This window comes from Pseudomonas sp. 86_A (assembly GCF_017491705.1).
Taxonomy (GTDB): Bacteria; Pseudomonadota; Gammaproteobacteria; order Pseudomonadales; family Pseudomonadaceae; genus Aquipseudomonas; species Aquipseudomonas koreensis.
This window is the reverse complement of record NZ_JAFGYS010000004.1, coordinates 1-56,918: the sequence shown is the minus strand read 5'-3', so window position 1 is coordinate 56,918 and position 56,918 is coordinate 1. Positions and strand designations below refer to the sequence as shown.

The following is a 56,918-nucleotide window of genomic DNA, read 5'->3' as shown; positions in this document are numbered from 1 at the left end:
TCCCGGTGCTGGCGCCGCTGATTCTGCGGGAAATCCACTATCGGCTGCTCAACACCGATCAGGGCGCCAGGCTGCGGCAGATCATTGCCGTGGACGGTCAGGGTTATCGCATTGCCAAGGCCATCGACTGGCTCAAGGTCAATTACACCGACGCGCTGCGTATCGATGAACTGGCGGCGCGGGTGCAGATGAGCGCGCCGACCTTTCACCATCATTTCCGTCAGCTCACCGGCATGAGCCCTTTGCAGTACCAGAAATGGCTGCGGCTGAACGAGGCCCGGCGGCTGATGCTGAGCGAGCGCCTGGACGTCTCGCGGGCGGCGTTTGCGGTCGGCTACGAAAGTCCTTCGCAGTTCAGTCGGGAATATGCCCGCCTGTTCGGCACTGCACCGAGTCGGGATATTGCCCTGATGCGCGGGCAGCCACTCGAGGCAGACGCGCCCGGCGCAGTCGCGAACTGAACGAAAAACCGTGATGCGCCTCGCCGCGTGTCACCGCTTATAACAATGCACGTCAACCGATGATCAGCGGGTGAACCATGGAACTACGAATCAACCAGAAGACCTATCAGGTCGATGCCGACGCCGATACGCCCCTGCTGTGGGTGATCCGCGATGACTTGGGCATGACCGGCACCAAATACGGCTGCGGCCTGGCGCAATGCGGCGCCTGTTCGGTGCTGGTGGACGGCAACGTCGTCCGCTCGTGCGTAACGCCGGTGGCCGGTGTGGTTGGCCGCGAGGTCACCACGATTGAGGCGATCGAGGCCGATGACGTGGGCAAACGGGTCGTCGCGACCTGGGTCGATCTGCAAGTCGCGCAGTGCGGCTATTGCCAGTCCGGGCAGGTGATGGCGGCCACCGCCTTGCTCAAACAGAACCCCAAGCCAAGTGATGCACAGATCGAAGCGGCGATGGTCAATCTGTGCCGCTGCGGCACTTACAACGCCATTCATGCCGCCGTGCATGAGCTGGCCGGCAAGGGAGAGGCCTGATGAACGTTCGAATCGACCCTGCGCAGGAAGCGTCGGTGCTGGCTCTGCATGACCCGGTCAACCTATCGCGCCGGCGTTTCCTGACCGGCACCGCCGTCGGTGCGCTGGTGCTCGGCTTCGGCCTGCCGTTGGGGGTGACCCGCGTGCAAGCGGCAGCAGCAACGACTAGCGCCGAGCGCGGCACGCAGGTCCCGGCGTTTCTCGAGATCCGCCCGGACAACCGCGTGCGCCTGCTCTGCCCGTTCATGGAAGGCGGACAAGGCACGTTCACCGCAATGGCGCAGATTGTCGGCGAAGAACTGGACGCCGACCCGGCGACTTTTCTGGTTGAAGCCGCCCCGCCCGGCGAAGCCTATGTGGTGATGGAAAACGGCCTGCGCATCACCGGCGGCAGCATGTCGGTGCGCATGAGTTACCCGGTCATGCGCCGCCTCGGCGCCCTCGCCCGCGCCATGCTGCTGCAGGCCGGTGCGCAAAAACTGGGGGTGCCGGTGAGCGAGTTGAGCACCGAACCTGGCAAAGTCGTGCACGCCAAATCGGGCCGTTCGCTGGCCTACGGTGAACTGGCCGAGCACGCGCTGGATCTGCCGGTTCCCGATCCGGCCTCTGTGCAGCTGCGTGATCCGAGCCAGTTCCGCTGGATCGGCAAACCGGTGAAGCGCGTCGATGCCTACGACAAGTCCACGGGCAAGGCGCTGTACAGCATTGACCTGAAGGTCGACGACATGCTGCACGCCGCCGTTCAACATGCGCCGCGCCTGGGGATGACGGTGGGCAACCTGCGCAACGAAGACCAGGTCAAGGCGATGAAAGGCGTGCATTCCGTGCATCGCCTGCCGGGCGCCGTGGCGGTGGTTGCTGAACGTTGGTGGCATGCAAAGCGTGCGGTGGAAGCGATTCAGGTCGACTGGCAGGAACCCACCGCAGACAGCCAGGTGCGGCCGATGCCCGCGGACTTTTCCAGCGATGCCTGGCTCAAGCGACTCGCAGAGGACAAAGGCCCGGCCAAGGATGATGAAAATGAAGGCGACGTGGCTGCGATTCTGGCGAGCGCCAAGACCCGGATCGACGCGACTTACCACAACCAATACCTGAACCACGGCCAACTGGAGCCGCCCTCTGCGCTGGCCCGGTTCAATCCGGACGGTTCACTGGAAGTCTGGTTGCCGAATCAGGCGCCGGACATGTTCCGTGCCGACATCGCCACACGCACAGGCCTCGATCCGTCGCGCATCACCTTGCATTCGCCATTGCTGGGTGGCTTCTTCGGTCGGCATTTCCTCTACGACTCGGCCAGCCCGTATCCCCAGGCGATCGCCCTGTCCAAGGCCGTTGGGCGCCCGGTCAAACTGATCTGGAGTCGCGAGGAAGAGTTCCTGCGTGACGTGCTGCGTCCGGTTGCGGCGGTGAACTTCCGCGCGGCGCTGGACAACGACGGCTGGCCGCTGGCAATCGAGGCGATCAGTGCCACCGAAGGTCCGACCGAAGCCCTCGCCGGCAAGCAGGGTGAGAAGCTCGACCCGACGGCGCTTGAAGGGTTGTCGGGCAAGTCCTACGCGATTGCCAACAAACGCATCGCGCAGATCTACGTCAAAGGTCCGGCGATGCTTGGTTACTGGCGTTCGGTGGGCAATTCCCTCAACGACTTTTTCTATGAGTCGTTCCTTGACGAACTGGCGGACAAGGGCGGCAAGGACCCGTTCGAACTGCGCCTGCATCTGCTGCGTGATAACCAGCGGTTGACCACGTTGCTGCAAGCAGTGGGTGAGCTGTCGGGCGGCTGGAAGCGCGGGCCGTTTACCGCCGAGGACGGCAGCAAACGTGCGCGAGGCGTGGCCATGGCTTCGCCGTTCGGCACCCAGACGGCGGTGATCGCCGAGGTGTCCATCGAGCACGGCCAGGTCAAGGTGCACGACATCTGGCAGGCGATTGACCCGGGCAGCATCGTCAATCCGGCGATTGTCGAAGCGCAGGTCAACGGCGCCGTGGCGTTGGGGCTGTCGCAAACCCTGGTGGAGGAATCCGTGTGGGTGGATGGCAAACCGCGGGCGCGCAACTATGACTTGTATCCGATCCTGCCGCCTGCGCGGATGGCTCGAGTCCACGTGCGCGTCATCGAGAGTGGCGAAAAAATGGGCGGCATCGGTGAACCGCCGCTGCCCGCCGTCGCGCCCGCCGTCGCCAATGCGGTGGCAACGCTGACCGGGCAGCGGGTGCGCAGCCTGCCCATGAGCCGACACACCTTCACTTGATCAGCGCCGGAGCGTCCATGAATAACAGCCGATTCGCAAGAACCGCAGGCTGGCTGGCCGTGCCATGCCTGGTCGCGGCAGGCCTGCTGGCCTGGTATGTCACCCGCGAGCCTGTCTCGCGTCTGGAGAATCATCAGATCGCCGTGGCCGACATCGACCCGGCGCTGGTCGCCCGTGGCGAATACGTCGCCCGGCTCAGCGATTGCGTGGCCTGTCACAGCGTGCCGGGCGGTGCACCGTTCGCCGGTGGGCTGGAAATGGCTACGCCGCTGGGCGCGATCCACGCGACCAATATCACCCCGGACACGCAAACCGGCATCGGCCGCTACAGCCTGGCGGACTTCGACCGAGCGGTGCGCCACGGCGTGGCGCCCGACAGTCGCCGCCTGTATCCGGCGATGCCCTACCCGTCTTACGCCAAGCTCAGTGATGACGACGTGCGTGCGCTGTATGCGTTCTTCATGAAAGGCGTGGCGCCGGTGAAGCAGGCGAACATCCCGAGTTCGATTCCGTGGCCGTTGAACCTGCGCTGGCCGATTGCGATGTGGAACGGCGTGTTTGTCGATGCCGAACCCTACGCCGCCAAACCATCACAGGACGCCCTGTGGAACCGCGGCGCCTACCTCGTCCAGGGCGCCGGGCACTGTGGCAGTTGCCACACGCCCCGTGGCCTGGCGTTCAACGAAAAGGCACTGGATGAATCCGGCAAGCCGTACCTCGCCGGCGCCTTGCTCGATGGCTGGTACGCACCGAGCCTGCGCGATGACCACAACACCGGTTTGGGCCGCTGGAGCGAGCCGCAGATCGTGCAGTTCCTCAAGACCGGGCGCAATCAACACGCGGTGGTCTACGGCTCGATGACCGAGGCGTTCAACAACTCCACGCAGTTCATGAACGATGAGGATTTGACCGCGATCGCGCATTACCTGAAGTCGCTGCCCGGGGACCGCGAACGCGACGGCGCGCCCTGGCAATATCAAAACGCATCGGCAGCGGAACGTCTGGACGTGCCCGGTGCTCATACCTACGTGACGCGCTGCGCCTCGTGCCATGGCCTGGATGGCAAGGGTCAGCCCGAATCGATGCCACCGCTGGCCGGCGCAACGTCTGCACTGGCCAAGGAAAGTGCCTCGGCGATCAACATCACCCTCAACGGTTCGCAGCGTGTGGTGGCGGCCGGGGTGCCGGACGCCTATCGCATGCCGGCCTTCCGTGAGCAGTTGTCGGATCAGCAGATTGCCGACGTGCTGACCTTCATGCGCAGCACCTGGGGCAATCAGAGCCCTGCGGTTGAGGCGCAGACGGTGAGCAAGTTGCGTGAACACACCGATCCGGCCAGCAGCAGCCCGATCATCCTGCAGATGCGTTAAGAGGAGAACCTGATGGAAAGTATCGACTTGCTGGTCCTGCGCACAGCGCGGGACTGGCTTGCCGCCGGCGAGCGTGTGCTGCTCGCCACAGTGGCGCGCACCTGGGGTTCGTCACCGCGCCCGACGGGGTCGATGATGGCCTTGCGTGACGACGGTCGCGTGGTGGGTAGCGTGTCCGGCGGCTGCATCGAAGACGATCTGATCCATCGCTACACCACCGCCCATGGCGGCAGCGGTTTTTGCGACAGCGCACCGCAAGTGGTGCGCTATGGCGTCAGCGCCGATGAGGCGCATCGATTCGGCTTGCCCTGCGGCGGCACGCTTGAACTGATCCTCGAGTTCAACCCGGCGTGGCAGTCACTCGATGAACTGCTGACGCAACTGGACGCAGGGCAACTGATGCGCCGGCGCCTGGCGTTGGCGAGCGGTCAGGTCACACTCGAACCCACCGCGACACCGGAACAATTCAGCTTCGATGGCACACAGATGCTCAATACCTTGGGGCCGGGTTATCGGATGCTGATGATCGGGGCCGGTGCGCTGGCCGAGTACCTGGCGACCATGGCGTTGTTCAACGGCTTCAAGGTGGCGGTCTGTGACCCGCGCCCCGAATACATCGAGACCTGGGCGGTAGACGGCGTGGAGCGCATCGTCGGCATGCCCGATGACGTGGTCCGCGACTTCGCGGTCGATCTGCGCACCTGCATCGTCGCCTTGAGCCATGACCCCAAACTCGACGATCTGGCCTTGCTCGAAGCGCTGCACAGCCCGGCGTTCTACATCGGCGCCATCGGCTCACGACGCAACAGCCAGCTGCGCCGCGAACGCCTGATCGAACATTTCGGAGAGACCGAGGCGTCGCTCGAGCGCCTGCACGGGCCGATCGGCCTCTACATCGGCAGCAAGACCCCTGCGGAAATCGCAGTCAGCGTGATGGCCGAGATTCTGGCGGCGAAGAATGGCGCGAGCCTGCCGAGTGAGCTCCGGGTCGCCCAGGCTAAACACTCCATCGAATACCAGGCCGATCATCGTAGCGCCCTGCAGTAGATCCGCCTCCTCGGCCGGTATCTGCGGACGATCTGTCAGAGAGAGATGTCAAGGATGACCGCCGCTGGTTACCAGAAGGTCAGCCCCCTTTTCGCTGTTGTCTTCAGCCCTGATCAGGACGTTGTTTTCCTCGTCGATTTGATACGGAACATCAGCCTCAACCCCGTCAATCCCGGTCTTGACGACCACGTTTGTGTAGCGCTTGCCGTCCCACGAGCGGAACACCAGCGTGGAATTCTCCCCGCCGGAAAGTGTTGAACCGAGGCTGCCGATGAGTCGGCTGTCGGCACCTGCGGTCAATACGCAGTTTTTGCCGGCGGTCAGCTTGCTGCGATCCCCTGCCATCAGCACACAATCGTCGCCGGCGGTGAGTTTGCTGCGATCGCCAGCGGTCAGGTAACTGTTGCTGCCTGCCAGGAGCTTGCTGCGGTCACCGGCTGTCTGGGTGCTGTCTGCACCGGCAGTCAGTTTGCTGCGGTCACCGGCCATCTGGATGCTATGGGCACCGGCGATCAATGTGCTGCGCGAACCCGCTGTCTGCGAGCTGCCCTTGCCGGCGATCAACATGCTTTTATGCCCGGCAATCTGAGTGCTCTCATGGCCGGCAATCAGCGAGCTCTTATGACTGGCGATCTGGTTGCTGCCGTATCCGGCCGTCAGGCTGCTGCGCATTCCCGAGGTCAGGCTGCTGCCATAACCGGCAGTCAGAACGCTGTGAAGTCCACTGATCAACGTGCTGCCATAGCCCGCCGTCAAAAAGCTGCGAACGCCACTGGTCAAACTGCTGCCGTAACCGGCGATCAGCGAACTGTCTTGCCCAGCCACCCCGGTACTGCCATAACCGGCGGTGAGTGTGCTATCGCGCGCTGCCATCTGGGTACTGCCATAACCGGCAGTCAGCGTGCTCTCGTAACCGGCAGTCTGCGAACTGCCGTAGCCGGCCATCAACGAACTGCCGGATCCGGCCGTTTCGGTACTGCCGTAACCGGCGGTCAGCGTACTGCTGTCGAGGGCGGTGAGTGTGCTGCCATACCCCGCTGTCAGGATACTGTCGTACCCCGCGGTCTGGGTGCTGCCATATCCCGCGATCAGGGTGCTTTCGTAGCCGGCGGTCAAAGTGCTGCCATAACCCGTCGTCAGGCTGCTGTTGAAACCCGCGGTTTGCGTGCTGCCATAACCGGCAACCAGAGTGCTGCTGTAACCCGCCGTTGAAGTGCTGCCGTAACCGGTGGTCAGCGAACTTTCTTCCTGGGCGGTCTGAGTGCTGCCGTAACCGGCAGTCAGGGTGCTGCCATAGCCTGCGGTTTGCGTGCTGCCATAACCTGCGATCAACGAGCTTTGATAGCCGGCCGTCGAAGTGCTGCCGTAGCCAGCGGTCAACGAGCTATTGTCCTGGGCGGTTTGCGTGCTGCCGTATCCGGCGGTCAGGGTACTTTCATACCCCGTGGTTTGCGTGCTGCCATAACCTGCGATGAGCGAACTGTTGTATCCCGCGGTCGAGGTACTGCCATATCCCGCCGTCAGTGAACTGTCCTCCTGAGCGGTCTGGGTACTCCCGTAGCCTGCGGTCAGCGTGCTTTCGTGTCCTGCGGTCTGAGTGCTTCCATACCCTGCGATCAACGAACTGTCGGGGCCGGCGGTACTGGTGCTGCCATAACCTGCTGTGAGCGAACTGCCTTCCTGTGCGGTCTGTGTGCTGCCGTAACCGGCAGTCAGGATGCTTCCGTGACCGGCAGTTTGGGTACTGCCGTAACCGGCGATCAGCGAGCTGTCGTAGCCAGCGGTTTCCGTACTGCCGTAGCCCGCGATGAGGTCGCTGCTTTCCTGAGCGGTCTGAGTGCTGCCGTACCCCGAAGTCAGAATGCTTTTGTAACCCGCCGTCTGAGTGCTGCCGTAGCCTGCAATCAGAGCACTGCCGTGGCCGGCAGTTTGCGAACTGCCGTAACCGGCAGTCACCATGCTGTCGGGTCCGGTGGTGGCCGTGCTGCCGTAGCCTGCGGTGAGATCGCTACCGATCTGAGCTGTTTGTGTACTGCCATAACCGGCGGTCAGGGAGCTTTCCTGCCCCGCCGTTTGCGTGCTGCCGTAGCCGGCGATCAGCGAACTGTCGGAGCCGGCAGTGCCGGTGCTGCCGTAGCCCGCGGTGAGATCGCTACCGATCTGAGCCGTTTGCGTACTGCCATAACCGGCAGTCAGCGAACTCTCGCCGCCCGCCGTTTGCGTACTGCCGTAGCCGGCGATCAGCGAACTGTCGGAGCCGGCGGTGCCGGTGCTGCCGTACCCGGCGGTGAGATCGCTACCGATCTGAGCCGTTTGCGTGCTGCCATAACCGGCAGTCAGAGAACTCTCGCCGCCCGCCGTTTGCGTACTGCCGTAGCCGGCGATCAGCGAACTGTCGGAGCCGGCGGTGCCGGTGCTGCCGTAGCCGGCGGTGAGATCACTGCCCTCCTGGGCCGTCTGGGTGCTGCCATAACCGGCGGTCAGAGAACTCTCGCCGCCCGCCGTTTGCGTGCTGCCGTAGCCGGCGATCAGCGAACTGTCGGAGCCGGCGGTGCCGGTGCTGCCATAGCCTGCGGTGAGATCGCTACCGATCTGAGCCGTTTGCGTACTGCCATAACCCGCAGTCAGAGAACTCTCTCCGCCCGCCGTTTGCGTGCTGCCGTAGCCGGCAATCAGCGAACTGTCCGAGCCGGCGGTGCCAGTGCTGCCGTAGCCGGCGGTGAGATCGCTACCCTCTTGGGCTGTTTGGGTGCTGCCGTAACCCGCCATCAGCGAGCTTTCATCTCCGGCGGTTTGTGTGCTGCCATACCCTGCAATGATCGAACTGTCGGACCCTGAAGTTCCGGTGCTGCCGTAGCCCGCAATAAGCGTGCTGCTATCCCCAGCAGTTGCGGTGCTGCCATAACCTGCAATGAGCTGGCTCTGACTGGCGCCAGTGAGCGTACTGCCATAGACCGCTGTTTCGAGCTTTTGCGTAGCTCGCAAAGTTGTACGGTGATTGACCACATCGGGAAGACTGCCGGCAATAACCGGGAGTGTGGAGAGTGTCTCAACGACCTCTGCTTGCACTTCAGGAAACTTGAAAGTCTCAATCAAATTGGTGGTCGAGGATTCATAATTAACCGCATTGTCAACAATGTAATTCAGTGCGCTACTTCTCGTACCCACGTGGACTACTTGTGCGCGGGAAAACTTTACGCCTTCATCATCTTCAAGAAAAATCAAATCACCCACTGCAACTTCACAGACGACCCATCGCGCATCTGCCTGCATGCTCAATTGAGCATCCGAGCCCTGCCCCCAAAGCAAGCCCGTCAGGCCATTCTCGAGCTTTCTCGTAGGCTCCCAAAACCTGCATTCCACCAATCCTGAGGCAGGCCATATCAGACCACAGTGGTCGGCCATGTTATTGGCGCATGTCCTCAGAACCAGAACGTTTTCGGTTTTCATTTTACAACACCTTCACAACTTCAATCTCTAGAATCCTTTGGAGGCGAACGTCCTTGATATATTTCCACAATCGAATTCCACGCAGGCAACAGCATTCGAATTGATAAATAAATTCGATTGCGCAGATCTCGGAAAGATATAAAATTTGCGACAACTCAATAAAGCCGCTACATCAAATCAACATCGAGAGATATTGAGAAACATAAGGAGACAGCTATAAATATCTGATTGACTCTATATTCACTGCTTCGCCAAAACATCCATAAAAGCAGAGTGATCCCGGGAGGAGATAAAAACCTGCTCTGCCCTTCCAGTAATTCTGGATGGCCTCGAGGTGGAGAAAGGGCTTATAACGCCTTATCGCGTCGACATAAGGCAATGATTGGCCAGTTCTCTCTCTAACGAAAGCGAAATGAAGCAAATTTCATTGATGATTAGAAATACTTAATGAAAAAAAGAGGCGTTTGTTCTGCCCGCCCCCAATTGCTCCCGGATGTTTCCTGGCCGCACTTTAGATAAAGACGGCTTTCACAAACTGATCACGCCCCCGCGCCTTGGCGTCATACAGCGCCTGATCCGCGACCTCGATCAACCCTTGCAAGCGTTCCAGTTGCGCGCCCGAGGCCGTCGCGATGCCGATGCTGACACTCAGCCGTCCGTACGGGCTGGCGGTGTGCGCGATGTTCGCTTGCTTCAGGCGGTCGAGAATGAGCTGCGCCACCACCGCCGCACCGTCACTGTCGGTGTCCGGCATGATCACGCCCATTTCCTCACCGCCGTAGCGCGCCACCAGATCTGACGGGCGTCGCACGCATTCCCCGAGGAGCTTGCCCACGGTTTGCAGGCAGGCATCGCCGGCAACGTGTCCGAACGAGTCGTTAAACAGCTTGAAATAGTCGATATCGATCATCAGCAACGCCAGCGTCGTGCCGTCACGTTGTGCGCGCCGCGCTTCCATGGCGAGGCTCTGGTCAAAGCAGCGACGGTTGGCCAGCCCCGTCAGGGCGTCCTTCATCGCGAGCAGTTCAAGCTGCCGATTGGATGAAAGCAACTGCTGCTGCGTGCCGCGCAACTGGTCTTCGGCGCGGGTGCGCCGGCGGATATCCAGAATCAGAAACCAGCCGATCAGCCCGGTCAGTCCCAACAGCCCGGTCACCACCACTGCCGACAGCCACGCCTCCAGACGCCACGCAGCAAGGGCCTCGCGCTTGCCGAGGGCGACGGTGGTGATCAGGGGCAGCCGATCACTCTTGCGGAAGGCATAAAGCCGCTCCACGCCATCCAGGCTGGAGGTGAACGACGCGGTGCCGACAGAACGATCAACCAGATACTTGGCATAGATCGGTGACTTGGAAAAGTTGCGCCCCATGTCCTGCTCGCGGAACGGATAGCGCACCAGCAACGTGCCGTCGGTATAGGACAAGCCGATGGCGCCTTCCTGGCCGACGTCGATCTTGCCAAACAGGCGCAGGAAGTTTTCCACCCCGAGGGTGACCGCCACCACGCCGGCAAACTCGCCCTGCGCATCGTTGAAACGGCGGCTGACGGTAATCACCCACTCCTGATTGGAGCGGCTCTGGATCGGCGGACCGATAAAGGTTTCGCGGGAAGGGTCGTCGCGGTGATGGATGAAATAGACGCGATCACTGCTGTTCGCGCCGGCGGGAATCGGCCGGTTGGAAGACATCAACCAGCGGCCCTGGCGATCGTAAATGGTGATGCCACTGAGCTGTGGCATCAGCGGTTCCTGACGACTGACCAAGGCCCTCAGCCGTTCAATCTGCGCCGGACCGCTGCCTTCGGTTTCCAGACGCTCGACGAAGCCGAGCAACAGCAGCGAACTCTGACGGACGATGCCTTCGGAATACGTCGCCAGCGCCTGGGTCAGGTTCAAGCCATGGACGTTGATTTCTTCCAGTGCCCGCTCACGAGCGGCCAGCACTTTCCATACCGTCAATGACGCCAGGGAACAACCAATCACCGCCAACAGCAGCACTACCAGATGAGTATCACGCTTCACATCACTACCTTTGGGAAAGTCCGGTTTTCCGTTCCAGCGACTCATGATTGACTCAATGGCTGCAGCCGCCTGTCCTTGTCGCGCGCAAGGATACAAGCAGCCGTTAAACGCTGCAGCAACAGATTATGCAGTGGGAAAAAGTACGGCAAGCATGCCAGCCCAAACTATCGCCAGGCTTTCAGGACCGTTTCGAATCGACACTTGATCGACCTTCGGCAGATTCCGCTGAAACCCCATTGAACGGCACTTGCTGAAGTTTTGGCATCGCGCCAAAGCCAACTTTCTGACGCCTGTTTAACGACCCTTTGCACGCGTTTCTCCAGGCAAAAAATTTTGGCACTTTTGCACAACAAGTTGACATCCAAAAGCATGCCATGGGCCACCGATATCATTAGAGTATGCGCCCTTAAAAAGGAAAGGACTCTTGATGACTCAGTCACTCTCACGGCGCGTTGTGGCGATTACCGGCGCCCTGGGGAATCTCGGCGAGACCCTGGCGGACATGGCCGCAGCCCAGGGCGCAGATCTGGTGCTGATCGATCAGGCAAGGATCGGGCTGCCCAGTTCGCACAATCGACTGGTTCTGTCCGGCATTGATCTGGCGTCCCTCGCCGATTGCCAGGAGGTCGCCCGGCAGATCAACCGCTATTTCGGCCGCCTCGATGCACTGGTCAACAGTGCGGGCGGCTATGCGTGGGAGCCGTTGCTCGGCGGCACGATAGAAGCCTGGGACCGGCTCTACACGCTGAACCTTCGAACCGCATTGAACGCCAGCAAAACCTTGCTGCCGTTACTCTTGCAGTCCTCGGCGGGGCGCATCGTCAATATCGGTGCGAGCATGGCGGCAAAAGCCGGGTTGGGCATGGGCGCCTATGCCGCGTCGAAATCCAGCGTACTGCGCCTGACCGAAAGCCTGGCCGAAGAGCTCAAGGACATGAGCATCACCGTCAATGCCGTGCTGCCCAGCATTCTCGACACCCCGCAAAACCGCGAGGCCATGCCCGACGCCGAACACCAGCGCTGGGTCACCCCGGCCCAGTTGGCGGCGGTCATTCTGTTTCTGATCTCGGAACAAGCTTCGGCGGTCACCGGCACCGGCATTCCGGTGGTCGGGCGCATGTAGGCCTATTGACGCCGCGTGCCTGGCGACGTCGCTTCCTTCACCTTTCGGAAAAGCAAGATCACCGGATTACCGGACTTCCCCTCCCCCCATGCGACCCGCCACTTCCAGCGCTGCCTTCGTTAACCACGTCCTTGATGTCGCCGAACAACACGGCTGCGATGGCGACTGGCTGTTGCACCAGACCGGACTGTCACGCGAGCAGTTGTCTGACTCGATCGTGCGCATCCCCATGAAGCAACTGCGCGCCCTGCTGGAACTGGCGGCCTGCAGCAGCAACCTGGCGCATTTCGGTCTGCTGGTCGGCGCGGCGGTGCGCCCCGGCACCTACGGCGTGCTGGGTTATGTGCTGATGACCAGCGCGAACTTGGGCGAGTCGCTGAACATGATCCTGCGGTTCGGCAAGATCGTTTACGACAGCCCTTCCAGCCAGACCAGGATCCTCATCGGCGACGGCCGCGTGACCCTCGAAGATCAGCGCACCAATGAACTGGAACCTTACTGTGCCCTGCACCAGGAAGCCTTGATGGTTGGCTGGGCGGCGTTCGGGCGCTGGTTGATCGCCAGCAACCAACCGATGCAGGAAGTGCGAATGAGGCATGCCGCTGTCGGCGAGCCGGCGCTGTACGAACACTTTTTCGGTTGTCCGGTGCAGTTCGAGGCCGGGAGCAACGCGCTGGTGTTCGCCGAATCGACACTCTCGGCACGGATCCATGGAGCCGATCCGCGCATGCATCGCAGCATGCTGCTGGAAGCCGATTGGCAGTTGTGCCTGTCGTACCCGGCGTTTTCCGTGACCGACCGCTTGCGTGCGCTGCTCACCGAACAGTTGCCGTCCGGCGATTTCAGCCTGAAAAGCCTGGCCCGGCAGTTGGCGATTTCGCCGCGTACCTTGCAACGCAAACTGGCCGCCGAAGGGGAAAACTTCAATCAGGTGCTGGAAACCATGCGCATGGAACTGGCCGACCATTACTTGCGCCGCACCGACACCAGCATCATGAACATCGCCCTGATGCTGGGTTACTCGCAGGCCAGCTCGTTCAGCCATTCCTTCCGCCAGGCGCGCGGGATCTCGCCGGTGGATTACCGCAAGTTGCTGCGGGCCCGATAAGCCGCTTACGGTTTCAACTGCAACAACGCTTGACCCTTGTTGACGACATAGGTCGCCAGTTCGACGCCCTTGTCGCTGCCGACGTTTTTCGCCACATGCGCAACGCCTGCCGGGATGAACAGCGAATCCCCGGCCTTGAGGGTCACCGCCGGCCGGCCCTCAAGTTGATATTCCAGGGTTCCGCTGATCACGTACGCCACCTCGACACCCGGATGCGCATGCCGTGGCGCAGTCACCCCCGGTTCGAAATCGATGCGTGCCTGTATCACTTCGCGATCGGCCGCGCCCAGGTCCTGACGAATCAGATCGGTACGGCTCAGGCCTTGCTGCCAGCTCATGGCCTGAGCGTCCGCCGCCTGTGCCAGGCCGGTGAATGAAACCAGTGCGGCCACAGTGGCCAGAATCAATGTGCGTTGCATGGTAGAGCCCTCTCGACAGTCGTGGTGTGAAGGCCACGACTGTGCGGGCGGCGTGTAGCGGCGATGTGTCAGGCACCGGGCGTTTGGTCTCGGCGTGTACCGCGCCCGGCGCCGGATACACGGCGGTACAAAGCGACGCCGCCAGCGGATCGACCGTGTATCACAGTGTATGAAAGCGCCCCGGCGATACATGCGCTTGAGTCCCGGCGTTTTTTCGACATGGGCCAGATACGTCCCGGCGTTCAAATGCCTGCACGGGTTGCAGCACCTTCCCCATCAAGGCTCGCCAAGGAGACATCACCATGAAGATCGCCGTGAACAACCGCACAACCGTTAAAGCCCAACGTCGCTCGATCCTGGCCCTCGCATGGGTTGGCGCGGCTGCCATTGCTCAGATACAAACAGCCAGCGCCGCCCCACCTGAATCCAGCGAGCAAGCCGCAACATATTCAGCGCCCTCGCCGTTCGGTCCGCTCAAGCATGTGAAGGCCGGGTTACTGGACGTGGCATACGCCGAAACCGGTTCGGCGCAAGGTCCGGTGGTGATTTTGCTGCACGGCTGGCCGTACGACATTCACAGTTACGACGCGGTGGCGCCGTTGCTCGCCGCCAAGGGCTATCGGGTGTTGATGCCGTATGCCCGGGGTTATGGCGACACGCATTTCCTCTCGGAGCAAACCCTGCGCAATGGCCAGCCGGCGGCGCTGGCCAGCGACGTCATCGACTTCATGGATGCCCTGCACATCCAGCAGGCCGTGCTCGGCGGCTACGACTGGGGCGCGCGCTCGGCGGACATCGTCTCGGCACTGTGGCCGGAGCGGGTCAAGGCGCTGGTGTCGGTCAGCGGCTACCTGATCGGCAATCAGGCCGCCGGCCAGAATCCGCTGCCGCCCAAGGCTGAATGGCAGTGGTGGTATCAGTTCTACTTTGCCACCGAGCGTGGCCGCGACGGCTACCGCAAGAACACCCACGATTTCGCCAAACTGATCTGGCAGCTCGCCTCGCCGAAATGGGCGTTCGATGACGCGACGTTCGAGCGCAGCGCCAAGGCGCTGGAAAACCCCGATCACGTCGAGATCACCGTGTTCAACTACCGCTGGCGTCTGGGTCTGGTGCAGGGCGAAGCGAAATACGCAGCGCTGGAGCAAAAACTCGCCAGCGCACCGTCGATCAGCGTGCCGACCATCACTCTTGAAGGCGATGCCAACGGCGCACCGCACCCGGCGCCGGAGGATTACGCCAAGCGTTTCACCGGCAAGTATCAGTTCCGGCTGATCAACGGCGGCATCGGCCATAACCTGCCGCAGGAAGATCCGCAGGCGTTTGCTCAAGCGGTGATTGATGCCGATCAGCTCTGAGGCCAGCGGCACACACGGCGGCTCGGGCTATTTGACCAAGCGCTTTTCCTTGGACGGCCGATAGCCGAAAAACGCGCTGTAGCACTTGCTGAAGTGGCTTGGCGAGACAAAACCGCACGCCACCAGCACGTCCATCTGCGACAGCTCGGTGTGCTGCAACAGGCGCCGGGCTTCGGTGATGCGCAGTTCCAGGTAATAGCGTTGCGGGGTGGTGCCCAGTTGCTCCTTGAACAGACGCTCCAGTTGCCGTCGCGAGCGGCCGGCGTACACCGCCAGTTGCTCCAGTTCCAGCGGCTCTTCGAGGTTGGCGTCCATCAGTTTGACCACCTCGCGCAACGGCGCACTGACGCAGAGGTTTTCGTCCGGCTTGATCCGCCGATAGCGCGATTCCTCGAACGCCAGAATATCCTCGATGCCTTCGACCAGCGCTTTGCCGTGCAAGCCTTTGATCCAATCCAGTGCCATGTGAAAAGCCCCGGACGGACTGGACGCCGTAAGCCGGTCGCGATCGATCACGTAAGGTTCGCTGCTGACCTGAGTGGACTTGGCAATTTCCGTCAGCGCCGGACGATGTTCCGGGTGGATCGCGCAACGATAGCCATCGAGCAGTCCGGCGCGGCCGAGAAACCACGCACCGTTCCACAATCCGGCCAGACTGAGGCCGCGCTCTGCGGCGCATCGCAGCAGGCTGATCAATCCCTCGTTTGCCTTCAACTCGGTGCGGTAGCCGCCGCACACCACCAGCAGATCCAGCTCCGCCAGACAGGCCAAATCAATTTGCCCATCCGGACGAATCACCAGCCCCAGATCGCTGATCACCTCACCCTCGCCCAGACCAAACGTGCGCGACGTAAAGAGCCCGGCGCGCAGCAGGTTGGCGGTGATGATCGTATCCAGCGCCTGGGTGAAGGCCGGCAGCGAAAAGTGCTCCAGCAACAGAAAACCGGTGCGGGTGACGCGGGTCTCGGTGGCTTGCTCATTCAGATAGCGGAGGTTTTTGCCCTTCATGCCTCCGCTGAATTGACGTCGTTCGATCAAGGTCTGGCCCATCGGTCATGTTGTTATCCGCCGATAGTTGGCTCGATGGGCCAAAGAGTCAATCACGCTTGCGGCTGATGGCTGGTCACGCAATGAATCCCGCCGCCACCGGCCGTAATCGCATCGATGTTCAGCAGCTCGACTTTGCGCTCCGGGTACAGCCTCGACAGCAGCTCGTAAGCCTTTTGGTCGGCGGCCTTGTCGCCGAACTCCGGGGCGATGATCGCGCCGTTGATCACGAAGTAATTGATGTAGCCGGCGGCAAAGTCCGGGTTGTTCTTGTTGAACTTGCTCTTGCGTGGATTGAGCGGCGGCGAAATCGTGTGAATCTGCAGTGGCCGACCGTCAGCATCGGTGGCTTTCATGAGAATCTCCAGATGCGCCAGCGTGACCTGGTGATCGTAGGATTGCGGGTCGGTGTCGAGGTTGGCGATGACCACGCCGGGCTTGATGAACCGCGCATAGAAATCGACGTGGGCGTCGGTGATGTCCTTGCCCTTGATCCCCGGCAGCCAGATAATTTTGCGCAGGCCCAGCCGTGCCTTCAGTTCGGCCTCAACGTCTGCCTTGCTCCAGCCCGGGTTGCGGTTGCCGTTGATCCAGCTGCTTTCGGTCATGATCCCGGTGCCGTGACCATCGACTTCAATGCCGCCCCCCTCGCCCACCAGTTCGCTGCGCAGGTAAGTCGCTTGCGCGTCGTCAGCCACAATCGCGGCGATTTTCGCGTCCTTGGTGTGCTGCTGTTTATCGCCCCAACCGTTGAAATTGAAGTCGACCGCGCCGAGGCCACCCCTGTCGTCGATGACGAAGTTGGCGCCGATGTCACGCATCCAGATGTCATCGAGCGCGGCGGTCACGTAGGTGACATTACGGATGCCGCAATACTCTTCGGCCAGGCTGCGCTCGCCTTGGCGACAGAACACGGTCACCGGCTCATAGCGGGCAATGGCACGGGCGACACGGCCCAGGGCGGCCTGCACGTCAGCGGTGAAATCCTCCCAGATCGCGTCCTGCGCGCCGAAGGCGATGAACGCGCGTTCGTGCGGGTCGCCCTCGTCGGGCATGAACCAATCCTTTGCGCTGGCCGCCAGCACTTTGCCCGGCGACAGGCCAAGGCCGATGCACGCGGCGCTGACACCGGCGGCGACCGATACTTGTTTGATGAACTCACGACGGGTCGACATAACAGGTTTTCCTGAAAATGGCCGGCGCGCGGGCGCCGGCGCTGGCATCACGGGTGGGTGGCGGTCTTGAATTTGGTCCAGGTGCGCATGCGGGCGCGCATGTCGGCCTGGGGAATGTCCTTGCCCGGGATCAACCGAGCATAGGTGGCCTCGTCGGGGTAAATGTCCGGGTTGTCGCGCATGGCCGCATCGACACTGGCCCGCGCCTTGGCGTTGGAAGTCGGGTAGCCGGTGAAGTTACTGATCGCCGCCATGTTCTGCGGGCGCATCACGAAGTTGATGAAGGCGTAGGCGTATTCCGGGTGTTGCGCATCGACCGGAATCGCCATGGTGTCCATCCACACCGTGGTGCCCTCGCGAGGGATGCGGTACTGGAATTTCGTGGCCTTGCCGGCGCTGTCCGAGGTGCGCTGAGCCTGGGTCATGTCACCGCTGTAACCCAGCGACAGGCACAGATTGCCGTTGACCAGATCGGTCACCGGTTGCGACTGGAACTTGCGAATGTACGGACGCAGTTTCATCAACAAGTCGCTGGCTGCCGCCAGATCCGCCGGTTTCGCGCTGCGCGGATCGCGCCCCAGGTAATTCAGCACCACCGCCAGCACTTCGTCCGGCGAGTCGATCATGGAGATTCCGCAATCGGCAAATTTCGCCGCCAGTTCCGGTTTGAACAACAGATCCAGGCTGTTGACCGGTGCGTCGGCCATGCGCTGCTGGATCTGCGCCGCGTTATACGTCAGGCCGATGGTGCCCCAGGTGTAGGGCACGGTGGCTTGGCGGGAATGCTCGTAATGGCTGCGCAGTTTCTGCAAACCGGGTTCGATGTCGGCCAGCGCCGTCAGCTTCGATGGATCCAGCGGCATCAGGCTGCCCGCGCGCATCAGGCGCTCGGCCACGGTGTCGCCGGGAAAAATCAGGTCGTAGCCGCTGCCGCCGGCGAGCATCTTGGCTTCGAGGGTTTCGCTGCCGTCCATGACGTCGTAGATCAACTTGATCCCGGTTTCGGCGGTGAAGCGGCTGAGGGTGTCTTCGGCAAAATAATCGGCCCAGTTGTACAGCCGTAGGGTTTTATCCTCGGCATGCAGCGACGGGATCACGCAAGTCAGCGCCAGGCCCAATACGCCGAGCAGTCGTTTGTGGTGCGTAGCCATGTTCAAACCCCTTGAGTGTTCCAGCGTGCATGGAGGTGGCGACCGTCGTGGCTGAGCAGCGCGCCATACATGTCCGGGCGGCGGTCACGGTAGATGCCCCAGCTCAGGCGCTCTTCGCGCATGGCGTCGAGATCGAGGCCGTGCACCCACACACCGGTGCTGTCGCGGTCGGCGGCGGCGAGCAATTGGCCTTTGTGATCGCTGATGAACGACGAGCCGTAAAAGCGCATGTGCAACGCCGAATCGGTGGTCGCCACCTCGCATCCGACCCGATTCGCCGCCACCACTGGCAGCAGATTGGCCGCAGCGTGACCGCGCATAGTCATCTGCCAGTGGTCACGGGAATCCAGCGCCGCGCAGCCCGGTTCAGAGCCGATGGCGGTGGGAAACAGCAGCACTTCGGCGCCCATCAACGCCAGGCAGCGCGCTGTTTCGGGGAACCACTGATCCCAGCAGATGCCCACGCCAAGGCGGCCGAACGCGGTGTCCCAGACTTTGAAACCGCTGTCGCCGGGGCTGAAATATTCCTTCTCCTGATAACCGATGGCGTTGGGGATGTGGGTCTTGCGATACACCCCCGACAGGCGCCCGTCGGCATCGGCCACGGTCAGCGAATTGAAATACGCGTTGCCGGCCTTCTCGAACCAGCTCAGTGGCAGCACCACGCCCAGCTCTTTCGCCAGTGCGGCAAAGCGCTGGAGCATGCGGCTGTCACGAAACTCCTCGGCCAGCGCCAGGTGTTTATGGCTTTGCTCGATGCAGAAGTACGGCGTGGCGAACAGCTCCTGCAGCAGGATCACTTGCGCACCCTGCGCGGCGGCTTCACGGACCAGTTGCTCAGCCTGATCAAGGTTGTGCTGCAGGTCCCAGGTGCACGGCATCTGCGTGGTGGCGATGGTCAGATGGCTCATCTCTCAACCCTCCACCGGCCAGGCCGGTTGCTGTTGGGTGATGCAATGCACCCCGCCACCGCCATGAGCCAGGTGATTGATGCGCACCGGCACCACGTCGCGGCCGGGGAAGGCCTGTTCCAGTACCTTGGCGGCGGCGTGGTCAGCCTCGATGCCGTAAGCCGGCATGATGATCGCGCCGTTGGCGATGTAGAAATTGGTGTACGAGGCGCAGAACACTTCGGCGTCGGTGTCCACCGCTTCGCTGGCCTCAAACAGCTCGATCAGTTCGAACCGGCGGCCTTGAGCGTCAGTGGCCAGTTCCAGTGCGCGGCGATTCTCCCGCGCCACCTCGGCGTACACCGAGTTCTGGTCATGGGTGGCATCCACCAGCAACACGCCGGGACGAGCGAACGCGCAGACGCCATCGACATGGCCGTCGGTCATGTCGCCAGTGACGTAATCCGGATCGCCCGGCAGCCAGATGGTTTTCTTCACGCCGAGCAAGCGGCTGAAAATTTCTTCCATCTCGGCCTTGCCGATGCCCGGGTTGCGATTGGGGTTGAGCAGCACCGACTCGGTGGTGATCAGCGTCCCCTCGCCGTCAACGTGAATCGCTCCGCCTTCATTGCTCAGCGGCGTGCCGAAGCACTCCAGGCCCAGATGATTGAGGGCGCGGCGTGCCAGGCTTTCGTCCAGGTCATGCGCCGACTTGCCGCCCCACGCGTTGAAGCGCCAGCTGACACCGGCCAGCCCGTGCTGCGGATGGCAGACGAAGCTCGGGCCGGAGTCGCGGCACCAACTGTCGTTGACCGCCAGCGCGATCAATTCGATGTTTGGCCCGCACAGGGCTTTGGCGCTGGCGATGGCCGACGGATCGACCACCAGCTTCACCGGTTCGAAACGGGCGATGGCGTTGGCGACCCGGGCGAAGTCTTCCTGCACCTGCGCCAATGTCACGCGCCACCCCGACTCCCACAACGTTTTGTTGTGCGGCCAGACCATCCACGTGGCGGCATGGGTGACCCACTCCGCCGGCATCATCCAAGCGCTGTTTTTATTGTCATTGTGCTGCATGATAAGCCTCGCTAGTTAAGCCAATGTGTTCAAGGTGACCATGCTACGGACGCACAAACAGGCAAACAAACGATGGATTTTGCGCAGAACTGATTAGAGGAACTTATCGATATGCTCAAACACTGGCCGCCGCTCAGCTCCCTGCGCGGCTTCGAAGCGGCTGCTCGCCTGGGCAGTTTTCACAAGGCCGCCGATGAGTTGCACCTCACGCAATCGGCGATCAGCCAGCAGATCCGCAGCCTCGAGGCGTACCTCGAACAGCCGCTGTTCTTTCGCAGCGGACGCAGCGTGGCGCTGACCGATGCCGGCCACGACCTGCTCAGCACCACGCAGGCGATGCTGCAGCAACTGGCGGTCGGCATCCGGCGCCTCGGGCAATATCAGAAGCCCAATCAACTGGTGCTCAACACCACGCCGGCGTTTGCCCGGCACTGGCTACTGCCGCGTCTGGCGGATTTCCGGCAACAGCATCCGCAGGTCGATCTGTGGATTTTCAGCACCGATGAAGTGCCGGACATGGTCAGCCAGACGATTGACCTCGCCGTGCGCGACGACATCAGCTCGCAAGCCGAATGCAACTTCAAAGTGCTGCATGCCGACCGCCTCTACCCGGCCTGCCACCCGAGCGTGTTGGCGCAGCCCGTCGCGCAGCGCACCACGTTGCACGGCGAACGGGAAATGGACTGGAGTCATTGGGCGGTGGAAGCCGGAATCGATGTCGGCCAGCAGGATCAGGGCCTGAATTTTTCCGACCCGGGCCTGCTGCTGGACGCTGCGTGTGCAGGGCTTGGCATTGCGCTGGTCAGCCAGTTACTCAGCCGCCAGGCGCAGGACAGCGGGCTGTTGCAGCCGCTGGTGGAGCAAACCATTCGCGGCCCGAACTGGGCGCTGCTGACCCATCGCGACAGCGAGAACGACCCGATGGCGCGATGTTTCAGTGAATGGCTTTCAACCCAACTGGCAGGGCCCGATCCGCACGGTCAGACGACGGTGAGATAACCCGCACCGAGCCGGCCTTCCAGACGCCCGAACAGCACGTAATGCTGATAACCACTGGTGAACGCCCCCGTGGAAATCGCGCTTTTGACGTCCTGGTTCATTTGCAGGTATTGCGCTTCGTCGAAGTTCTCCGCACTGACTTCGCCGGTTCGCCCAAGCTTTTCGCTTTCGACCGGCACCCCCATGATCGTACGGCGCTGGAAGTCGATAATGCGGTTGACGGCATGACTCTCCAGCGGCCCACGATTGGATTGGGTCGAGTAGATGTGCAAGCCGTTTTTTGCGCAGCGATTGCACATGTCGACGCAATTTTTCTGGGTGGACTTGAGGCCGGTCAGTTGCGCCAGAGGCATGTCCAGATACTTGCCGACCTGGTATTCGGTCTGATTGAAAATGGAACAGCACAAAATGGTATTGCCGTTGCAGTCGAGCACCAGCCAGTCATCCTTGAGCGAGCACGCCTGCCTCGGATACTGGCGGACCAGATTGACCAGATCGTCGAAAGGCGGCAGCGCCAGTCTTTTCAGGGTTTCATGATCGGTATCCGTCACCGAAGGGTCGCGCTCGATCAGCGCCAGCGTTTTCTCCAGCGGCATCATTACTGAATACCCGGTGGAGAACTCGAAACCCAGACTTTGGCTGAACTCGCGCATCAGCCCTTCTTCTTCCATGTTGTCCAGATAACGGTGGTAGTAAACCTCGATCCGCGTATTCAAACCATGTTGCTGCTTGAGCTCATGCAGTTTGATCATATTGGCTTTGACCACTTCAATGTCGCCGCCCACGTGCCCCTGCTGGTAAGTCTCCTGGTAAAACCCGGACAACGAGATACGGAAGAACCAAGGATTGGCCAGCATGGCGGTTTCCATGTTCTTGGCCAGGTTCAAGTTGGAGCTGATACCGCTCTGCAAACCGGCCGCATTGATGATCTCGACAAACTCACCGATTCGCGGGTGGATCAATGGCTCGGTCCAGTTATACAGAAAGATCGTCTCGACCCCTTCGTTCCGGGCCTTGTCGACGATCTTGCGGAACATGTCAACTTGCATGGCTTTCTTGAAGTTGACGTTTTCCGAGTTGCCCATCGGGCACGAAGGGCAGCTTAAATTGCACGCGCCGACAATATCGATATACATATTCATGACGGGGGGTGACGCTCCTTGGGCGAATAGCGCTGCATCCAGAACTGCCGACGTTGTGATTGCCGTTATTCGTTATTTATTTGACAGTCTCGGAGCGCGTCTCAGCAAGTTCCGGGCCATTGGCGTGGCCCGCCATCAACTCCACGATCCAATTGATAAAGACCCTTAGCTTTTGGCTGATATGCCGGTTCGGCGCGTACGCGATGTACAACGGCATAGGATCAAGACCCCAGCCCTCGAACAATGGCACCAACGCGCCCCGCGCCTCGTGTTCAGCCGACATGTACCGGGGCAGCCAGAGCACGCCCATGCCGGCAAGGCCCGCCGCCAGATAGGCGTTACCATCATCGACCGCCAGAACGTGCTGTCCCTTGATCAACAGGCGCTCACTGGCATTGTGCAAGGCATACGGCACCGGCCGGCCGGTGCGGGCCCAGAGAAACGCCACCACGCGATGATCCGAATCCTCAAGGTGCAGAGGATGCGTCGGTGTTCCGGCGCGGGCCAGATAACTCGGCGCGGCGAATACCCCGAGCTGCAGATCGGCCACCCGCCGGGCCATCAGCGACTGATCCAGCAACTCGCCGCCGCGCACCACGCAATCGACGTTCTCATCGATGATGTCGACGATGCGGTCACTGACGCCCATGTCGATCTGGATGTCCGGATAGCGCCGGTGGAAGTCCGGCAACGCCGGAATCAGAATCAGGCGGGCCAGCGGGCTCGGCACATCCACCCGCAAGCGTCCCCTGGGCAATGCAGAGGCGCCGGACAAAGCGGTTTCGGCGTCGTCCAGATCCGCCAGCAAACTGATTACCCGCTCGTAGAATATTGCGCCATCGGCGGTGACGTTGACCTTGCGCGTGGTGCGATTGAGCAACTTGACCCGCAGCCGTGCTTCCAGTTGCTGGACGAGCTGGGTCACGGTGGTCTTGCTCATGTGCAGGGTCTCGGCGGCTTTGGTGAAGCTGCCCGCCTCGACCACCCGGGCGAACGCCTGCATTGCATCGAAACGGTCCACTTTTCGCCCTCCGATTGTTTGGAATTTACAAACAGTGAACGCCAAGGTTGCGCGTTTATCGGCGCTGCGCAACCCCCTACAGTCACTCCATCGTCAACAACCAAACAATGATGGAGACACCCATGACCCAGCGCGACGCCGTTTTCCCACCCGCCCGCCATGCGCTTTACGAGCGCCATCGCTACTCGCCGGCGATTCGTTCCAACGGTTTTCTGTTCGTCTCCGGACAAGTCGGCAGCCTTGAAGACGGCTCGCCGGAACCGGACCTGCAAAACCAGGTGCGTCTGGCTTTCAACAATCTGAATGCGATCCTGCATGCTGCCGGGTGCAGCTTCGATGATGCGGTGGACGTGACGGTGTTCATGGTCGATCCGCAGTCGACGTTTGAAACCATCTGGGAAGTGGTCCCGGAGTTCTGGGGCAGCGCACCCTATCCGACGATTACGGCAGTGGGCGTGACCTGGCTGGCCGGCTTTCGCTTCGAGATCAAAGTGATCGCCAGACTGCCGGAAAGCAGCTGATCGTCCGGCGAATTTGCACCCCGGGCCGGCAGTCTTCAGACTGTCCGGCCCATCAATCTTTATCGACAACCGTGATGTCCGATCCGATATTGAAACCCGTCCTGCCCGGCATCGCCCTGCGTCGCTGGCGCCTGCTGCATCGCGTCAAACAGACACACGCGGCGCAGTTGTTCAATGTCACCCAATCGACCATCTCCCGCTGGGAAAACGGCGTTCAGGCCATGGAGCCCGCCGCGCAGCAACAGCTGGAGCGGCTGCTCGGCGCACGCCTGAACAGCGCGGCCGATCAGGCCCTGGCGCGGCTGGTCAATGAAAGTCAGCGCCCGATGCACCTGATCTGTGACGTTTCCCATCGCTTGCTGGCGTGCTCTCCGGCCCGCGCCGCCGAGTTCAGCCGTCCGCTCAGCGAGCTGTTGGGGCAGTCGCTCTGGCGCTATGCAACCGCTGAAATACAGCTCAGGGAGTCGGCCCTGGCGAGCAGCGGCTGGCACGAGATTCAAGCGCCCGCAGCGGTGGAGTTCGTCACCGGCCGCAACGATTCCGAGATCGTACCAATCCGTCAAAGCCTGTGCCGCTGGACACGCATCGCACTGTCCGATGGCACCGCTACACGCCTGGTCGAAACGCTCTGAGCGCATATTTTATGCGTGGACGATCCACGCCTGCGCTTCTAGTCTGGCCTTTTGGCTCAACATGCCGGACAGAACCATGGATATCGACACGATCAAGCGACGCCTCGAATTCCTGCGCGGAGCGGAAAAACTCAAAGACGTCCTGCGCAGCGCCCACACCTCCAGCGGCCGCACCGAAAGCACTGCCGAACACAGTTGGCGCCTGTGCCTGATGGCGATGGTCTTCGCCGATCAACTGACGGGCCTCGACGTGCTGAAAGTCCTGAAGATGTGCGTGGTTCACGATCTGGGCGAAGCCATCAATGGCGACATTCCCGCGGTCAATCAAGCCGCTTTCCCCGACAAGGGCGAGCAGGAACGTAACGACCTTCTGTTACTGACCCGTTCGCTCGACGAGACGCTGCGCAGCGAGATTCTGGCGCTGTGGGACGATTATGAAAACGCACAGTCGGCCGAGGCCAAAGCGGTCAAGGCGCTGGATAAGCTGGAAACCTTGTTGCAACACAATCAAGGTTTGAACCCGGCGGATTTCGATTACGCTTTCAATCTCGGCTACGGCAAGCAGTACACCAGCGCCGACCCGGTCTTCGCCACCCTGCGGGCACTGATCGATCAAGACACGCGACAGCGCATCGGCGACGCTCAAAGCGGCCACGAGCGATCCTGAATAACCTGTTTCATCAGCGCCCCATCCCGTGGTGTGAAACGTCGAGCAAAACATCACCCGACACCCGCGCTGGCGTTTAACCGCCTGCCTACGTATAACCTCGCCGTTTCGTCTACCCTGATTGAGCGCCCGGTCGCGACACCTCGCCCCGTGGCGCTTAGAATGCGACGCTCATGAAACGGAGATTTCCATGCTCAAACGCACCCTCGCACTGACCGCTGGCCTGGCCCTGTCCTTTTCCGCTCTGGTGACGCACGCCGCCGATGTGCTGCGGGTCAGCGCGATTCCCGATGAGGCACCGACCGAATTGCTGCGCAAGTTCGAGCCACTGGGGGCTTATCTGGAGCAGCAGTTGGGCATGAAAGTGCAGTTCGTGCCGGTGGCCGACTACCCGGCCGTGGTCGAAGCACTGGCGACCGATCGCCTCGACATGGCCTGGTTGGGCGGTTTCACCTTTGTTCAGGCACAGCTGAAGACTCAGGGCGAAGGTAAGACCCCGGTGATCCCTTTGGTACAGCGCGAGCAGGATGCGCAGTTCACCAGCAAGTTCATCACCGCCGACCCGAACGTGAAAAGCCTCGCCGACCTCAAGGACAAGACCTTTGCCTTCGGCTCGGTGTCGTCCACCTCCGGCAGCCTGATGCCGCGCTACTTCATGTTGAAGAACGACAACATCAAGCCTGAAGCCTATTTCAGTCGCGTCGCCTACTCTGGCGCGCATGACGCCACCGTCGCCTGGGTCCAGGCCGGCAAGGTCGATGCCGGTGTTCTGAACGCCAGCGTCTGGCAGAAACTGGTGGACGCCGGCAAGGTCGATACCAACGAGGTTCATGTGTTCGCCACCACCCCGGCCTACTTCGATTACAACTGGACCGTGCGCGGCACCCTCGACCCGACACTGGCGGCGAAGATCAAAAAAGCCTTCCTCGACCTCGACCCGGCCAATCCGGAGCAGAAGAAGATTCTTGATCTGCAGGCGGCCAGCCGCTTCATCGACACCAAGCCCGAGAACTACAAAGGCATCGAGGAAGCTGCTCGCGCCGCCGATCTGTTGAAATGACCCTGAGCCTCAAACAAGGCCGCCTGCACCACGCCAATCTGCAGGTCGACGCGCTACGCGGCGTCGACCTGCAGATTGGCGCCGGTGAACAGGTAGCGATCATCGGTCCGTCCGGGGCCGGCAAGTCGAGTCTGTTGAACCTGCTGGCCACGGCGTTACGCCCCAGCAGCGGCGACATCGAGGTGTTGGGCGAACGTCCCTGGCACCTCTCCACCCACCAGCGCCAACGCCTGCGCGCGCGCATCGGTCTGGTTCACCAGGCACCGCCGCTGCCGCCGCGCCAACGCGTGGTAACCGCAGTGCTGGCCGGCAAGCTCGGGCAATGGAGCCTGGGCAAGAGCCTGTTGAATCTGCTGCACCCACTGGACATTCCCGGCGCCCGTGCCGCGCTGGCACGGCTGGATCTGAGCGACAAGCTGTTCGCTCACTGTCAGCAGTTATCCGGCGGTCAACTGCAGCGCGTGGGCATTGCCCGGGTGCTGTATCAGACGCCGGAGATTCTGCTGGCAGACGAACCCGTCTCCGCGATGGACCCGGTCCTGGCCAGCCATACCCTGTCGATCCTCTCACAGCATGCCCGGGCGCATCAGGTCACGCTGGTGGCGAGCCTGCACGCGGTGGAACTGGCACTGGCGCACTTTCCGCGCATCATCGGTTTGCGTGACGGCCAGATTCTGTTCGACAGCCCTGCCGAACAGGTCAGCCGCGACATGCTCGACACGCTGTACGCCAACGAACAACTGCAAAGCCCGAACACGCCGAGTGCGCCACTGATTGTGCAGATTCCGCGATGCTGAAGGTCGATTCACGAGACCCGGCCAGCGGGCCGCGATTGCTGCTGAGCCTGCTGGCAATCGCCTTGTTGTGGCCGGGCATCCAGCTCAGCGAACTGGACCTGGGGGTGCTACTGCACACCGACAGCCAGACCGAAATGGGCCGCTTCATTTCCGGTTTCTGGCCCCCGGCCCACGACGCCGACTTTCTCCAACTGCTGTTCAAAGCCACCCTGCAAACCCTGGCCATCGCCACCGCCGGCATGGCGCTGGCTTTGCTGCTGGCGGTGCCGGCCAGCCTGATCGCCAGTCGCGCGCTGTCGCTGTCGGCCGCGTCGCGCGGCGGCATTCCGAGTCGGTTCGGGCGCTTGCTGCGCTGGCCGGTGCGCGGGCTGCTGATCTTCCTGCGCAGCGTGCCGGAAATCGTCTGGGCACTGCTGTTCGTGCGCGCCGTAGGGCTCGGCCCGGCGGCGGGGGTGCTGGCGATCGCCATCACCTACAGCGGCATGCTCGGCAAGGTCTACGCGGAGATTTTCGAGTCCACCGACCAGCGTCCGGCGCATGCCTTGATGCAGGCCGGGAGCGGACGGCTCGCGGGGTTCGCCTACGGGATTGTGCCGAATGTCGCGGCAGAATTGCTGTCGTACACGGTCTATCGCTGGGAGTGCGCGATTCGTGCCTCGGTGGTGATGGGATTCGTTGGGGCCGGTGGCCTCGGGCAACAGATCGACCTGTCGCTGCGCATGTTCGCCAGCGGTGAAGTGGCGAGCATGTTGCTGACCTTCCTGATTCTGGTGCTCGGCGCCGACCAACTCAGCCGCCTGCTGCGCTGGAGGCTGACATGAATCGCCTGATCAATCTGGTGCTGATCGTCGGCATTGGCGTTGCCGTCATCGCTTCGTTCGGTTACCTCGAACTCGACCTCGGTGAACTGGGTAGCGCCACCAGCCTCAAGCAGATGGGCGCCTACGCGCAACGTTTTCTCAGCCCGGACCTGAGCGCCACGCACTTGCAGGCGATCCTCAAGGGCTCGCTGGAAACCCTCGCCATGTCGGCCCTCGGCACCCTGCTCGCGGCGGTGTTCGGCATCGTGCTGGCATTGCCGGCCGCCGGGCGTTTCGGTTGGCCGCTGCAAAGCGCCTCGCGGCTGTTGCTCAACGGTCTGCGGGCGATTCCGGAACTGGTGTGGGCAGCACTGATGGTGCTCGCCGCAGGCTTAGGCCCCAATGCCGGAACCCTGGCGCTGGCCCTGCACACCACCGGCGTACTCGGTCGATTGTTCGCCGAAGCACTGGAGAACACCCCGCCCGAGCCTGCCGAAGCGATCCGCTTGCAGGGCGGCAATCCGGTCCTGGCGTTCTGCTACGGCACCCTGCCCAACCTCGCCCCGCAGTTGCTCGCGTATTGCCTGTACCGCTGGGAAAACAACATCCGCATGGCCAGCGTGCTGGGCTTCGTCGGTGCAGGTGGTCTAGGGCAAATGCTGTATGTCAGCCTGAGCCTGTTTCAGGAAGCGCAGGCGAGCACGGTGATTCTGGCGATGCTGATTCTGGTGTTGGGCGTGGACTCGTTGAGTGCGTGGAGCCGCCAGCGCTGGGTCAAGGCCTGACGACCCTCACGGCCCCGTCGCCAACCGATACTGGCGCGGGGTAAACCCGGTCGACGCCTTGAACTGCCGGGTGAACGCGCTGTGGTCGGTATAGCCGCACTGCAGCGCCACCTCGGTGATCGGCAAGTCGCCATGCAACAGCCGATGCGCATGCTCCAGGCGCACTTTCTGGATCATCTGGCGCGGCGTCAGGTGGAACACCCGTTTGCAGTAACGCTCCAGTTGCGCCACTGAAATCCCGGCGATGCGTGTCAGTTCACTGAGGCTGACGCGGCGATTGAAGTTTGCCCGGATGTATTCGTCCACCGCCGCCAGACGCTGATACGCCGGATGGGTTTCACTGGCGGTTTGCAGGTCGACGGAAATCCCTGCCAGGCCGATGATCCGATTATTGCGGTCGTACAACGGACGCTTGTGGGTCAGGCACCAGCCGGGTTCGCGACTGCCGTACAGATGCAACTCCAACTGATCCTCCAGCACCCAACCCTCTTCCAGCACGCGCCGATCTTGCTCGGTATAGCCCGGGCCCAATTGCGCCGGAAACACTTCGGCGCTGGTCTTGCCGAGCAACGGTCGCAGGTCTTTCAAACCACAGCGCTGCACCAGCGTGCGGTTGGCCATGACGTAGCGCGCCTGCACATCCTTGATGAAGATCGCCGCATTGGGAATCACGTCCAGCATCGGCAGCAACAGCGCCATGCCCGCCAGCAGATCGTCGAGGGTCTGCGGCCGGCTCGCCTCGCTCTGTTGGCTCAGGATCGCAAACGCGTGCTGCGGCATGCCTCTCACTCCCCACTCGGCTTTATCACTTGCACGCAGATTGCCCCAAGGCCGACAGCCTGTCGAGCCGGGGCTTTGGCGTGGGCCATTGTGCTGAATTCGTCATCGCGGCCGGCAAAAAACATCAATCGCGCCGCGCTTGATGAGTTCACTGTAGCGCCACTGCACGCCCCTCCAACAACCAACAAGAAGGCGACGCTATGACAGGCCAAGGCAAGTTCAAGAAACAACTTTCACTGACAGACCTCACGTTCATCGGACTGGGGGCGATCTTCGGTTCGGGCTGGTTGTTCGCCGCCAGTCACGTCTCCGCCATCGCCGGTCCGGCGGGGATCTTTTCCTGGCTGCTCGGCGGCTTCGCCGTGTTGCTGCTGGGCATCGTCTACTGCGAATTGGGCGCCGCGCTGCCCCGCGCCGGCGGTGTGGTGCGCTACCCGGTTTACTCCCATGGACCGCTGCTCGGCTACCTGATGGGCTTCATCACGCTGATCGCGTTTTCCAGTCTGGTGGCGATCGAAGTGGTCGCCTCACGGCAATATGCGGCAGCGTGGTTTCCCGAACTGACCAAGGCCGGTTCCAGTGACCCGACCATGCTCGGCTGGTGCGTGCAATTCGGGCTGTTGTGCCTGTTTTTCCTGCTCAACTACCGCAGCGTGAAAACCTTCGCCATGGCCAACAATCTGGTCAGCGTGTTCAAGTTCATCGTGCCGCTGCTGGTGATCGGCGTGCTGTTCACCTTCTTCAAACCGGCCAACTTCGAGGTGCATGGCTTTGCCCCGTTCGGCCTGTCCGGGATCGAAATGGCGGTGTCGGCCGGCGGCGTGATCTTCGCGTATCTGGGCCTGACGCCGATCATTTCGGTGGCCAGCGAAGTGAAGAATCCGCAACGCACGATTCCGATTGCGCTGATCCTTTCGGTGCTGCTCTCCACCGCTATCTACGTGCTGCTGCAAACCGCGTTCCTCGGCGGCATCCCGACCGAAATGCTCGCCAATGGCTGGGCCGGCGTCGCCAAGGAACTGGCCCTGCCGTATCGCGACATCGCCCTGGCACTGGGCGTCGGCTGGCTGGCCTATCTGGTGGTGGCGGACGCAGTGATCTCGCCCAGCGGCTGCGGCAACATCTACATGAACGCCACCCCACGGGTGATCTACGGCTGGGCGCAGACCGGGACGTTCTTCAAGGTCTTCACCCGCATCGACGAGAAGTCCGGCATCCCCCGTCCTGCGCTGTGGCTGACCTTCGGCCTCTCGGTGTTCTGGACCCTGCCGTTCCCGTCATGGGAAGCGCTGATCAACGTGGTCTCCGCTGCACTGGTCTTGAGCTACGCCGTGGCCCCGGTGACGGTGGCCGCCCTGCGCCGCAACGCGCCAAAGATGCCGCGTCCGTTCCGGGTCAAGGGCATGAGTGTGCTCGGGCCGCTGTCGTTCATCATTGCGGCGCTGATCGTCTACTGGTCGGGCTGGGGCACCGTGTCGTGGTTGCTCGGCCTGCAAATCCTGATGTTTGTCATCTACCTGCTGTGTGGGCGCATGGTGCCGACCGCGCACCTCAACCTGGGTCAGCAAGTGCGTTCTTCGGCGTGGCTGATCGGCTTCTACGCGGTGACCATCGTCCTCTCCAAACTCGGCAGCTTCGGCGGCATCGGCGTACTCAGCCATCCGTTCGACACAGTGATCGTCGCAGTCTGCGCGCTGAGCATCTACTACTGGGGCGCCGCCACCGGCGTACCGGCACACCTGATTCGTCTGGAAACCGAGGACGACGAAAGCGAAGCCGCTGAGTCCTCCGCCCGCACCGCCACCGGCCAACGCCCGGCTCACGCCTGACTTTCACGCAAGGGACGACTTCATGAAACGCGTACACATCATCGATTCCCACACCGGCGGCGAACCTACGCGGCTGGTGATGCAAGGCTTCCCCGAGGTACACGGCAGCAGCATGGCCGAGAAGCGCGACAACCTGCGCACGCAGCACGATCAATGGCGCCGCGCCTGCCTGCTCGAGCCGCGTGGCAATGACGTGCTGGTCGGCGCGCTGTACTGCGCGCCGGTGTCGCCGGATGCGACCTGCGGGGTGATCTTCTTCAACAACGCCGGTTACCTGGGCATGTGCGGCCACGGCACCATCGGCCTGATCAACTCGCTGCAGCATTTGGGCCGCATCCAGCCGGGGGTGCACAAGATCGACACCCCGGTCGGCACGGTCAGCGCCACGTTGCACGAGGACGGCGCGGTGACCCTGCGCAACGTGCCCGCTTACCGCTACCGCAAACAGGTGCCGGTGGAGGTGCCCGGCTACGGTCGTGTGTTCGGCGACATCGCGTGGGGCGGCAACTGGTTTTTCCTCGTCTCCGAGCACGGCCAGGACCTGCAGATGAGCAACGTCGAAGCCCTGACCGATTACACCTGGGCGATGCTCAAGGCCCTTGAAGCCCAGGGCATCCACGGCGAGGACGGCGCGCTGATCGATCACGTCGAACTGTTTGCCGACGATGACCAGGCCGACAGCCGCAACTTCGTCATGTGCCCGGGCAAGGCCTACGACCGCTCGCCGTGCGGCACCGGCACCAGCGCCAAACTGGCCTGCCTGGCCGCTGACGGCAAACTCGCCGAAGGCCAGGTCTGGACCCAGGCGAGCATCACCGGCAGCCAGTTCGAAGGCCACTTCGAATGGGAAGGCGAGCGCGTGCGCCCGTTCATCACCGGGCGCGCCTACATGACCGCCGACGCCACCCTGCTGATCGACGAACAAGACCCTTTCGCCTGGGGCATCTGACCTGCCCCGCTTTTTTACCGATCTGAATGAATGTCCCGAGGAGCTACAACCATGAGCGATAACATCTTCACTGGCTGCATTCCGGCCCTGATGACCCCGTGCACCGCCGCGCGCAAACCCGACTTCGACGCGCTGGTCGCCAAGGGCCGCGAGCTGATCGATATCGGCATGAGCGCGGTGGTTTACTGCGGTTCGATGGGCGACTGGCCGCTGCTGACCGAAGCCGAACGTCAGGAAGGCGTGGCGCGGCTGGTGGCGGCTGGCGTGCCGACCATCGTCGGTACCGGTGCGGTCAACAGCCGTGAAGCGGTGGCCCACGCGGCCCACGCCGCGAAAGTCGGCGCCCATGGCCTGATGGTGATTCCCCGCGTGTTGTCCCGTGGCGCCTCGGCGACCGCGCAGAGGGCGCACTTCGCGGCCATTCTCCAAGCCGCGCCGAACCTGCCGGCAGTGATCTACAACAGCCCTTACTACGGCTTCGCCACCCGCGCCGAGCTGTTCTTCGAACTGCGCCGCGAATACCCGAACCTGATCGGCTTCAAGGAGTTCGGCGGTGGCGCCGACTTGCGCTACGCCGCCGAAAACATCACCTCGCAGGACGACGCCGTGACCCTGATGGTCGGCGTCGACACCCAAGTGGTGCACGGTTTCGTCAACTGCAACGCCACGGGCGCAATCACCGGCATCGGCAACGCCCTGCCCCGCGAAGTCCTGCAACTGGTGGCGCTGAGCAAGCAAGCGGCCAAGGGCGACGCCAAGGCCCGGCGCCTGGCTCGCGAACTGGAAGCGGCGCTGGCAGTGCTCTCGTCGTTCGATGAAGGCTGCGACCTGGTGCTGTATTACAAGCACTTGATGGTGCTCAACGGCGACCGCGAATACGCCTTGCACTTCAACGAAACCGACGCCCTGAGTGACGCCCAGCGCCGCTACGCCGAGACCCAGTACGCGCTGTTCCGCCAGTGGTACAAAAACTGGTCCGCCGAACAGAACCTCGCCTGACCGCTGTCCCTGCCCCGGCATCACACGCCGGGGCTTCACTTGAATTATCAGGAAGCGCCATGACTCTCACAGGCCACATGTGGATCGGCGGCCAAGCCATCGCCGGCAGCCGCGACGCGATCCGCGCGATCAATCCCGCCACCGATGCCGTGCTCGAACCGGCCTACGCCGGCGGCAACCTCGAGCAGGTCGAACAGGCCTGCGCCCTGGCGTGGCAAGCGTTTGATGGTTATCGCGAGACGTCCCTGAGTGCTCGCGCAGAACTTCTCGACAACATTGCCGATGAGATCGAAGCCCTCGGCGATGAATTGATTGAGCGTGCGGTGGCCGAGAGCGGCCTGCCGCGCGCACGTATTGAAGGCGAACGCGGGCGCACCTGCGGGCAACTGCGCACCTTCGCCCGCACCGTGCGCGCCGGCGAGTGGCTGGACGTGCGCGTCGATCATGCAAAACCACAGCGCCAGCCGCTGCCACGTTCTGATCTGCGGCAACGGCAGATCGCACTGGGGCCGGTGGCGGTGTTCGGCGCCAGCAATTTTCCCCTGGCGTTCTCCGTCGCCGGTGGTGACACCGCTTCGGCACTGGCCGCCGGCTGCCCGGTGATCGTCAAGGCGCACAGCGCGCATCCCGGCACCAGCGAACTGGTCGGCCAGGCGCTGAGCCGTGCGGTGAAAAAATCCGCTCTGCCTGGAGGCGTGTTCTCGCTGCTGTTCGGTTCCGGCAACGAAGTAGGCATTGCGCTGGTCAGCGATTGGCGCATCAAGGCCGTGGGCTTCACCGGTTCGCGCAGTGGCGGTCTGGCCCTGAGCCAAGCGGCGCAGGCGCGGCCCGAGCCGATTCCGGTGTATGCGGAAATGAGTTCAATCAATCCAGTGCTGTTGTTTCCCGCAGCGCTTGCCGCCCGCGGTGAGGCGTTGGCGCAGGGTTTTGTCGCCTCGCTGACCCAGGGCGCCGGACAGTTCTGTACCAATCCCGGGCTGGTCATTGCTCACCAAGGGCCGGCACTGGAGCGTTTCATCGCGTCTGCGGCCGAGCATGTCCAGCGCAGCCCGGCGCAGACCATGCTCACACCGGGGATCTTCCGCGCCTATGCAGCCGCCGTCGCGGCATTGGCCGAACATCCGCAAGCGCAGCGCGTGGCCAGTGGTCTCGCCGCTGCCGGGCCGAACCAGTGTCAGGCGCAGTTGTTCGTCACCCGCGCGCAGGACTTCCTTGCCGACGCCCGTCTGCAAGGGGAAATCTTCGGCTCGGCGTCGTTAATCGTACAGTGCGCCAACGACGATGAAATCCGTCAGGTCTGCGAACACCTCGAAGGCCAACTGACCGCCACCCTGCACCTGAATGACGCCGATCTGGATCGCGCCCGGGCGTTGTTGCCGACACTGGAGCGCAAGGCCGGACGCCTGCTGGTCAACGGCTGGCCGACCGGGGTCGAGGTGTGTGATGCGATGGTGCATGGCGGGCCGTTTCCGGCCACCTCGGACTCGCGCAGCACCTCGGTCGGTACGGCCGCGATCCTGCGGTTCCTGCGCCCGGTGTGCTATCAGGACTTCCCCGACCGCCTGCTGCCGTCGGCGCTGCAACAGAGCAATCCGCTGCATCTGCGGCGCTTGCTCGACGGTCATAGGGAAGCCTGAACCATGCCCGATAACCTCACAGCGGACAGCGCCGACATCGCGGTGATCGGCGCCGGCATCATCGGCGTCGCCTGCGCCCTGCAACTGGCGCGTCAGGGCCGACGGGTGGTGGTCATCGACCGGCAACCGCCCGGCCACGGCGCCTCGTTCGGCAACGCCGGGCATCTGGCGACCGAGCAGGTGTTTCCGATTGCCGAGGCGTCGATCCTCAAACGCTTGCCGGCGATGTTGATGGACCCGATGGGGCCGCTGCGCCTCGACTGGAAATATCTGCCACGCGCCGTGCCGTGGTTCACTCGGTTACTGCTGAACCTGCGCCCGGCACCGTTTCAGCGCACGATCGCCGGCCTGCGTGCGCTCAACGAAAGCAGTTTCGCCGCGTGGAATCGCCTGCTACACAGCATCGGCCAAACGGATCTGCTCAAGGAGGACGGCTCGCTGCTGGTGTTCGAACGCGCCGCATCGCGGCCAGCCATCGAAGCGTTGCTGGCGCGCATGCGTCAGCAGCAGGTGCCGGTGGATGCCTGGTCGGCCAGCGCCGTGCAAGACCGCGCGCCGCAACTCAGCACGCAGATTCAGGGTGGCTTGTTCTTCCCGCGCACCGGGCACTTTCTCGATCCGTATCGGGTGGTGTGTGAATTGGTCAGCACGGCCAAAGCGGCCGGCGTGCAGTTTCTGCAACAAGAGGTTCAGGGCGGCCAGTTGCAAGCACAAGGCGTGTCGCTGATCACCCCGCAGGGCCGTGTCAACGCGCGTCAGGTGCTGATCGCCTGTGGCGCGCATTCGGCGAAACTCACCGCTGCACTGACCGGCAAACAGGTGCCGCTGGACACCGAACGCGGTTATCACCTGATGCTGCCGCACGAGCACGGGCGACTGCCGTTCGCCGTCACCTCGCTGGAGCGCAAGTTCATCATGACGCCGATGGCCGGGGGCTTGCGCCTGGCCGGCACCGTCGAATTCGCCGGTCTGGAGCGTCCGCCGTTCATGGAACGCGCCTGGCAGTTGCACCGTTTGAGCAAAGGCTTGTTCCGTCGCGATTTGAACGCTGAAGACGCGACGCCGTGGATGGGCTTTCGCCCGTCGCTGCCGGACTCGCTGCCGATCATCGACAAGGTCGGCGACGGCAAGGTACTGCTCGCGTTCGGGCATCAGCATTTGGGGCTGACGCAGGCGGCGGTGACTGCCGAGATGATTGCTCAGTTGGCGTCTCCCTCGACCCATTCCGGCGTGCCGACGATGGATGCCTATCGACTGGGTCGCTTCTGAGATACCGATGAAACGTTTTTGGTTTCATACTGAGCGCCGACCTTGGCCCCGCGCATATGGAACCGACTATGACCTCATCAATGGATACCCCCGAGCCGCAAGCGATCTGCAACCCGATCACCAGCAGCGCGATCTTCATCGTCGCCACGCTGCTGCCCGGGAGCGACGCCGCCAGTCAGGTGCGCGGCTGGTGCGGCGACATCGCCGCCCTCACCCGTTCGGTTGGCAAACGCGTGCCCAGCGGTAATCTGTCGTGTGTCTGCGGGTTCAGCGCCAGCGCCTGGGACGCCCTGTTCGGCAGCCCGCGTCCGGCTTCGCTGCATCCATTCCGCGAATTCGGCGTTGAAGGCCGCCGTGCTGTGGCGACCCCGGGCGACATCCTGCTGCACATCCGTGCCGATCAGATGGACCTGTGTTTCGAACTGGCAACCCAGTTGTGCAGCGCACTCAATGGCGCGATCACGGTAGTGGATGAGGTGCAGGGTTTCCGCTACTTCGACATGCGCAGCATCATCGGTTTTGTCGATGGCACCGAGAACCCGGTGGGCCGCAAGGCAGACCATTTCACCCTGATCGGCAACGAAGACCCGGCGTTCGAATCCGGCAGTTATGTGCTGGTGCAGAAGTACCTGCACAAGATGGACGCTTGGAACACCTTGAGCGTAGAGGCTCAGGAGAAGGTGATCGGCCGGACCAAACTGGCCGACATCGAACTCGGTGAAGAAGTGAAGCCGAGCAATTCCCACAGCGCCCTGACCACCATCACCAAGGACGGCCAGGAGCAGAAGATTCTGCGCGACAACATGCCGTTCGGCCGCCCGGGGGCTGGCGAGTTCGGCACCTATTTCATCGGTTACGCGCGTTCGCCGGAACCGATCGAGCAGATGCTGGAGAACATGTTTGTCGGCAAACCCGTCGGCAACTACGACCGTTTGCTCGACTTCAGCATCGCAGTCACCGGGGGATTGTTCTTTGTGCCGTCAGCCGACCTGCTCGAAGAACTCTCGGAGCGAGAGCCGGAGCAGGCGTGACACCGTAGCGCCACGCCCGCCCGTCACTCAGTGTGGCGCGCGCGGGATGGTTTTCAGCAGGTCTTCGGGGCTGATGTGACCGACCACGCTGCCCGGTTGCGGCATGTTGAGGATGTGGCCCTTCATCTTGCCGATGATGTGCATCTCGCAGGGCTTGCAGTCGAACTTCAGGGTCAGCACTTCGTCACCGTGAATCAGCTGCATCGGTGCAACCTTGGTGCGCACGCCGGTCACGCCCTTGGCCTGTTTCGGGCACAGGTTGAACGAGAACCGCAGGCAGTGCTTGGTGATCATCACCGGCACTTCACCGGCCTCTTCGTGAGCCTCATACGCCGCATCGATCAGCTTCACGCCGTGACGGTGATAGAAGTCGCGCGCCTTCTGGTTGTAGACGTTGGCGAGGAACGACAGGTGCGACTCCGGGTACACCGGCGGCGGCGTGGTTTCGGCCTTGCGGCTGCCACGCGGATGCGCCGCGACACGGGCGGCGGTCAGCGCTTCGATCACTTCACGGCGCAAGGCCTTGAGCTGCGAGTTCGGAATGAAGAACGCCTGCGGTGCATCGAGCTTGATGTCGGTGGCATGGTACTGGGTGGTGCCGAGCTGACCGAGCAGATCCTGCAATTGCTCCAGCGCCTGCTCCGGCTTGTTGGCCACACCGAACGGACCGTTCAGGGTCACGCTGGCACTGATGCCCTCTTCACTGGTGGCGGTGACTTCCAGCTGTTCTTCACGCAGGCGCGCGACCCAGCTGAGGGCCACGCGGCGCTCGGCGGAGGTCTTCTGCAGCGCCTGCTGCCAGTTGTGGTCGAGGTTGCGGTTCAGCGGATGGTTCGGGCGCAGCTTGTACAGGCCTTCCGGCATCTCGTTGGGCTCGACGCGGTAGCGATAGCGCTTCTCGCCGTCCTCTTCGAACTCGCCCTTCGGCTCGGCGATGTTGGCGCGGAAACCCACGACTTCACGCTTGACCAGCACGTTGAGGCCATCGCCGTTGGACAGCGGCTCCTGAGTCACCACCTGCAGGTCACGCTTGCCGACTTTCTCGACGGTGCCCACCGGCAGGCCGGTGAAGGTCGGCGAGTCGAACGCGCCGATGTCGATCTTGCGATCGGTGACGAAGTAGTCGGTGCTGCCACGGTGGAAGGTTTTTTCCGGGTCCGGCAGGAAGAAATGCGCGGTGCGGCCGCTGGAGGCGCGGGCCAGGTCCGGGCGATCTTCGAGCACGTCGTCGAGGCGCTGGCGGTAATAGGCGGTGATGTTTTTCACATAGCCCATGTCCTTGTAGCGACCTTCGATCTTGAACGAGCGCACACCGGCCTCGACCAGCGCGCGGATGTTGGCGCTCTGGTTGTTGTCCTTCATCGACAGCAGGTGTTTTTCGTAGGCGATCACCCCACCCTTTTCGTCTTTGAGGGTGTACGGCAAGCGGCAGGCCTGGGAGCAGTCGCCACGGTTGGCACTGCGCCCGGTCTGCGCGTGGGAGATGTTGCACTGCCCGGAGAACGCCACGCACAGCGCGCCGTGGATGAAGAACTCGATGGCGGCATCGGTTTCATCGGCGATGGCGCGGATTTCTTGCAGGTTCAGCTCACGGGCCAGCACCAGCTGCGAGAAACCGGCCTGATCGAGAAACTTCGCCCGCTCAAGAGTGCGAATGTCAGTCTGGGTACTGGCATGCAGCTCGATCGGCGGGATGTCCAGTTCCATCACGCCCAGGTCCTGGACGATCAACGCGTCTACACCGGCGTCGTACAACTGATGGATCAGCTTGCGCGCCGGCTCCAGTTCGTTGTCGTGCAGGATGGTGTTGATGGTGGTGAAAATGCGCGCGTGATAACGACGGGCAAACTCCACCAGCTCGGCGATTTCGCTCACCTCGTTGCAGGCGTTATGGCGCGCGCCGAAGCTCGGGCCACCGATGTACACGGCGTCGGCGCCGTGCAGGATGGCTTCACGGGCGATGGCCACGTCACGGGCGGGGCTGAGCAGTTCCAGGTGATGCTTGGGCAAGGACATAGTTTTTTTAGTCAGGCTGTCACGGTTAAGGCGCGCATTGTAGCTGCGAAACGCCCGGCCGGCACGCCTGTGCTGCCAAGTGGCAACTGCTTCCGGCCCCGTGAACACCGCAAATCCTGTGGGAGCTGGTTTGCCCCCACAGGTTTTAAAGCAGGATCAGGCCTTGGCAGCCATTGCGGTGACTTCCACGCGCATGCCTTCCACCGCCAGCGACGCCACGCCCACCGCAGCGCGCACCGGCCATGGCTTGGCGAAGAAGCGCTTGTAGACTTCGTTGAACGCCGCGCGGTCGGCCATGTCGGTGAGGTAGATGGTCAGGTGCATGACCCGATCCATCGAACTGCCCGCCCGCTCCAGCGCCACTTTCAGCGCCTGCAGGGTGCATTCGCTTTGCAGGGTGATGTCGCCCAGCTCCAGGCTGCCGTCGGCACGGGTCGGGATCTGGGTCGAAACCAGAATGCCGTTGAAACCGACAACGTCGGAAGAAATCGAATCCGCATCCGGATCAGGGGTGAAGCTGAGGTCTTGATTAGCCATGTAAGTCTCTTGTCTGGAGAGCGTGAGGGTCGCCGGCCAATAACCCACCGGGACTTTTCGCGGGGGAGTTTACAACAGTCCCCGGCTGCCGCTGAGGCAACCGTCGCCGCCAGACACAAATCGCGCGCATAAAAAAACGCCAGCCCTTTCGGACTGGCGTTTTTTCTGAATATGGCAGGGGCGGCTGGATTCGAACCAACGCATGGCAGGATCAAAACCTGCTGCCTTACCGCTTGGCGACGCCCCTGTATCTCAAGCTCTGTAACAAGCTCTGCGAGAATGGGCCGCAATTTACCAACCTTTTTCTGATCTGGGAAGCCCCAAGTGCAAAAAAAATGTTTTAAAACAGCCAGTTATTTCTGAGCTGGGGCAAACGCCATGACTCACTTCGACAAATTCAACGCAATCGCCTCGCGAATCAGCGCTTTCAAGGCCTGCTCATCGACCTGGTCGCCCTCGTGAAAATCAATCGCTCGCCGGGTGTTGCCCTCCAGGCTGGCGTTGAACAACCCAGCAGGATCGGCCAGCGCCGCGCCCTTGGCGAAGGTCATCTTCACCGCCGTCTTGTAAGTCTCCCCGGTGCAAATGATGCCGCCCCGCCCGACCACACCGGAACGCCCCGCCACTTCCACTCCTCCAGCACCTCGGGATCGGCCTGGTGCATGACCTTGCGAATCTCGCCGAGGATGACACCGCGCCAATCGGCCAGTTCAGCGATTCGTGCGTCGATCAGTGCCGAGGCGTCGGTGGGTGGTTTTTCGGGTTTCATGGCGGGCGTCCTCCTCGGCGGTTTGACTGCATCAATCGTAGCTGGCCAATCGAAAAACGCTGGATGCCTGCTTTACCCGCTAGCGATCAATGCCTCATGCAATTCCCGATAGGCCGCGACCAATTGCTCAAGGGAGAACGCCCGATTGCGCCCACTGGGATTTGGCAACACCCACACGTGCGCGCCACCAAAGGTCTTTGCCTGCAGCCCCCACGCCACCACCTTCTGCCCCGACAACGCCGCATACGCAGCCTTGCCGAGAAACGCCACATAGCGCGGCGCACAGCGGGCGATCTTCTGTTCAAAGCCCTGAGCCGCCGCCATGAACTCCTGCGCCGCCAACTGATCCGCTCGCGCCGTCGGCCGCTCGACCACCGCGGTCAATCCGCAGCCGAATTGCAGGATGCTTCGATCATCCTCCGCCCGCACTTCATACGGCGTGAACCCGGCGAGGTGCAAGGTGCGCCAGAAGCGATTCCCGCGCCCGGCAAAATGATGCCCCTGCGATGCCGCGAGCAGCCCCGGATTGATCCCGCAGAACACCACCGAAGGCCCCGGCGCCAGAATGTCCTCAAGCCCTTCACCCGCCATGCGCACGCCCCTCATTCGCAAACATTTGCAACACCACCCACGGCAAACCCTAGAATGGCAACCCCATCCACAGAGCCAACCACAACGATGGACGTTATTCAGACTCTGCGCTGCTTCGTCACCGTGGCCCAGAGCGGCAGCTTCACCGCCGCCGCCGACGTGCTCGACACCACCACGACCAATGTGTCCAAAGCCGTCTCCAGCCTCGAAACCCGACTGCACACGCGCCTGATCAACCGCACCACCCGCCGCCTCGCCCTGACCGAAGCCGGGGTGCGTTACTTGCAGCGAGCAGAGAAAATTCTCGATGACCTGCGCGAAGCCGACGAACAAGCCGGCACCGCCCAGACCTTGCCGGTCGGGCGCCTGAAGATCCACGCCATGGCCGCCATCGGCAACCACTACGTGATCAACGCCATCGCCCGCTACCGCGAGATTCACCCCACGGTGATGTTCGATCTGACCCTGAGCAATCGCCTGCCCGACCTGCTCGAAGAAAGCTACGACATGTCGATCGTCCTCGCCCGCGACCTGCCGGATTCCGGCTTCGTCGCGCAACGCCTGGGCACCACCTACAGCATCCTCTGCGCCTCGCCGTCGTACCTGAGCAAACGCGGCCACCCCGCCACACCCGGCGACCTCGCCGCGCATGACTGCCTGCGCATCGTCAACACGGTGATGCCCGCAGAAAACTGGGTGTTCGAAGGGCCACAGGGCATGGAAACCCAGAACATCCCCGACTCACCCTTCCACATCAACACCGCCGACGGCATGGCCACCGCGATCAGAAATGGCATGGGCATCGGCATTCAGCCGCTGGCATCCGCCGTCGAAGGATTGGTCGGAGGCACACTGGTGCGGGTCCTGCCGGAGTACCGCCTGGAGGAATACAACCTGTTCGCGATCTACCCGTCGCGCAAATTCGTCGACGCCAAAATCAAGACTTGGGTGGAGTTCCTTAAAACCGCCATCCCGCAACTGCTGGCGTCCGATGAAGACATGGCCGGCGCCAGACCACTCGCCAACGCTTAGTGCCGCAGACCTGGAGTGTCGACCCTCCAGCGCCGGCATCAACCATCAACCGTTGGAGCAGCCGCTGCCCATCACCTGATATTGCACGACATGCCGCGCCCCGTTCGAGTCGTCATAAGTCATCTGTACCGGCACCGCGCCGCACTGGTTGGCCGCATCGGAGATCGACACCACGTGGGCAATGTCCGGTTGAACGGCAGCGTTGTAGGCCTCGACCTGCGCCGTTTCATCCGCCGCAAACGCCTGCGCGCCGATACCGCCAAGGACCAGAAGAAGAGCGATTTTTGCAAGCTTCATGATGTTCACCGTCTTGTGGGGAACCGTGTTGGGTCACGGGTTGCAGACGATGTTAGGGGTTGCAGCGCACGGCAAAAATCGGTCGGCTGGACAAACACTGTGTCCAAAATGGTGATGAATAAACCCGAGCATCGTGGATACCCCAATCGCGAGCAGGCTCACTCCTACAGGTTTAGTGCCCGCCACAACATTCGCAAACACCGCAAAACCCACTGTAGGAGTGAGCCTGCTCGCGATAACGTCAGCCCAGTCACCGAATAACCCGAGGGCCGCAAATTCAAGAACCGCCCCCGCCATGGTCGTTGTCAGCCACCAACAGGCAAACCACTCATATCTGGCCGTTATCGCCCCCGCATTGAGGCTACAAGCGCCCGCGCATTTGCCTACAAATCTTGCGGAAGTGGCTGGCTTGTAAGCTTTCCGAAGCAGCTCTATCTTTCTTCCCGCGTTGCCGTCGACCAATCTGCTCCCATCCCGCCCATGGCAGTAAGCCGTCCTAAAGATTCAGGATGTGCCAAACCCTTGGGCGTTTTGCTGTCCGAAATGCACTCCGCTCAACCAGAGCGGAACGTCATCCCACAAAACAGCCTGCTCAAACGTCGGTTCAGCAGCGTTCAGGAGGCATTTACCTCGCTAGAGATTTTTTCGAAACCGGGTTTCATGGCTACCCGTTCTGCGCTGTGGCATGAGTGGCACGCCATGATCGTATTACCGTGATCGATACGCTCAAGGCACGAATTAATCAGTTGGCCGTCCACGTTTAAGCCTTTTGCCAGAGCTGTTTAAAGACACCCAGTGTTACGTCATCCCAGGCTACAACGCCTTGCGCCTTTGCCTACGACTACGCCAGAATCCGCCGGCTTGTGCGCCTAGGGTGCGGGTTCTATCGTGGGTCGGTCGCTGAAAAGCAGCGATCGGGTTTGGTAGCCCGGCACTTCCAGGTCGCATACTTCCCCTTTTGCAGAGGTCGATTTTTCGTCCCTGTTTTATGGTGGTCATGCGTAGGGCGTCTTCGGGCGCGCCGGGCTCCTGGGCCGGTCTACCAACCTGTGCATGGCCGCCACCCTTCGTTTGGTAGCGAAGCGTGATGGCTCCTTAATCGTTTTCCCAGGAGTTACATCATGTTCAAAGTCACACCAAATCCGCCCGAAACAGAAACGATATCCCCCTACGAATCCCCAGACTCCAAAAAACTCCACGAAGCCGCCGAACGCGCCCTCGACCACTACCTGAACCCCGCCAGGCAGGTCATGGCAACGCCCTACACACCCAACGCCATGTTCCTCGCCAATCCCGAGATCGCGACCGAGGAATTGCTGGCGAACGCCAGTGAATCACTGGGGTCGGCGACGGTGACTGGTCCTCTGTGGTGAATCACGAATATGAAGCCTGGACGCAGCCGATCCTTTGCCTCGACACAGCGACTCTCGCCGTGGATCAGGCGGTGGAGATCGTCTTGCACCAACTGACTGATCTTCGATAAACGGGTGAGTGGTTGGTGCGCCAGAATGTGCGAAGGCCTGCCAACGTGATTGTGACTGATACGGCCCTTTCGCGAGCAGGCTCGCTCCCACGGGGTTATGCGCTGACCTCGGGATTAGCGGCTGGGCGCGATCAATATGGGCGCCAGCCGGCTAGGGATTGCGGTGCGTGACGATCTCCAGCCCCTCGCCCACCTCCGGCACCTGAAAGTAACGCGTGATCAAATCAAACTCCGCATCCGACGCCGCAAACTCATGTTCGGCCAGCGCGTTGCGTGCCTGCAGCCGGGCGCGGCAGGTGTCGTCATCCACGTCGAGATAGTGCAGGCGATGCCGCACTCGCGCACTGTCCGCCAGCCCGCGCAGCCACTGTCGATCCGCCACGGTATTGGCCGGAAAATCCAGCACCACACTCACCCCCGCCCCTAGCACATCGACCACCAGCGGCCCCAGCACTCCGCGAATCTGCCGCGCGCATCGAAGGTAATCCGCCACCGAATTGATCTGCTCCGGATACAGCCGCGACAGCCACTGATCCTCGCTCAGCACAAGCGCGCCGTGCTGCTCAGCCAGCGATTTCGCCAGGGTCGATTTGCCCGAGGCGATCTTGCCGCACATCAGGTGGAGTGTGGGTGCACGCATTGGGGACGCTTCCTTATGTCGATTGCTGGATAATGCCCAACGTCTGTCAGCGAGGCAATTGAAGCGCCTGACCCACCGAGGAACCCGAATGACCGCAATCACCGCACGCCAATGCAGCTCATGGCTGCTGCTCACCCTGCTCGCCACCGCCGTGGCGCTGACGGCAGGCTGTTCGAGCAAGCGCTACGCCACCAACGGCTCGAATTGCTACGCCAAAGCCGTACCCACCTCCGGCGAGGGCGGCTTGGCCTGGGGCGATACTTTGAGCATGGCCCGCAAGAAGGCGATGAATAACTGCATGCGTTATGCGAGCCGATCGGGAGGGACACCGAATACGTGCCAGGTGGTGCAGGCGCAATGCAAACGCTGAAAGCCGGGGCCTGAGAGCAACTGCATCACCGTTAGTAAATGAGTTAGCCCTGGCAACACCCCGAACGATTGAATGAATGGCTGAACGTCAAAGCGTTCTCAGGACGAAACTTGCTCGAGGAAGATCAACTGCAGCGGCTCTTCGAGCAGGTCGTCCGCCGTGGCGGCGAAGCGCTGGAAATACGGCATGGCGAAATGCGCATCCAGCGCCGCCTGATTCTTGAACGCCTCACGCATGTAGAACGTCCCGCGCGCGTCGCGCAGCTCGAACAATACATAGTCGAGATTGCCCGGCTCTGCGCGTGTCGGCTCAACCAGTGCCAACAGTCCCTCTTTCAAGGCCTGCTCCTTGCCAGATTTGGCCTTGAGCACGGCAATCGACACCAACACTTCAGTGGACGCATTCATCATCATTTCTCCAATAGTGAAATCAACTTTCAACGAGTAGGCGCCGGCGCCGCATCGATTTTCAGGCGCATCAGGCTGTAGGGTTTTTGCCGCTGATCCTGACCGCCGCGAAACACCGCCTGACGATGCAGCTGGTTAGCGATGAAATACAGATAGCCGTCCGGGCCGATGGACAGGGTGTCGGGCCAGAGCAGTCGCGGGTCGTGCACCAGCGTCTGCCATTGACCGTCGGGCAGGCGTTTGCGGATCGAGTTGTGCTCGTAGTCGCCGGCGTACAACGCCCCGGCAGCGTCGGCTTCCATGCCATCGGACGCGCCCTTCTCGCCCAGATCCTGCACGGCGGCGGCCAGTTGCGCTTCGCTGACACTGGCATCACGCAGCAACGCCGTGGCAACCGAATACAGGTGCCGACTGGACAGCGGCGTGAAGTACAGCATCTTGCCGTCCGCCGACAGCGCGATGCCGTCCGAGGCCACTGCCAACGGTTTGCGCTTGCCGTCCGCTGCTTCCACCGTGACCGGCAAACCTTCCACCAACGGCACGAATGCCGGATCAACCGACGTCGATGGCGCGCCGCTCAAGCGGCGCATGGCACGGCCGCTGGCGATGTCCATGACGATGATGGCACCGGGGCCACGCAAGGACGAATCGGTCAGGTAAACAGTCCCCTCCGTGCCAGTACGAAAGTCAAAGCGCATGTCGTTGACATAGGTGCTGGGCAGCATCACGTTGTCCGGGAACACCAGACGCTTGACCACGCGGTTGCTTACCAGATCCACCGCCACCAGTTTCGCGCCGCGCGGTTTGGGATCAGCGAACCCCGGAGCGGCGGTGTCGAGCAGCCAGACACGGCCCTGACCGTCGGCCACCACGCTTTGCACGCTGATCAGGCCATCACTGGGATCGCGGGGGTTCTCCCGGTTGATCGCAGCATCGGGATAAGCCACGACCTTGCCGTCGCGAAGCTCGCCGACGGTGAACGGTACATCGTCACCCCAACGCGGAAAGTTGACGAAGATCCGTCCGGTCTCGCTGACCGTCACCCCGGTGGGCATCGCATCGTAGAACGCGTGCACCTGTTCCAGCTTGCCGAACGCCCGGTCGGCCGGGGCATTCGCCGGCACCGCAACCGCGTCGATAGCATGGGCGAACGGCATGGCCAAGGCGTACGCCGATGCCAGCGCCAACACCACGGGAAGTTTTTTCAAACGCATAAAGTGCTCCTGACCGGCCCGTTACAGGGCCGGGCTGAATGTTCGGGTGGGTGCTGCTCAGAAACCTTCGAGAACGATCTTGCCCCGGGCCTTGCCGCTCTCGACCAGCGCATGGGCACGGCGCATGTTCGCCGCGTCGATCGCGCCAAAGTGCTCACCCACGGTGGTGTGCAACACGCCCAAATCGATCAGCTCAGAGACGCGGTTGAGCAACTCATGCTGATTGATCATGTCCTGGGTTTCGTACAACGAGCGGGTGAACATCAGCTCCCAGTGCAACGACAGCGACTTGCGCTTGAGCGGCATCACGTCGAGGGTCTCCGGGTCGTCGATCACGCCCAGACGCCCCTGTGGCCGCAGGACTTCAATCAACTGCGCGAAGTGCTGCTCAGTGTGGGTAAGGCTGGCGACGTAGCTGACTTCGTCGATGCCCAACGCCTGCAGTTGATCGAGCAGTGGCGCGCTGTGATCGATGACATGATGCGCGCCCAACTGGCGAACCCAGTCTGCGGTTTCCTGCCGTGAAGCGGTGCCGATGACGGTCAGTCGGGTCAATTGCCGAGCCAGTTGCACCAGCATCGAACCCACGCCGCCAGCGGCCCCGGTGATCAGCAGGCACTTGCCCTCCCCCGTGCCTTCGGCGACTCCGAGCCGGTCGAACAACAACTCCCAGGCGGTAATCGACGTCAGCGGCAGCGCCGCCGCGTCGGCGGCACTCAACGAGCGCGGTTTGTGCCCGACAATGCGTTCATCCACCAGGTGGTACTCGCTGTAACTGCCGGTGCGGGCAATCGAACCGGCGTAGAACACTTCATCACCGGGCTGGAACAGGGTCACTTCGGAGCCGACCGAACGCACCACGCCGGCGGCATCCCAGCCGAGAATTTTCGGCTCCTTGGTGAACGTACCGGCGCGCACCTTGGTGTCGACCGGGTTGACCGACACCGCACGCACTTCGACCAGCAGGTCTCGCGGGCCCGGGGTCGGCACGGGGATGTCGGTATCGATCAATGACTGTGGATCTTCAATGGGTAAGGCGTGTTGGGTAAAAGTGATGGCTTTCATGGAAACTCGCTGTCGGATGGCCTGTGGCACTCACTGGCCGCCATCTTCAACTGCCCCCTGACAAAGAAAAACCTGCAAAACGCACCAACACTTTCACTTTAAAAATGAAAATGAACCCTTGAAGCATTCATTCAATTGCGTGCAGTGCGGAAGGAATAATGCACGCACCTGCAAACAAGGCTCACAAGTACAGAGAAAAACCGGCAGAATCCGCCAACACTTTCACCCCTGGAGTGAAGATGGTCCGCATTGATGATCTGGGTCTGTTCACGCGCAGTGCCGCGCTGGGCAGTTTTACCGCCGCCGCACTGGAGGCTGATCTGTTGCCCGGTCAGGTCGCCGCCGCCATCAAGCGTCTGGAGCGCGAACTGGACGTGCGCCTGTTCGCCCGCACTACGCGCAGCCTGCGTCTGACGGCCGAAGGCGAGCAATACCTGCCCACCGCTCACTCGGTGCTGGAAGCGCTCAAACAGGGTAAGGAAAATCTGCGCGGCGAAAACACGCCACTTCGCGGTGTGCTGCAGGTCGCCGCGCCCTCCGACCTGGGGCGCAATGTGCTGCTGCCCTGGCTTTCGCAATTCCGCCGCCAGCATCCGCAACTGACCTTGCGTCTGGTCCTGTCCGATCAGGTCGCCGACCTGTTTCGCGACCCGGTAGATGTCGCCATCCGCTACGGCTCGAACGCGGATGCCAACTATGTCGCGCTGCCCCTGGCTCCCGGTAACCGTCGCGTACTGGTCGCCTCACCGCAGTACATCGAACGCCATGGACAACCGTCGACACCGCAAGAGCTGAGTGCGCACCCGTGCCTGCTCTATCTGCAAAACGGCCGGGTTTTCGATAAGTGGAGTCTGGGCGAGCAAACCATTCAAGTCTCAGGACCGCTGTTCAGCGACGACGCCGATGTCGTCCGGCGCTGGGCCGTGGAAGGCGAAGGGATTGCCTGCAAATCCTGGCTGGATGTCAGTGCGGACGTAATGGCCGGGCGGCTGGTCGTGTTACTTCCCGACCATCCCGGCAGCGCCTCCCCCCTGAGCATGGTATGCCCGCACCGCAAGCAGATATCGCCAGCAGTGTCGCAACTGTATACGTGGTTGAGCAGTCAGTTTTCGGCGCTTGAACGCGTTTGAATGGCGCGCCCGGCAGCGTTTGCTTACCGAGCCCGCTTGAGCACCGCTGTCGACACCCGTGGCTGGATCGACTTCTCGATCAACGCGACGACGTCCTTGGCGCCATAGCAGCGGAACAGAATGCTGCCGGCATCGGTGTCGAGACAGACGATTTTAGTGATGAAGCCACCTTCGAGGGTGACCTTGCGGATCATCCCCAGCGGCACCCTGATGTCCAGTGTGCCGTCCTGCACCATGCGGTTCATGGCATTGGCGTTCAAGTACACAGCGGTATTGGTCAGGGTCATTTTGCCGCCGACCCACAGCCCGCCGTAAACCTCCTTGAAACCCTCCAGCACGCCGGCCAATGCACCGACATTGCCACTGCCGGCAGCGTCGTAAAAATCGCCGACACCTTCGTAATCGACCTCGACGTCAGCCACCAGAAAGTTGACCAGCTTCGACTTCACGACCTTCTCTTCCATCCTTGAATCTCCAGGTTCCCAGAATAATCACCTGTGGCGAGGGGATTCATCCCCGATGGGCTGCGCAGCAGACCGCTTCTTGATTGACGAAGCCGGGCCCCCTTCCCGCGCCATCGGGGATAAATCCCCTCACCACGGTTAACTCAGCGCAAAATGACCGTCTGCTATCAGCGATTCAACGCTGCGGCATTCGCCCGCGCCGCATGCAGCTTCTTGTAGCTGTCGATCAGACGCAGATGGCGATCCAGCCCTTCGAGCTTCATGCTGGTCGGCGTCAGACCGTAGAAACGCACGCTGCCGTTGACCGAACCAATCGCCGCGTCCATCCGCTCGTCGCCAAACATGCGACGGAAGTTGGCTTCGTAATCGGCCAGCTCCAGATCCTCGTCCAGCTCCATTTCCAGGCACACGTTCACCGCCTGATAGAACAAGCCGCGCTCGACGGTGTTGTCGTTGTATTGCAGGAAAGCTTCAACCAGATCTTTGGCCTGTTCGAATTTCTGCAGGGCGAGGTAGATCAACAGGCGCAGTTCCAGAATCGTCAACTTGCCCCACGGCGTGTTGTCGTCGAACTCGATGCCGATCAGCGTGGTGATGTCGGTGTAATCGTCCAGCTCGCTGTTTTCCAGGCCTTGGGCCAGGTTGCGCAGGCCGACTTTGCTCAGGCTGTGCAGGTTGAGGATGTCAGCGCGGAATTGCAGGGCCTTGTTGGTGTTGTCCCAGATCAGGTCGTCGACCGGGTAGATTTCCGAGTAGTCCGGCACCAGGATCCGGCAAGCGTTGGCACCGAGATCGTCGTAGACCGCCATGTACGCTTCTTTGCCCATGCCTTCGAGAATGCCGAACAGCGTCGCGGCTTCTTCGGCGTTGGAGTTTTCGCCTTGAGCGGAGAAGTCCCATTCGACGAATTCGAAGTCGGATTTGGCGCTGAAGAAACGCCACGACACCACACCGCTGGAGTCGATGAAGTGCTCGACGAAGTTGTTCGGCTCGGTCACGGCCTGGCCGGAGAAGGTCGGCTGTGGCAAATCGTTCAGGCCTTCGAAACTGCGGCCCTGCAGCAATTCGGTCAGGCTGCGTTCCAGCGCCACTTCCAGGCTTGGGTGCGCGCCGAACGAGGCAAACACGCCGCCGGTGCGCGGGTTCATCAAGGTCACGCACATTACCGGGAATTCACCGCCCAGCGAGGCGTCCTTGACCAGCACCGGGAAGCCTTGTTCTTCAAGGCCTTTGATCCCGGCGAGAATGCTCGGGTACTTTTCCAGCACTTCCTGCGGGACATCCGGCAGGGCCATTTCGCCTTCGAGGATTTCGCGTTTGACCGCGCGTTCGAAGATCTCCGACAGACACTGCACCTGCGCTTCGGACAGGGTGTTGCCGGCGCTCATGCCGTTACTCAGGAACAGGTTTTCGATCAGGTTGGACGGGAAATACACCACCTCGCCATCCGACTGGCGCACGAACGGCAGCGAGCAGATTCCGCGCTGGGTGTTGCCCGAGTTGGTGTCGTACAGGTGCGAACCCTTGAGCTCGCCTTCGCGGTTGTAAATGTCCAGGCAGTATTCGTCGAGAATCTCCGGCGGCAGCTCGTCTTTCGGACCGGGCTTGAACCAGCGCTCGTTCGGGTAATGCACGAACTCGGCGGTGGCGATGTCTTCGCCCCAGAACTGGTCGTTGTAGAAGAAGTTGCAGTTCAGGCGCTCGATGAACTCGCCCAGTGCCGAGGCCAGTGCGCCCTCTTTGGTCGCGCCCTTGCCGTTGGTGAAGCACATCGGCGAGTGCGCGTCACGGATGTGCAGCGACCACACGTTAGGCACGATATTGCGCCACGAGGCGATTTCGATCTTCATGCCCAGGTCGGCGAGAATCCCCGACATGTTGGCGATGGTCTGCTCCAGCGGCAGATCCTTGCCCACAATGTAGGTGCCCGCCTCCGATGTCGAATGCGGCATCAGCAACGCCTGCGCATCGGCGTCGAGGTTCTCGACCTCCTCGATCACGAACTCGGGACCGGTCTGCACGACCTTCTTCACCGTGCAACGGTCGATGGAACGCAGGATGCCCAGACGATCCTTTTCGGAGATGTCCGCCGGCAGTTCAACCTGGATCTTGAAGATCTGGTTGTAGCGGTTTTCCGGGTCGACGATGTTGTTCTGCGACAGACGAATATTGTCGGTCGGGATGTTGCGCGTTTCGCAGTACAGCTTCACGAAGTAAGCCGCACACAAGGCCGACGACGCCAGGAAGTAGTCGAACGGCCCCGGTGCCGAGCCATCGCCCTTGTAGCGAATGGGCTGATCGGCGATCACCGTGAAGTCGTCGAACTTGGCTTCAAGTCGAAGGTTGTCGAGAAAGTTGACCTTGATTTCCATGCGGGTTTACCAGAGAGCAAAAACGAATTGGCGGCCATTATCCGGGTTTTCAGCCTGACGTCTTGTGCTTTTGCGTAATCGCCGCCGGGTGGGCTCTGCTGCGCCTCAGCAAGTGCAGACGACAAAAATGCCGCGAGCAGTGAATTTTTTCGTGTCTTCTTGTATCTGACGGAAAGAACCCATGCCACCAAAACAATGGCATCGAATCCGTTCAGCTATGAGTGACCCGCATGAAATCAAGGAAAAACAAGGTCAATCCCATCGGATTGAAAGACATCACCATTGTCGACGACGCCAAGATGCGCAAGGCGATCACCGCCGCCGCACTGGGCAATGCCATGGAATGGTTCGACTTCGGGGTGTACGGCTTTGTCGCCTACGCACTGGGCAAGATCTTCTTCCCCGGTGCCGATCCCGGCGTGCAGATGATTGCGGCGTTGGCGACGTTCTCGGTGCCGTTCCTGATCCGACCGTTGGGCGGCCTGTTTTTCGGTGCCCTGGGCGACAAGTACGGGCGGCAGAAAGTCTTGGCCGCGACCATCGTGATCATGTCGCTGAGCACCTTCGCCATCGGCTTGATACCGTCCTATGAGTCGATTGGCATCTGGGCGCCGATCCTGCTGTTGCTGGCGAAAATGGCTCAGGGTTTCTCGGTCGGCGGCGAGTACACCGGCGCATCGATCTTCGTCGCCGAATACGCCCCCGACCGCAAACGCGGCTTTCTCGGCAGTTGGCTGGACTTCGGCTCGATTGCCGGTTTCGTCCTCGGCGCGGGTGTGGTGGTGCTGATTTCGACGATCATCGGCGAAGAGAAATTCCTCGAATGGGGCTGGCGCCTGCCGTTCTTCCTCGCCCTGCCGCTGGGCATGATCGGCCTCTATCTGCGTCATGCGCTGGAAGAGACGCCAGCGTTTCAGCAGCACGTCGAGAAACTCGAGGAAGGTGATCGCGAAGGTCTGGCGGGCGGTCCGAAAGTCTCGTTCAAGGAAGTCGCGACCAAACACTGGCGCAGTTTGATGACCTGCATCGGCGTGGTGGCGGTGACCAACGTCACCTATTACATGCTGCTGACGTATATGCCGAGTTACCTGTCGCACAACCTGCACTACAGCGAAAACCGTGGCGTGTTGATCATCATCGCGATCATGGTCGGCATGTTGTTCGTGCAACCTGCGATCGGTTTTATCAGTGACAAGATCGGCCGCAAGCCTTTCATTGTGGTCGGCAGCATCGGTTTGTTTCTGCTGTCGATTCCGGCGTTCATGCTGATCAACAGCGGGAAGATCGGCCTGATCTTTTCCGGCCTGCTGATCCTCGCGGTGTTGCTCAACTTCTTCATCGGCGTGATGGCCTCGACCCTGCCGGCGATGTTCCCCACGCACATCCGCTACAGCGCGCTGGCCGCTGCGTTCAACGTCTCGGTGCTGATCGCCGGTCTGACCCCGACCGCTGTGGCTTGGCTGGTGGAAAGCACCAACAATCTGTACATGCCCGCCTACTACCTGATGGTGATTGCTGTGGTCGGTTTGATCACTGGCGTGACCATGAAGGAAACCGCCAACAAGCCGTTGCGTGGCGCCGCACCGGCCGCATCAGATCTTGAGGAAGCCAAGGAACTGCTCAAGGAACATCACGACAACATCGAGCAGAAAATCGAAGACATCGACGCCGAAATCGCTGAACTGGAAGCCAAGCGCAAGGAGTTGGTGCAGCAGCATCCACGCATCAACTGATGTGCTGACCGGCGGCGGCCCTGTTCGGGGCTGCCGTCGATCAACACTTCACAATACGAAGCCGTCACCGATCAAACGCACCAACACCTCCCCCGCCTCACTCAATTCACCCGGCGCCTGCATCAGGCGCAACTCGTGCAGCGGCAACTCGGGAAACCCTTCCTCACGACTCAGCACCCGCATGCCGGGCCGCACTTGCGCCCGATCAACAATGCCCACCGCCAACCCGGCCTCGATGGCCGTTTCCAGCGCAGTAGACCCGGCGCTGACAATCACCGCGCGCCAACGGCGACCCTGCACACTCAGCGCATCCACCGCAACGCTGCGATAGGGACAACCCTTGCCGTGCAAGGCCAGCGGCACCGGCCTGGCGAGATTATGCGTGTAGTTGTGCGCGGCGACCCACACCGGTTGAGTAAAGCCGAGTGTTTTCACGCAGCGCATCGATACTTCGGCATCGGCTACGATCACCAGCAACGCCAGATCCAGTTGACCGCGCTCCAGGCGCGCGCTCAAACGGCCGCTGGACGCGGTTTCGACTTCCAGTTCGATGTGCGGAAAATCTGCCGACAGGTGCGGCAACGAACACCCGAGCACCGCGCCGGCGTACTCCTCGGAAATCCCCAGCCTGACCCGCCCGCTGGCCAGCGGCGTGCTGAAACTCGCCAACAATTGATCGTGATGACGCAGCAGTTCGGCGCTCTGCAAGGCAAAGCGACGACCCAATGCCGTGAGGTTGACTGTCTGGTTGTCACGCTCCAGCAGTCGTCCCCCGGCCAGGGCTTCCAGACGCCGCACATGCAGGCTGACCGCTGACGGGCTCTTGTTGAGGAAACTGGCGGCAGCAAGAAATTGCCCGAAGCGCACGACCGCCTGAAATGTACGCAGCAGGTCGATATCAAGGACTTCGGCCATGGTTTAGAAATCCTGCATCAGTGGTGCGAATCGTATCGTTTGAATGCATCAAGCCTAGATTCATATCATCGAACTCAGTCCTCTGTGAGGTGCCATTCGATGAACGTCCCGACTATTCGCTTTTCGCGAGTGATCAGCGCCGCGCTGCTGATGGCGATGGTGGTCAGCTGGAGTTCCGGTTTTATCGGCTATCGCTACGTCGCCGATCAAGGCAGCGTGTACCTCGCCTCGTTGTGGCGATTTGTACTGGCGGCGCTGCTGTTATTGCCGTTTGCCTGGGCAGGATTGCGTGGTCTGCGCGGCAAAGCGGTACTGCATCAGGCGCTGTTGGGATGGTTCGCGATTGGTGGGTACATCGGGCCGATTGCCGCGTCGATTCAACTCGGCGTCACGCCGGGCACTGCGTCACTGTTTGCCAATCTGTTACCGCTGACGATTGTGTTGCTTGCCGGAAGCGTGCCGGGTCAGCGCACCCGTGGCTGGCAATGGCTGGGAGTCGCGTTGTGCGTGATCGGCATGCTGCTGGCCAGCGCCGCCAGTGTCGAATGGGCCGGTGCGGGGTTGTGGGTCTACAGTCTGCCGTTACTGGCGGTGCTGTCCCTGGCGGCGGCCACATTGTTTGAAAAAGCCCGGCCGGGCGTTGCAATGCCGACCACCTCGGCGCTGTTCATTCAAGTGAGCGCGGTGATTCCGCTGTTTGCGTTGCTGGCCGGTATTGAGGGTGAATTACGCCCGCCCCTCAATGCAAATTTCGCCAGTGGCGTGCTGTGGCTGGTGGTTTTCTCGACGTTCGGTGGTTACGGGTTTTACTGGCTATGCCTGCAGCGTTTCAGCATGCAGCGCATCAGTGGCGCGCTGTTTCTGACGCCACCGGTGACGCTCTTGTGGGCGTGGTTGCAGTTCGGCGATCAACTGAGTGTCAGCGCGATGCTAGGTAGCGGTTTGACCCTTGTCGGGCTGCCATTGCTCGAGGGAATGTCGAGCGAAAAGAGTGTGCCGACGGCACCCGGCAGGAAACTAAATCCGCAGGCGACAAGTCACTGACTTAGCGGAGGTTGAGTCATTTCGCCGAACCTCGATTACTGAAGATACCAGCGTGAGCAATCACTCCGATCGTCGCAACAATCTCTCACTCGACAGCCTCAACTTCTTCCTGGCCGATGTGCGCGACGGGCTTGGGCCGTATCTGGCCATTTACCTGTTGGCGGTGCATCACTGGGATCCGGCCAGCATCGGTTTAGTGATGACCCTCGCCGGCATCGCCGCCCTCGTCACCCAGACGCCGGCCGGCGCACTCGTCGACAACACCCGCAGTAAACGGGCGGTGATCGCGATTGCCGCGTTGCTGGTGACCGGCAGTTGCGTGGTATTGCCCTTCGTCACGTCGTTCAGCCTGGTGGCGATCACTCAAGCCTTGAGCGCCGCCGCAGCGTCGGTGTTCGCTCCGGCCATCTCGGCCATTACCCTGGGCATCACCGGCCCGAGAGCCTTCACCCGACGCACAGGGCGCAACGAAACCTTCAATCATGCCGGCAACGCTTGCGCGGCGCTGTTGGCCGGTGGCTTCGCCTACCTCTTCGGCCCGGTAGCGGTGTTCTATCTGATGGCGGTCATGGCGCTGGGCAGCATGGTGGCCGTCAGCTTCGTTTCTGCCAACGCCATCGACCACGATGTCGCCCGGGGCCTTGACCCCAACGACGCGACACAGGGCAAAGCGCCTTCGGGCTTGTCGGTTCTGCTGAACAACAAGGCTTTGCTGATGTTTGCCATTTGCTGCGCGCTGTTCCACTTGGCCAACGCGGCGATGTTGCCGCTGGTGAGCCAGAAACTGGCGCAGGTCAATCTGCAGATGGCCACACCTTTGACCTCGGCCTGCATTGTCGCTGCGCAACTGGTCATGGTGCCGGTGGCGTTGCTGGTCGGGGCCAAGGCCGATGTCTGGGGGCGCAAACCGCTGCTGTTGGCAGGCTTTCTGATTCTGCCCCTGCGCGGCGTGCTCTATACGCTGTCTGACGATCCGTACTGGCTGGTTGCCGTGCAACTGCTCGACGGTATCGGTGCCGGGGTCTTCGGCGCGCTGTTTCCGGTGGTGGTGAAAGACCTGACCCAAGGTACCGGGCACTTCAACATCAGCCTCGGCGCCCTCTCCACCGTGTTCGGCCTGGGCGCAGCCTTGAGCAGCAGCGTGGCAGGTATTGTGGTGCAGGAGGCTGGATACAGCGCGGCGTTTTTGACTTTGGCCGTGATTGCCGGGGTAGCGTTTGGGCTGTTGCTGCTGGCGGTGCCGGAGACGTTACAGCGGCGAGAGAATGGAGTGACTGCAATTGGCGATGAGAGCATCGTAAGCAGGTCGTAAAAACTTTCCTGCGGGCAAAACAAAACCCCAACTGCTTTCGCAATTGGGGTTTCGGAATTTAATCTTGACGATGACCTACTCTCACATGGGGAAACCCCACACTACCATCGGCGATGCATCGTTTCACT

At 61.8% G+C, this 56,918-nt stretch carries 50 protein-coding genes, 1 tRNA gene and 2 pseudogenes (1 of these 53 running past the window's edge); 29 read left to right on the top strand and 24 right to left on the bottom strand.

Features of this window, described 5'->3' with window-relative positions:
• The 5 genes from J5M57_RS07630 to J5M57_RS07610 form a co-directional block, all read left to right on the top strand.
• On the top strand, positions 1-461 hold the 3' portion of the coding sequence (locus J5M57_RS07630; RefSeq protein ID WP_207849519.1) for an AraC family transcriptional regulator. It extends 472 nt beyond the left edge of the window; 461 of the gene's 933 nt are visible here — the last part of the coding sequence; its start codon lies off the left edge, out of view; it ends in the stop codon at positions 459-461.
• A 77-nt stretch (positions 462-538) separates the two neighbouring features.
• Positions 539-994, top strand: coding sequence for a (2Fe-2S)-binding protein (locus J5M57_RS07625; RefSeq protein ID WP_064587334.1), 456 nt, complete (start codon positions 539-541; stop codon positions 992-994).
• Entirely contained in the window at positions 994-3,246 is a 2,253-nt protein-coding gene (locus J5M57_RS07620) for a molybdopterin cofactor-binding domain-containing protein (RefSeq protein WP_207849520.1), read from the top strand. The genes J5M57_RS07625 and J5M57_RS07620 overlap by 1 nt, the downstream gene beginning before the upstream one ends.
• 17 nt (positions 3,247-3,263) lie before the next feature.
• The gene (locus J5M57_RS07615; RefSeq protein ID WP_207849521.1) at positions 3,264-4,616 is read left to right on the top strand and encodes a cytochrome c; all 1,353 of its coding nucleotides are present in this window, start codon (positions 3,264-3,266) and stop codon (positions 4,614-4,616) included.
• A gap of 12 nt (positions 4,617-4,628) precedes the next feature.
• Positions 4,629-5,663: an XdhC family protein gene (locus tag J5M57_RS07610; RefSeq protein ID WP_207849522.1), complete on the top strand. Its 1,035-nt coding sequence runs from the start codon at positions 4,629-4,631 to the stop codon at positions 5,661-5,663.
• 48 nt (positions 5,664-5,711) lie between these two features.
• On the opposite strand, the gene J5M57_RS07605 is transcribed toward J5M57_RS07610, so the two are convergent.
• Both J5M57_RS07605 and J5M57_RS07600 read right to left on the bottom strand, forming a co-directional pair.
• A complete protein-coding gene (locus J5M57_RS07605; protein WP_207849523.1) occupies positions 5,712-9,113 on the bottom strand; it encodes an Ice nucleation protein in 3,402 nt (1,133 codons plus the stop codon).
• A gap of 511 nt (positions 9,114-9,624) precedes the next feature.
• Positions 9,625-11,133, bottom strand: coding sequence for a sensor domain-containing diguanylate cyclase (locus tag J5M57_RS07600; RefSeq protein WP_064589987.1), 1,509 nt, complete (start codon positions 11,131-11,133; stop codon positions 9,625-9,627).
• Between the two features lie 427 nt (positions 11,134-11,560).
• Between J5M57_RS07600 and J5M57_RS07595 the strand changes: the two genes are divergently transcribed.
• Entirely contained in the window at positions 11,561-12,256 is a 696-nt protein-coding gene (locus J5M57_RS07595; protein ID WP_083369277.1) for an SDR family NAD(P)-dependent oxidoreductase, read from the top strand.
• Positions 12,257-12,344: 88 nt separating this feature from the next.
• The gene (locus tag J5M57_RS07590) at positions 12,345-13,364 is read left to right on the top strand and encodes an AraC family transcriptional regulator (RefSeq protein ID WP_207849524.1); all 1,020 of its coding nucleotides are present in this window, start codon (positions 12,345-12,347) and stop codon (positions 13,362-13,364) included.
• 5 nt (positions 13,365-13,369) lie between these two features.
• Here the strand turns inward: J5M57_RS07590 and J5M57_RS07585 are convergent, their stop codons facing one another.
• Positions 13,370-13,783 carry a cupin domain-containing protein gene (locus tag J5M57_RS07585; protein ID WP_083369279.1) on the bottom strand — a complete coding sequence of 138 codons (414 nt, stop codon included), beginning with the start codon at positions 13,781-13,783 and terminating at the stop codon, positions 13,370-13,372.
• A gap of 302 nt (positions 13,784-14,085) precedes the next feature.
• On the opposite strand from J5M57_RS07585, the gene J5M57_RS07580 reads away from it, so the two are divergent.
• Entirely contained in the window at positions 14,086-15,141 is a 1,056-nt protein-coding gene (locus J5M57_RS07580; protein WP_207849525.1) for an alpha/beta hydrolase, read from the top strand.
• A 27-nt stretch (positions 15,142-15,168) separates the two neighbouring features.
• Here the strand turns inward: J5M57_RS07580 and J5M57_RS07575 are convergent, their stop codons facing one another.
• The 5 genes from J5M57_RS07575 to J5M57_RS07555 are packed head-to-tail and all read right to left on the bottom strand — an operon-like array spanning position 15,169 to position 20,481.
• Entirely contained in the window at positions 15,169-16,191 is a 1,023-nt protein-coding gene (locus J5M57_RS07575) for a GlxA family transcriptional regulator (protein WP_207849526.1), read from the bottom strand.
• Positions 16,192-16,241: 50 nt separating this feature from the next.
• Entirely contained in the window at positions 16,242-17,363 is a 1,122-nt protein-coding gene (locus J5M57_RS07570) for an agmatine deiminase family protein (RefSeq protein ID WP_207849527.1), read from the bottom strand.
• A gap of 47 nt (positions 17,364-17,410) precedes the next feature.
• A complete protein-coding gene (locus tag J5M57_RS07565; RefSeq protein WP_207849528.1) occupies positions 17,411-18,514 on the bottom strand; it encodes an extracellular solute-binding protein in 1,104 nt (367 codons plus the stop codon).
• Between the two features lie 2 nt (positions 18,515-18,516).
• Entirely contained in the window at positions 18,517-19,425 is a 909-nt protein-coding gene (aguB, locus tag J5M57_RS07560; protein WP_207849529.1) for an N-carbamoylputrescine amidase, read from the bottom strand.
• A 3-nt stretch (positions 19,426-19,428) separates the two neighbouring features.
• Positions 19,429-20,481 (bottom strand): agmatine deiminase family protein, encoded by a 1,053-nt coding sequence (locus J5M57_RS07555; protein ID WP_169841881.1) that lies wholly within the window; start codon positions 20,479-20,481, stop codon positions 19,429-19,431.
• A gap of 111 nt (positions 20,482-20,592) precedes the next feature.
• On the opposite strand from J5M57_RS07555, the gene J5M57_RS07550 reads away from it, so the two are divergent.
• Positions 20,593-21,480, top strand: a complete 888-nt coding sequence (locus J5M57_RS07550; protein ID WP_207849530.1) for a LysR substrate-binding domain-containing protein — start codon at positions 20,593-20,595, stop codon at positions 21,478-21,480.
• Here J5M57_RS07550 and J5M57_RS07545 read toward each other — a convergent pair.
• Together J5M57_RS07545 and J5M57_RS07540 are read right to left on the bottom strand one after the other, a co-directional pair.
• Complete coding sequence (locus J5M57_RS07545; protein WP_207849531.1) at positions 21,462-22,622, bottom strand: radical SAM protein; 1,161 nt, start codon at positions 22,620-22,622, stop codon at positions 21,462-21,464. The genes J5M57_RS07550 and J5M57_RS07545 overlap by 19 nt on opposite strands.
• 76 nt (positions 22,623-22,698) lie before the next feature.
• Positions 22,699-23,643, bottom strand: a complete 945-nt coding sequence (locus J5M57_RS07540; RefSeq protein WP_207849532.1) for a LysR family transcriptional regulator — start codon at positions 23,641-23,643, stop codon at positions 22,699-22,701.
• 122 nt (positions 23,644-23,765) lie between these two features.
• Between J5M57_RS07540 and J5M57_RS07535 the strand changes: the two genes are divergently transcribed.
• The 7 genes from J5M57_RS07535 (at position 23,766) to phnE (ending at position 28,905) form a co-directional block, all read left to right on the top strand.
• Positions 23,766-24,164 carry a RidA family protein gene (locus J5M57_RS07535; RefSeq protein WP_064587319.1) on the top strand — a complete coding sequence of 133 codons (399 nt, stop codon included), beginning with the start codon at positions 23,766-23,768 and terminating at the stop codon, positions 24,162-24,164.
• Between the two features lie 74 nt (positions 24,165-24,238).
• Positions 24,239-24,796: a helix-turn-helix transcriptional regulator gene (locus J5M57_RS07530; RefSeq protein ID WP_207849533.1), complete on the top strand. Its 558-nt coding sequence runs from the start codon at positions 24,239-24,241 to the stop codon at positions 24,794-24,796.
• A 76-nt stretch (positions 24,797-24,872) separates the two neighbouring features.
• Positions 24,873-25,463, top strand: a complete 591-nt coding sequence (locus tag J5M57_RS07525; protein ID WP_207849534.1) for an HD domain-containing protein — start codon at positions 24,873-24,875, stop codon at positions 25,461-25,463.
• A gap of 190 nt (positions 25,464-25,653) precedes the next feature.
• Positions 25,654-26,523 carry a putative selenate ABC transporter substrate-binding protein gene (locus J5M57_RS07520; RefSeq protein WP_207849535.1) on the top strand — a complete coding sequence of 290 codons (870 nt, stop codon included), beginning with the start codon at positions 25,654-25,656 and terminating at the stop codon, positions 26,521-26,523.
• The gene (locus tag J5M57_RS07515) at positions 26,520-27,320 is read left to right on the top strand and encodes an ATP-binding cassette domain-containing protein (protein ID WP_207849536.1); all 801 of its coding nucleotides are present in this window, start codon (positions 26,520-26,522) and stop codon (positions 27,318-27,320) included. The genes J5M57_RS07520 and J5M57_RS07515 overlap by 4 nt, the downstream gene beginning before the upstream one ends.
• A complete protein-coding gene (locus J5M57_RS07510; RefSeq protein WP_169841890.1) occupies positions 27,314-28,141 on the top strand; it encodes an ABC transporter permease subunit in 828 nt (275 codons plus the stop codon). The genes J5M57_RS07515 and J5M57_RS07510 overlap by 7 nt, the downstream gene beginning before the upstream one ends.
• Positions 28,138-28,905: a phosphonate ABC transporter, permease protein PhnE gene (gene phnE / locus J5M57_RS07505; protein WP_169841891.1), complete on the top strand. Its 768-nt coding sequence runs from the start codon at positions 28,138-28,140 to the stop codon at positions 28,903-28,905. The genes J5M57_RS07510 and phnE overlap by 4 nt, the downstream gene beginning before the upstream one ends.
• 6 nt (positions 28,906-28,911) lie before the next feature.
• Here phnE and J5M57_RS07500 read toward each other — a convergent pair whose 3' ends face one another.
• Positions 28,912-29,685 carry an AraC family transcriptional regulator gene (locus J5M57_RS07500; RefSeq protein WP_207849537.1) on the bottom strand — a complete coding sequence of 258 codons (774 nt, stop codon included), beginning with the start codon at positions 29,683-29,685 and terminating at the stop codon, positions 28,912-28,914.
• Between the two features lie 200 nt (positions 29,686-29,885).
• On the opposite strand from J5M57_RS07500, the gene J5M57_RS07495 reads away from it, so the two are divergent.
• The 6 genes from J5M57_RS07495 to J5M57_RS07470 all read left to right on the top strand — a co-directional run bounded on the left by J5M57_RS07495 (position 29,886) and on the right by J5M57_RS07470 (position 37,399).
• Positions 29,886-31,514, top strand: coding sequence for an APC family permease (locus J5M57_RS07495; RefSeq protein ID WP_207849538.1), 1,629 nt, complete (start codon positions 29,886-29,888; stop codon positions 31,512-31,514).
• A gap of 22 nt (positions 31,515-31,536) precedes the next feature.
• On the top strand, positions 31,537-32,463 hold the full coding sequence (locus tag J5M57_RS07490; protein ID WP_207849539.1) for a 4-hydroxyproline epimerase: 927 nt from the start codon (positions 31,537-31,539) through the stop codon (positions 32,461-32,463).
• Positions 32,464-32,514: 51 nt separating this feature from the next.
• A complete protein-coding gene (locus J5M57_RS07485; protein WP_207849540.1) occupies positions 32,515-33,462 on the top strand; it encodes a dihydrodipicolinate synthase family protein in 948 nt (315 codons plus the stop codon).
• A gap of 59 nt (positions 33,463-33,521) precedes the next feature.
• Positions 33,522-35,099 carry an aldehyde dehydrogenase (NADP(+)) gene (locus J5M57_RS07480; protein WP_207849541.1) on the top strand — a complete coding sequence of 526 codons (1,578 nt, stop codon included), beginning with the start codon at positions 33,522-33,524 and terminating at the stop codon, positions 35,097-35,099.
• A 3-nt stretch (positions 35,100-35,102) separates the two neighbouring features.
• Positions 35,103-36,368 carry an FAD-dependent oxidoreductase gene (locus tag J5M57_RS07475; RefSeq protein WP_207849542.1) on the top strand — a complete coding sequence of 422 codons (1,266 nt, stop codon included), beginning with the start codon at positions 35,103-35,105 and terminating at the stop codon, positions 36,366-36,368.
• 68 nt (positions 36,369-36,436) lie between these two features.
• The gene (locus J5M57_RS07470; RefSeq protein ID WP_207849543.1) at positions 36,437-37,399 is read left to right on the top strand and encodes a Dyp-type peroxidase; all 963 of its coding nucleotides are present in this window, start codon (positions 36,437-36,439) and stop codon (positions 37,397-37,399) included.
• A 27-nt stretch (positions 37,400-37,426) separates the two neighbouring features.
• Here J5M57_RS07470 and J5M57_RS07465 read toward each other — a convergent pair whose 3' ends face one another.
• The 5 genes and pseudogenes from J5M57_RS07465 to mug all read right to left on the bottom strand — a co-directional run bounded on the left by J5M57_RS07465 (position 37,427) and on the right by mug (position 41,312).
• Positions 37,427-39,415: a U32 family peptidase gene (locus tag J5M57_RS07465; protein ID WP_207849544.1), complete on the bottom strand. Its 1,989-nt coding sequence runs from the start codon at positions 39,413-39,415 to the stop codon at positions 37,427-37,429.
• A gap of 156 nt (positions 39,416-39,571) precedes the next feature.
• Entirely contained in the window at positions 39,572-39,952 is a 381-nt protein-coding gene (locus J5M57_RS07460; RefSeq protein ID WP_003224376.1) for a RidA family protein, read from the bottom strand.
• 172 nt (positions 39,953-40,124) lie between these two features.
• Positions 40,125-40,199 (bottom strand) — tRNA-Gln (locus tag J5M57_RS07455).
• Between the two features lie 136 nt (positions 40,200-40,335).
• Positions 40,336-40,721: pseudogene (locus J5M57_RS07450) on the bottom strand (DUF1801 domain-containing protein).
• A gap of 72 nt (positions 40,722-40,793) precedes the next feature.
• A complete protein-coding gene (mug, locus tag J5M57_RS07445; RefSeq protein WP_207849545.1) occupies positions 40,794-41,312 on the bottom strand; it encodes a G/U mismatch-specific DNA glycosylase in 519 nt (172 codons plus the stop codon).
• Positions 41,313-41,399: 87 nt separating this feature from the next.
• Between mug and J5M57_RS07440 the strand changes: the two genes are divergently transcribed.
• Positions 41,400-42,344 (top strand): LysR family transcriptional regulator, encoded by a 945-nt coding sequence (locus J5M57_RS07440; RefSeq protein ID WP_207849546.1) that lies wholly within the window; start codon positions 41,400-41,402, stop codon positions 42,342-42,344.
• Positions 42,345-42,389: 45 nt separating this feature from the next.
• On the opposite strand, the gene J5M57_RS07435 is transcribed toward J5M57_RS07440, so the two are convergent.
• Positions 42,390-42,641: a DUF2790 domain-containing protein gene (locus J5M57_RS07435; protein ID WP_207849547.1), complete on the bottom strand. Its 252-nt coding sequence runs from the start codon at positions 42,639-42,641 to the stop codon at positions 42,390-42,392.
• A gap of 1,121 nt (positions 42,642-43,762) precedes the next feature.
• Between J5M57_RS07435 and J5M57_RS07430 the strand changes: the two are divergent.
• Positions 43,763-43,996 (top strand): annotated as a pseudogene (locus tag J5M57_RS07430) (hypothetical protein); the annotation flags it as partial.
• 279 nt (positions 43,997-44,275) lie between these two features.
• Here J5M57_RS07430 and J5M57_RS07425 read toward each other — a convergent pair.
• On the bottom strand, positions 44,276-44,764 hold the full coding sequence (locus J5M57_RS07425; RefSeq protein ID WP_207849548.1) for an ATP-binding protein: 489 nt from the start codon (positions 44,762-44,764) through the stop codon (positions 44,276-44,278).
• Positions 44,765-44,852: 88 nt separating this feature from the next.
• Between J5M57_RS07425 and J5M57_RS07420 the strand changes: the two genes are divergently transcribed.
• Positions 44,853-45,134, top strand: a complete 282-nt coding sequence (locus tag J5M57_RS07420) for a hypothetical protein (RefSeq protein WP_207849549.1) — start codon at positions 44,853-44,855, stop codon at positions 45,132-45,134.
• Between the two features lie 98 nt (positions 45,135-45,232).
• Here the strand turns inward: J5M57_RS07420 and J5M57_RS07415 are convergent, their stop codons facing one another.
• The 3 genes from J5M57_RS07415 to J5M57_RS07405 form a co-directional block, all read right to left on the bottom strand.
• Positions 45,233-45,541, bottom strand: a complete 309-nt coding sequence (locus tag J5M57_RS07415; RefSeq protein WP_064589985.1) for a putative quinol monooxygenase — start codon at positions 45,539-45,541, stop codon at positions 45,233-45,235.
• A 29-nt stretch (positions 45,542-45,570) separates the two neighbouring features.
• Positions 45,571-46,698: a major royal jelly family protein gene (locus J5M57_RS07410; RefSeq protein ID WP_243435257.1), complete on the bottom strand. Its 1,128-nt coding sequence runs from the start codon at positions 46,696-46,698 to the stop codon at positions 45,571-45,573.
• A gap of 114 nt (positions 46,699-46,812) precedes the next feature.
• Complete coding sequence (locus tag J5M57_RS07405; RefSeq protein WP_207849551.1) at positions 46,813-47,820, bottom strand: zinc-binding alcohol dehydrogenase family protein; 1,008 nt, start codon at positions 47,818-47,820, stop codon at positions 46,813-46,815.
• A gap of 239 nt (positions 47,821-48,059) precedes the next feature.
• On the opposite strand from J5M57_RS07405, the gene J5M57_RS07400 reads away from it, so the two are divergent.
• A complete protein-coding gene (locus J5M57_RS07400; RefSeq protein WP_207849552.1) occupies positions 48,060-48,950 on the top strand; it encodes a LysR family transcriptional regulator in 891 nt (296 codons plus the stop codon).
• 23 nt (positions 48,951-48,973) lie between these two features.
• Here the strand turns inward: J5M57_RS07400 and J5M57_RS07395 are convergent, their stop codons facing one another.
• A complete protein-coding gene (locus J5M57_RS07395; protein WP_083369315.1) occupies positions 48,974-49,414 on the bottom strand; it encodes a hypothetical protein in 441 nt (146 codons plus the stop codon).
• A 167-nt stretch (positions 49,415-49,581) separates the two neighbouring features.
• The gene (locus J5M57_RS07390; protein ID WP_207849553.1) at positions 49,582-51,786 is read right to left on the bottom strand and encodes an OsmC domain/YcaO domain-containing protein; all 2,205 of its coding nucleotides are present in this window, start codon (positions 51,784-51,786) and stop codon (positions 49,582-49,584) included.
• Positions 51,787-52,016: 230 nt separating this feature from the next.
• Between J5M57_RS07390 and proP the strand changes: the two genes are divergently transcribed.
• The gene (proP, locus tag J5M57_RS07385) at positions 52,017-53,519 is read left to right on the top strand and encodes a glycine betaine/L-proline transporter ProP (RefSeq protein ID WP_083369317.1); all 1,503 of its coding nucleotides are present in this window, start codon (positions 52,017-52,019) and stop codon (positions 53,517-53,519) included.
• A 48-nt stretch (positions 53,520-53,567) separates the two neighbouring features.
• On the opposite strand, the gene J5M57_RS07380 is transcribed toward proP, so the two are convergent.
• A complete protein-coding gene (locus J5M57_RS07380) occupies positions 53,568-54,434 on the bottom strand; it encodes a LysR substrate-binding domain-containing protein (protein WP_207849554.1) in 867 nt (288 codons plus the stop codon).
• Positions 54,435-54,533: 99 nt separating this feature from the next.
• On the opposite strand from J5M57_RS07380, the gene J5M57_RS07375 reads away from it, so the two are divergent.
• On the top strand, positions 54,534-55,478 hold the full coding sequence (locus J5M57_RS07375; protein WP_207849555.1) for a DMT family transporter: 945 nt from the start codon (positions 54,534-54,536) through the stop codon (positions 55,476-55,478).
• A gap of 52 nt (positions 55,479-55,530) precedes the next feature.
• Positions 55,531-56,790, top strand: coding sequence for an MFS transporter (locus J5M57_RS07370; protein WP_207849556.1), 1,260 nt, complete (start codon positions 55,531-55,533; stop codon positions 56,788-56,790).
• The last annotated feature ends 128 nt before the right edge of the window (positions 56,791-56,918 follow it).

Excerpts from the sequence above, each read along its gene's own strand:
- J5M57_RS07625 (WP_064587334.1), top strand. The coding sequence starts at position 539 with ATGGAACTACGAATCAACCAGAAGACCTATCAGGTCGATGCCGACGCC.
- J5M57_RS07620 (WP_207849520.1), top strand. The coding sequence starts at position 994 with ATGAACGTTCGAATCGACCCTGCGCAGGAAGCGTCGGTGCTGGCTCTG.
- J5M57_RS07615 (WP_207849521.1), top strand. The coding sequence starts at position 3,264 with ATGAATAACAGCCGATTCGCAAGAACCGCAGGCTGGCTGGCCGTGCCA.
- J5M57_RS07610 (WP_207849522.1), top strand. The coding sequence starts at position 4,629 with ATGGAAAGTATCGACTTGCTGGTCCTGCGCACAGCGCGGGACTGGCTT.
- J5M57_RS07605 (WP_207849523.1), bottom strand. The coding sequence starts at position 9,113 with ATGAAAACCGAAAACGTTCTGGTTCTGAGGACATGCGCCAATAACATG.
- J5M57_RS07595 (WP_083369277.1), top strand. The coding sequence starts at position 11,561 with ATGACTCAGTCACTCTCACGGCGCGTTGTGGCGATTACCGGCGCCCTG.
- J5M57_RS07590 (WP_207849524.1), top strand. The coding sequence starts at position 12,345 with ATGCGACCCGCCACTTCCAGCGCTGCCTTCGTTAACCACGTCCTTGAT.
- J5M57_RS07585 (WP_083369279.1), bottom strand. The coding sequence starts at position 13,783 with ATGCAACGCACATTGATTCTGGCCACTGTGGCCGCACTGGTTTCATTC.
- J5M57_RS07580 (WP_207849525.1), top strand. The coding sequence starts at position 14,086 with ATGAAGATCGCCGTGAACAACCGCACAACCGTTAAAGCCCAACGTCGC.
- J5M57_RS07575 (WP_207849526.1), bottom strand. The coding sequence starts at position 16,191 with ATGGGCCAGACCTTGATCGAACGACGTCAATTCAGCGGAGGCATGAAG.
- J5M57_RS07570 (WP_207849527.1), bottom strand. The coding sequence starts at position 17,363 with ATGTCGACCCGTCGTGAGTTCATCAAACAAGTATCGGTCGCCGCCGGT.
- J5M57_RS07565 (WP_207849528.1), bottom strand. The coding sequence starts at position 18,514 with ATGGCTACGCACCACAAACGACTGCTCGGCGTATTGGGCCTGGCGCTG.
- aguB (WP_207849529.1), bottom strand. The coding sequence starts at position 19,425 with ATGAGCCATCTGACCATCGCCACCACGCAGATGCCGTGCACCTGGGAC.
- J5M57_RS07555 (WP_169841881.1), bottom strand. The coding sequence starts at position 20,481 with ATGCAGCACAATGACAATAAAAACAGCGCTTGGATGATGCCGGCGGAG.
- J5M57_RS07550 (WP_207849530.1), top strand. The coding sequence starts at position 20,593 with ATGCTCAAACACTGGCCGCCGCTCAGCTCCCTGCGCGGCTTCGAAGCG.
- J5M57_RS07545 (WP_207849531.1), bottom strand. The coding sequence starts at position 22,622 with ATGAATATGTATATCGATATTGTCGGCGCGTGCAATTTAAGCTGCCCT.
- J5M57_RS07535 (WP_064587319.1), top strand. The coding sequence starts at position 23,766 with ATGACCCAGCGCGACGCCGTTTTCCCACCCGCCCGCCATGCGCTTTAC.
- J5M57_RS07530 (WP_207849533.1), top strand. The coding sequence starts at position 24,239 with ATGTCCGATCCGATATTGAAACCCGTCCTGCCCGGCATCGCCCTGCGT.
- J5M57_RS07525 (WP_207849534.1), top strand. The coding sequence starts at position 24,873 with ATGGATATCGACACGATCAAGCGACGCCTCGAATTCCTGCGCGGAGCG.
- J5M57_RS07520 (WP_207849535.1), top strand. The coding sequence starts at position 25,654 with ATGCTCAAACGCACCCTCGCACTGACCGCTGGCCTGGCCCTGTCCTTT.
- J5M57_RS07515 (WP_207849536.1), top strand. The coding sequence starts at position 26,520 with ATGACCCTGAGCCTCAAACAAGGCCGCCTGCACCACGCCAATCTGCAG.
- J5M57_RS07510 (WP_169841890.1), top strand. The coding sequence starts at position 27,314 with ATGCTGAAGGTCGATTCACGAGACCCGGCCAGCGGGCCGCGATTGCTG.
- phnE (WP_169841891.1), top strand. The coding sequence starts at position 28,138 with ATGAATCGCCTGATCAATCTGGTGCTGATCGTCGGCATTGGCGTTGCC.
- J5M57_RS07500 (WP_207849537.1), bottom strand. The coding sequence starts at position 29,685 with ATGCCGCAGCACGCGTTTGCGATCCTGAGCCAACAGAGCGAGGCGAGC.
- J5M57_RS07495 (WP_207849538.1), top strand. The coding sequence starts at position 29,886 with ATGACAGGCCAAGGCAAGTTCAAGAAACAACTTTCACTGACAGACCTC.
- J5M57_RS07490 (WP_207849539.1), top strand. The coding sequence starts at position 31,537 with ATGAAACGCGTACACATCATCGATTCCCACACCGGCGGCGAACCTACG.
- J5M57_RS07485 (WP_207849540.1), top strand. The coding sequence starts at position 32,515 with ATGAGCGATAACATCTTCACTGGCTGCATTCCGGCCCTGATGACCCCG.
- J5M57_RS07480 (WP_207849541.1), top strand. The coding sequence starts at position 33,522 with ATGACTCTCACAGGCCACATGTGGATCGGCGGCCAAGCCATCGCCGGC.
- J5M57_RS07475 (WP_207849542.1), top strand. The coding sequence starts at position 35,103 with ATGCCCGATAACCTCACAGCGGACAGCGCCGACATCGCGGTGATCGGC.
- J5M57_RS07470 (WP_207849543.1), top strand. The coding sequence starts at position 36,437 with ATGACCTCATCAATGGATACCCCCGAGCCGCAAGCGATCTGCAACCCG.
- J5M57_RS07465 (WP_207849544.1), bottom strand. The coding sequence starts at position 39,415 with ATGTCCTTGCCCAAGCATCACCTGGAACTGCTCAGCCCCGCCCGTGAC.
- J5M57_RS07460 (WP_003224376.1), bottom strand. The coding sequence starts at position 39,952 with ATGGCTAATCAAGACCTCAGCTTCACCCCTGATCCGGATGCGGATTCG.
- mug (WP_207849545.1), bottom strand. The coding sequence starts at position 41,312 with ATGGCGGGTGAAGGGCTTGAGGACATTCTGGCGCCGGGGCCTTCGGTG.
- J5M57_RS07440 (WP_207849546.1), top strand. The coding sequence starts at position 41,400 with ATGGACGTTATTCAGACTCTGCGCTGCTTCGTCACCGTGGCCCAGAGC.
- J5M57_RS07435 (WP_207849547.1), bottom strand. The coding sequence starts at position 42,641 with ATGAAGCTTGCAAAAATCGCTCTTCTTCTGGTCCTTGGCGGTATCGGC.
- J5M57_RS07425 (WP_207849548.1), bottom strand. The coding sequence starts at position 44,764 with ATGCGTGCACCCACACTCCACCTGATGTGCGGCAAGATCGCCTCGGGC.
- J5M57_RS07420 (WP_207849549.1), top strand. The coding sequence starts at position 44,853 with ATGACCGCAATCACCGCACGCCAATGCAGCTCATGGCTGCTGCTCACC.
- J5M57_RS07415 (WP_064589985.1), bottom strand. The coding sequence starts at position 45,541 with ATGAATGCGTCCACTGAAGTGTTGGTGTCGATTGCCGTGCTCAAGGCC.
- J5M57_RS07410 (WP_243435257.1), bottom strand. The coding sequence starts at position 46,698 with ATGCCGTTCGCCCATGCTATCGACGCGGTTGCGGTGCCGGCGAATGCC.
- J5M57_RS07405 (WP_207849551.1), bottom strand. The coding sequence starts at position 47,820 with ATGAAAGCCATCACTTTTACCCAACACGCCTTACCCATTGAAGATCCA.
- J5M57_RS07400 (WP_207849552.1), top strand. The coding sequence starts at position 48,060 with ATGGTCCGCATTGATGATCTGGGTCTGTTCACGCGCAGTGCCGCGCTG.
- J5M57_RS07395 (WP_083369315.1), bottom strand. The coding sequence starts at position 49,414 with ATGGAAGAGAAGGTCGTGAAGTCGAAGCTGGTCAACTTTCTGGTGGCT.
- J5M57_RS07390 (WP_207849553.1), bottom strand. The coding sequence starts at position 51,786 with ATGGAAATCAAGGTCAACTTTCTCGACAACCTTCGACTTGAAGCCAAG.
- proP (WP_083369317.1), top strand. The coding sequence starts at position 52,017 with ATGAAATCAAGGAAAAACAAGGTCAATCCCATCGGATTGAAAGACATC.
- J5M57_RS07380 (WP_207849554.1), bottom strand. The coding sequence starts at position 54,434 with ATGGCCGAAGTCCTTGATATCGACCTGCTGCGTACATTTCAGGCGGTC.
- J5M57_RS07375 (WP_207849555.1), top strand. The coding sequence starts at position 54,534 with ATGAACGTCCCGACTATTCGCTTTTCGCGAGTGATCAGCGCCGCGCTG.